Genomic DNA, 56,981 nt, shown 5'->3' with positions numbered 1-56,981 from the left:
TCAACGCCTGGGACATCGACTCCAAGCTGGAGCAGGCGATGGACGCGCTGCGCTGCCCTCCGGGCGACGCGCTCGTCGACAACCTCTCCGGTGGTGAGCGCCGCCGAGTCGCGCTGTGCAAGCTGCTCCTGCAGGAGCCCGACCTGCTGCTCCTCGACGAGCCCACCAACCACCTCGACGCCGAGTCGGTGCAGTGGCTGGAAGGTCACCTGAAGAGCTACAAGGGCGCCGTCCTGGCGGTCACCCACGACCGCTACTTCCTCGACAACGTCGCCGAGTGGATCGCCGAGGTCGACCGCGGCTCGATCCACGGCTACGAGGGCAACTACTCCACCTACCTGGAGACCAAGAAGGACCGTCTCAAGGTCGAGGGCCTCAAGGACGCCAAGCGCGCCCGGATGCTCGAGAAGGAGCTGGAGTGGGTCCGCTCCAACGCCAAGGCCCGCCAGACCAAGTCGAAGTCGCGTCTGGCCCGCTACGAGGAGCTCGCCGCCGAGGCCGACAAGGCCCGCAAGATCGACACCGCCGACATCAACATCCCGCCGGGCCCGCGCCTGGGCGACGTGGTGATGGAGGCCAAGGGCCTGGTCAAGGGCTTCGAGGGCCGCACGCTGTGGGACGACATCTCGTTCTCGCTCCCGCGTGCGGGCATCGTCGGCATCGTCGGCCCCAACGGTGTCGGCAAGACCACGCTGTTCCGGATGATCACCGGCTCGGAGAAGCCCGACGCGGGTGAGCTCAACGTCGGCCAGACGGTGAAGATCTCCTACGTCGACCAGAGCCGCGGCGGCATCGACCCCAACAAGAACGTCTGGGAGGTCGTCTCCGACGGCCTGGACTTCATCAAGGTCGCCAACTTCGAGATGAACTCGCGGGCCTACGTCGCCTCCTTCGGCTTCAAGGGTCCCGACCAGCAGAAGAAGGCCGGCGTGCTCTCCGGCGGTGAGCGCAACCGCCTCAACCTCGCGCTCACCCTGAAGCAGGGCGGCAACATGCTGCTGCTCGACGAGCCCACCAACGACCTGGACGTCGAGACTCTCTCGTCGCTCGAGGACGCGCTGCTCGACTTCCCCGGCTGCGCCGTGGTCACCTCCCACGACCGGTGGTTCCTCGACCGCATCGCCACCCACATCCTCGCCTGGGAGGGCACCGAGGAGAAGGAGGGCGAGTGGTTCTGGTTCGAGGGCAACTTCGAGTCCTACGAGGCCAACAAGATCGAGCGCCTCGGCCAGGAGGCCGCCCGCCCCCACCGCGTCACCCACCGTCGCCTCACCCGCGATTGACCAAACCCGCGCCGAGTCGGCGCGTTCTGACCAGAACCATCGCCGAGTCGGCTCGTCACAACGAGCCGACTCGGCGCGTTTGTCACAGGGGTGCGGGCTCCTGGGCCGCTGCCGGGCGTACGCCGTTCACGGCGGGCGTGATCCGGCGCTCCAGGCGCATCGAGGCGGCGACGATGAAGACACAGCCGACCACCATCAGTGCGATGAATGCCGTCGACTGGCCGTGCTCGAGCAGGAAGCCGGCGAGGATCGGGCCGATGATCGCCCCGGTTTGGAACGAGGCGGAGTTGATCGCGTTGTAGCGCCCGCGGAGATGGTCGGGCGCCATGTCGTTGGTCAGGGCTGGGTAGGCCGACTGCATCAGCGTCTCGCCGAGGGCGAAGAAGATCCCCTGGAACGCGACCACGCCGACGATGGCCGCGACGGAGCCGGGTACCAAGCCGGTCGCCCCGAACACCACCCAGGCCAGGCCCCAGATCGCAGCGGTGGCGACGAGCACTCGAGTGCGCCGTCGGCCGCTGACCCGGTTCATCACCCAGAACTGGGCGAGTACGATCACCGCGCAGTTCACCACGAACGCGAACCCGATGACCCGGGTGGAGACCTCGGCGATCTGACGCGAGTAGGCCGGGAACCCGCTCTCGATCTGGCCATACCCCAGGGTCGAGAGCAGCACCCCGATCACCACCAGCCAGATGACCTCGGGACGGCGCAGGATCGTGGCGTACGAAGCGGTCGCGTCGGGCTCGTCGGCGCCAGGTCGCGCGGCGCGGCCGTGCAGATGACGCAGCGGGCCGAGCAGGACCAGGGCCGGGATCGTGAAGGTGGCGGCATTGGCGAGGAAGGCGTAGGTGAACGTCTCGGGCCGGCTCACGTCGATGAAGAGTCCACCGATGACGCCGCCGACGCCGATACCGAGGTTGATCAGCGCGAAGTTCACCCCGTAGTAGCGCTGCCGGAGCTCACCTTCGACCACGGTGGCAACCAGGGCGTTGGCTGCCGGCCAGGACACCCCGGCCTGGACGCCCAGCAGGCACAGCGCCGCCGCGGCGAGCACCGGCGTGGTGGCGAAGGCGAGCATGACGTCACCGGCGATCGCGCAGACCAGGCCGCCGAGGATGACCGGACGGGCTCCGTACTTGTCGATCAGGCTGCCGGCCGGGCCGGTGACGATGAAGCCGGCGATGGCGATCAGGCCCATCAGGGTGCCGGAGAGACCGAGGTCGAAGCCGCGTACCTCATGCAGGTAGATGATCGTGAACGGCAGCGTCATGCCGCGACCGAGGAGCTGGATCGCAACCGTCGACAGGAGCCAGCGGCCCTCGCGTGGAAGTGCGGCTATGAAGTCACGGAGACCGAGAGCAGGGGGAGTCGACACCGAACAATTCTCGCCTTTACCTGGAGCCGTGGCGAATTGTTTCTGGGGCCTGCGATGCCTCGGGCCGGTCCCATCGCCGGTCTCATCGCCGGGCTTAGGTCCCGGCTCATTCTGCCGTTGGTCCCGACTGTTTCAGGGCTCTCGTCCCGGGTTCGGATCGAACCTTCGGTGACAACTTCCTCGCCGTTAAGGGGTGCCAGTGCATGGAACAGCCCGTAGAGAGGGCTAACGTAATGCCCCGTGGGTGATGAGACTCGGTGGCTGGACGAAGAGCAACAGCGCTCCTGGCGTGCGCTGATGATGGGGATGACCCTGCTCGATGACCGCCTGGACGCCGACCTACGCACCCGCTTCGACATCTCGCTCCCGGAGTACGAGATCCTCGTACGCCTCTCCGAGAACGACGGCGCCATGCGGATGGCTCAGCTCGCCGACTCCCTGGCCCACTCGCGCTCCCGGATCACGCACACGATCACCCGGATGGAGCGTGCCGGGCTGGTCGAACGCCGCAACTCGGCCGAGGACGGCCGCGGTGTCGTCGCGACCCTCAGCGAGCGCGGCTTCGAGTTGCTGCGGGAAGCGGCCCACGTTCACGTCACCGGCGTACGCGAGTACCTCATCGATCTGGTCAGCGAGGAAGACTTCGCGGCTCTGGGACGAGTGATGAACGCCGTCTCCGACCACCTCATCAGCGACCGCCCCGGCATCGAGATGCGCTGAAACGCCGACTCGGCGCGCCTGCCTGGGGCAGACGCGCCGAGTCGGCGAAGGTGTGTCAGATGCGCTCGAGGATCATCGCCATGCCCTGGCCGCCGCCGACGCACATGGTGATGAGACCGGTGGTCTTGTCGTGCCAGTCGAGGCTGTTGAGCATGGTGTTCTGCAGGCGTGCGCCGGTCATGCCGAAGGGGTGACCGACGGCGATGGCGCCGCCGTTGATGTTGAGGCGGTCGATGTCGATGCCGAGGTCCTGGTAGGACGGGATCACCTGGGCCGCGAAGGCCTCGTTGATCTCGACCAGGTCGATGTCGCCGATCGACATGCCGGCGTACTTCAGCGCGTTCCGGGTCGCCTCGACCGGGCCGAGGCCCATGATCTCGGGGGAGAGGCCGGAGACGCCGGTGGACACGATCCGGGCCAGCGGGGTGACGCCGAGCTCGGCGGCCTTGGTGTCGGACATGACCACGACGGCGGCGGCGCCGTCGTTGAGGGCGCAGCAGTTGCCGGCGGTGACGGTGCCGTCTTCGCGGAAGACCGGCTTGAGGCCGGAGATGGCCTCCAGGGTCACGCCCGCGCGGGGGCCGTCGTCGGCCGAGACGACGGTGCCGTCGGGGGTCGTGACCGGGGTGATCTCGCGGGCCCAGAAGCCGTCGGCGATCGCCTTCTCGGCGAGGTTCTGGGAGCGTACGCCGAACTCGTCCATCTCCTGGCGCGAGATGCCGCGCGAGGTGGCGAGGTTCTCGGCGGTCTGGCCCATCGCGATGTAGACGTCCGGCAGCAGGCCGTCCTCGCGCGGGTCGTGCCACTTCTCGTTGGACGTGGCGGTGGCGGTGGTCCGCGACTGGGCGTCGTCGAAGAGGTGGTTGACGGTGTCGGGCAGGTGGTCCGAGGTGCCCTTGAAGAAGCGGGACACGGTCTCGACACCGGCCGAGACGATGATGTCGGCCTCGCCGGCCTTGATCGCGTGCAGCGCCATCCGCGAGGTCTGCACCGAGGAGGAGCAGTAGCGGGTGATGGTCGCGCCGGGCACCTTGTCCCAGCCGTTCAGCACAGAGACCACGCGGCCCATGTTGTTGCCCGACTCGCCGCCCGGCAGACCACAGCCGAGCAGCAGGTCGTCGATGTCGTTGGGGTCGAGACCCTCGACCTTACCGACGGCTTCCTTGGTGATGAGCGCCGCGAGGTCGTCGGGACGGAAGTCCTTCAGAGATCCCTTGTTGGCTCGCCCGATCGGGGTGCGGGCGGCGGCGACGATGACTGCCTCAGGCATGAAGACTCCCGGTTACTGATGAGTAGGTAGAACTGTGGTCGACACCATACTCGCCCGGACAGCGTCTGGTCGCCAGGCCCAGTGCCCAAGATGATCTGGAAGGATCGGCCACGTGCGCCACCTCTACGAATGCCCCATGCGTTGGGCCGACCTCGACATGCTCGGCCACGTCAACAACGTCGTCTACGTCGACTACCTCCAAGAGGCGCGCGTAGACATGCTGCGCACGCACGCCCGGAGCCCGCAGACCCAGGGCCTGGCCGAGGGAGTCGTGGTGGCCAGCCACCAGGTCACCTACGTCGCCCCGCTGCTCTTCGACTTCAAGCCGGTCTACGTCGAGTCGTGGGTGACCGACATCCGGGCGGCCAGCTTCACGATGGCCTACGAGATCTTCCGCACCGAACCGGACGGCACCCGCAAGGTCTTCCTGCGGGCGAGCACGGTCCTGGCGCCGTACGTCTTCGCCACCGAGTCGCCGCGCCGGCTCAAGCCGGAGGAGAAGGCAAACCTCCAGCCGTACCTCGAGGCCTACCCGGAGGAGTGGTCGCCGAAGCCGCTCGCCCTGGGTGAGCCGAAGCGGCTCGAGGACGGACGCTTCCCGCTCTACGTCCGGTTCTCCGACGTCGACGCCTACGGGCACGTGAACAACGTGAAGTACTTCGAGTACTTCCAGGAGTCGCGACTGGCACTGATGATGCGGCTTAGGTCGCAGCACGGCATCGAAGGCTGGCCGTCCGTCGTGGTCGCGCAGACCGACGTCACCTACCACGCACCGGTCCTGGCTCGCTCGGAGCCGTACGACGTGTGGAGCTACGTCTCCCGGCTGGGCACCAAGTCGATGACGATCGAGTCCGAGATCGCCGACGGAGACCTTCGGCTCGCCCGTGGGCAGGTCACGCTGGTCTTCTACGACCTGGAGTCCGGGAAGGCCGTCGAGCCCAGCCCGGAGGTGCGTGCGGCAGTCGAGAGCGTGCTCTAGATCGTCTCAGTCGCGCCGGTCGTCATCGTCACAGTCGTCGCGGCGGTCGTAGCGGTGCTCATAGTGCTGCTCGCGCCGGCAGTCGTCGCCGTCGTCGCTGTCGCCGTACCAGCCATCCGCGTCCCACTGACTCCAGTCCCAGCCGTCCTGGGTCGCGGTGAAGTCCTGCCCGGGCATGGCCGGGACCTGGCCTGAGGTCTCGTCCGACTTCTCGCCGCCGCGCGTCTTCCGGGCGCTCAGCGTGCTGCCCTCGGTGGGCTGGTTCGCTTTCGGCGCCGAGTCGGGCGGCGCGAGCAGGTCGCGGGAGGCGAGCTGGGTGGCGAGCGCGGCGTCGGGAGGAGGGGGCAGCGTGCCGACCGAGGTGTCCTCGGCGGCGTCGATGGGCTCGGGCGGGCCGGTCGGGTCGTCGGCGAGCGGAGTCTGCTGGCCGGTCGCCTGCTGCGCGGGCTGGGTCGACTGGTCCGGTCCGATCGACCGTATCCCTCCGATGAGCAGTGCCATCGCGACGAGGGCGACGACTGCAAGCCCGACTCCGACGATAGCCCGCTGAATTGCCCGCATGCGTCCTCCGAGAGCGCTCTGGTCAACTAAATGTTCTGCTTGAGTCCAGTAGCCTCCCAGTGCTTGCGTCAGATGTCGAGAAGCGGGACCTTTGTCAGCGTTTCCTGACCCTCCGGACGAATCGGGCGCGGCGCTCGGAGATCCGTTTCCACACCACCTGCTGGATGCCGAGCGTCGCCCAGCCGGCGAGCGCCATCCCGGTGATGTTGAGGAGCAGCTGCAGCACGCTTCCTCGGATCTCGTGGCCGACGCCGAAGGCGAGACCGAGGGCGATGTTGGCGGCTGCCGGGATGGTGGTCACCGAGATGAAGACCCCGGAGAGGCCGCCGACCCGGGCCGAGGTGAGGGCGAGCACGCCTGCCGACGCCGCGATCAGCGCCACGATGAACGACCACTTGTCCGGGGTGTAGATGAAGCCGGTCCCCGGCCGGTCGGCGAGCACGTCCTCGAGATCGATCCAGCCGAGGGCGCGGCCGATGAGCGCGGCCACCGTGGTGACCGCGATGCCGACCAGGAATCCGAGGGCGAGAGTGCTCAGCGAGCGGCCGAGGAGGTGATAGCGGTGCCGGACCAGGGCGACTCCCAGCGCCGCGATGGCGCCGAACTCGGGGCCGATCACCATCGCCCCGATCACCAGGATCTGGGAGTCGAGGACGATCGCGATCCCGGCCAGCAGCGTCGCCAGGGTCATCAGGCTCATGAAGGTCCAGTTGGCCTCGGTGTCGTCGTAGGCCTGCTGGGTGACGTGGGTGACGTCGGCCCACACCACGCTGTCCGCGCTGCTGCCCGGAGCCAGGTCGGCGGCCTTCAGCGCACTCTCCGAGAGCCACGCCTTGGCCGAGTCGACGTGGATGCTGCCCTCCTTGTGCACGTCCAGGTCACGGAGCCGCTCGATGACGTCGTTGGCAGCCTCCCGCGCCACCCCGGCCATCACCACGTCGCCCTCAGGGCGCAGCGACGCGCCGGGCAGCGAGGAGAGCTCGCTGACCGCCGGGTCCGCGGTGAGCACGTCGATGACCTGAGACGTCAGGTGTGCCGGCGAGGTGATCCGCAGCTGCAGCATGGCGCACATTGTCGCCTACCGCATCGCCGTGTCACCGCACCCGTCGCCCGCACCTCGGGTCAGAGCCAGTGCTTGGCCTTGAACACCCTGTGCAGGACCACGGCGGTGACGATGATGGCGATCGTCGAGGCGATGAAGCCGGCGGTCTCGCCGGACCCGGGGTAGGGCACGTTCTGCCCGAAGAAGCCGGTGATCAGGGTCGGTGCGGCGACGATCGCGACCCAGGCCGAGATCCGGCGCATGTCGTCGTTCTGCCGCACCGAGGTGGCGGCCAGCTCCTCGGTGGCCAGGGCCAGGTGGGTGCTGGTGCGGGCCTGGTAGAAGTCGATCACCCCGCGGACGAAGTCGCCCTGCCCGTCGGCCATGGTGCGCACCATCTCGAACCGGTCGGCGATCTCCGCTGCGCGCACCGCCAGGCCCGCGACCGGTCCGTTCCCACGCCGCGCCACGGCTCGGTAGGTCTCCGCGCTGTGGGTGGCGATGGTGCGTACGGCCAGCAGTGCGTGCCCGACCTGGAACAGCTCCTCCAGCAGCGTCTGCGGGTCGTCGTCACGGTCGTCGTCGGTGACCTGCTGCTCGATCCGGCCGGACTCTCGGGCGAGGTTGGCCACGAGCTGGGTCTCGCGGCGCACCATCGAGGAGACGATGGAGTGGGACAGGTCCCAGGACGTACGTGGATGGATGTCGCCCTTCAGGATCCGCTGCCGCACGCCGTCGGTGTCGATGTGCGCCACCTCGGGGTCGACCACCGGGTTGAGCGGACCGTGCACGGTCACCAGGTAGTTGGGGCCGATGAACTGGTCGAGCTCGACATAGTGCACGTGTCCGCCGCTGCCGAGCTTCGGGGCGTGCAGCACCGTGAAGACGTGGTCGTCGTAGAAGTGGAACTTCGAGATGTGGTTGCGGGCCACGCAGTCGCTCAAGGCGAGGGAGTGGAACGGGAACCAACGGCTGAGCTGCTCGGACATGGCCGCGTCGCACTGAGGAAGGTCGATCCACACCACGGTGCCGGGTTCGTCGAGCAGCTCGGTGACCTCGTCGAGGTCGTGCTCGGTGAGTCCGGTCGGACGTAGTGCGTAGACCGTCATGTGGGGGCCTCTCAGATCCAGTTGCGACGGCGGAAGAGGATATAGAGGACGACGTTGACGGTCAGCATCAGCCCGAGCGCCATGAAGTAGCCGTAGCGCCACTGCAGCTCGGGCATGAAGTCGAAGTTCATCCCGTAGACGGTGCCGACCAGTGTGGGAGCGAACAGGATCGCCGCCCAGCCGGAGATCTTCTTGACCTCGTCGTTCTGCTGCACGCTGAGCTCGCTGAGCGCCTTCATCTCCTCGTTCTGCTGCTGGGCGACCAGGGTGGCGTTGACGGTCAGGATGTCGCGCAGCAGGTTGCGGAACTCGTCGATCTGCTCGACGGTCCCGATCACGTGGTCCTCGACGTCGCGCAGGTAGCGCTGGAGCTCCTCGTCGGTGCGGTACTTCTCGAACCCAGCAGAGAGGGAGCGGACCACGTTCAGCAGCGGCCGCGTCGCCCGCTGGAACTCGACCACCTCGCGGGAGAGCTCGTAGATGCGACGGGACACCTGGGTGTCACCGCGGAACATCTCGGTCTCGATCTCGTCGATGTCGTTGGCGAGTCCGGCCACGACCGGCGCGTAGCCGTCGACGACGCGGTCGAGGATGGCGTACAGCACCGCCTCCGGGCCGAGCCTGAGCAGATCGGGGTTGCTCTCCATCCGGCGCCGCACCGGGGAGAGGTCGGGCTGGGCGCCATGGCGGACGGTGAGGACGAAGTCGGGACCGACGAAGAGGTGCAGCTCGCCGAAGTCGATGTTCTCGGTCTCGTCGACGTACCAGGCTGCCCGCAGCACCACGAACAGCGTCTCGTCGTAGCGCTCGATCTTCGGTCGCTGGTGAGCCAGGATGGCATCTTCGACGGCGAGCTCGTGCAAGCCGAACTCCTCGGCCAGCGAGGCCAGCTCGTGCTGGTTGGGCTGGTAGAGACCGATCCAGGCCATCGCGTCGTCGTGGTCGCGCAGCGAGCGGTACGTCTCGGCCAGCGTCGAGGGCGAGTCGACCCGGTCGCCGCCGACGTAGACGGCGCTGTCGATCATGCTGCCGCGAGCTGCCGGCACCGGCATCGTCGGTCGACCGCCTCCGCCATGCAGTGGCGGGGTCGTCGGCGGGTCGGCACGGCGCTGCTTGGTGAACGGGCGCAGGAAGGGGTGCTCGGACATGATGGCCTCCGGTGATGATGCGAGCGGGATCGCGACGCGGGAACGCGACGCACCAGCCCGGCACGCTCTCCAGGTGGGCCGGACCGGTCAGGGCGAGGTGGTACTCGGAGGTTGGCCGTCCATCTCAGCCACCTCCTCTTCTCGCTCGCGGTAGCAACCGACTGCCTGTTCATCTGCGCGGAGCCACGTCCGCACGGGGACATGGTAGGCGCCCCCGGTCAAGGATGCGTCAATCGCGAGGCATACCCCGTCAGGGAACCGTCAAGACCGGCCCTCCACGGCCTCGGGCGGGGCTGCAATGGAGCCGTGCTAGATCTCGTCTACATCCTCATCACGCTGGTGTCCTTCGCGGGGCTCGCCGTGCTGGTCGGAGTCATCGACCGGCGGTTGGGCCAGCCCTCCGACACCGACACCGCCCCCACCGAGGCCGAGCCGCGGACGGTGAGCCGATGAGTCCCGTCGCCGCCGCCGTGCTGCAGATCGTCGTCCTGATCGCGGCGCTGGCCCTCGCGGTGCCGCTCCTGGGCCGCTACCTCGCCCACATCTACACCAGCCCGAAGCACCTGCGTGCCGAGACGGTGGCCTACCGGGCGCTCAAGGTCGACGCCGAGGCCGACCAGCGCTGGCGCTCGTACGCGATGTCGGCGCTGGGCTTCTCGCTGGCCGGGATCCTGTTCCTGTTCGCCTTCGGCCGGCTGCAGAACCTGCTGCCGCTCGACGGAGGCTTCGACCCGCTCCCCAGCGACGGCGCCTGGAACACCGCGGTCTCGTTCGTGACCAACACCAACTGGCAGTGGTACTCCGGGGAGGCGGCCACCGGCCACCTGATCCAGATGGCCGGGCTCGCCGTGCAGAACTTCGTCTCCGCCGCGGTCGGTCTCTCCGTCGCCGCGGCCTTCGCGCGCGGGCTCGCCCGCACCCGCAGCCAGGGGAGGATCGGCAACTTCTGGGTCGACCTGGTGCGTACGACGGTCCGGGTCCTGCTGCCGGCGGCGTTCGTGGTCGCGATCGTGCTGGTCGCGGCCGGGGCGGTGCAGAACCTGCACTCCGTGCACGAGATGACCACGCTGACCGGCGGCACCCAGCACCTGACCGGTGGCCCGGTCGCCAGCCAGGAGGCGATCAAGGAGCTCGGCACCAACGGCGGCGGCTTCTACAACGTCAACTCCGCCCACCCCTTCGAGAACCCCAACCCGTTCAGCAACCTGCTCGAGATCTGGGCGATCCTCGTGCTGCCGTTCTCGATGGCCTGGGCCTTCGGCCTGATCGTCAAGGACAAGCGCCAAGGCGGCGCGGTGCTGGCCACGATGGGCACCCTCCTCACCGTCGGCATCACCCTGCTGACCTGGGCGGAGATGGCCGGTGCCGGCACCGCCCCGCAGCTCGCCGGAGCCGCGATGGAGGGCAAGGAGACGCGGTTCGGTGAGGCGGCCACGGCGCTCTTCGCCGCGGCCACGACCGGCACCTCGACCGGTGCCGTCAACGGCATGCACGAGAGCCTGACCGCACCCGGTGGCGGTGTCGCGCTGTTCGGCATGATGCTCGGCGAGATCGCCCCCGGCGGCGTCGGCTCGGGTCTCTACGGCATGCTCATGCTGGCCGTGGTCACGGTCTTCCTGTGCGGCCTGATGGTGGGACGTACGCCTGAATATCTCGGCAAGAGGATCAGCCGCGACGAGATGGTGCTGGTCGCGGTCTACATCCTGACCACCCCGATCCTGGTGCTGGTCGGCGCGGCGATCGCGCTGACCGCTCCGGCAGGCCTGGCCGGCCTCTCGACCGACGGCCCGCACGGCCTCTCCGAGGCGCTGTACGCCGTCACCAGCGCCGCCAACAACAACGGCTCCGCCTTCGCCGGCATCACCTCGGGCACCCCGTTCTGGAACACGCTGCTCGGGATGCTGATGCTGCTCGGCCGGTTCGTCCCGATGGTCTTCGTGCTCGCCCTGGCGGGCAGGTTCGCGACCGCCGGCCGGCTGCCGGACAACGCCGGCACCCTGCCCACCCACCGCCCGCTCTTCGTGGCCCTGCTGACCGGCGTCGCGCTGGTCGTCGTCGGCCTGACCTTCGTCCCGGCTCTCATGCTGGGCCCGATCGTGGAGTCCCTGTCATGACCCAGACCCCCGTACGTACCCGTGAAGAGGACACCGAGCACTCGACCCATGTCGAGGCGGCACCGTCGGTGCTCACGACCAAGCAGATCGCCGAAGCGGTGCCAGGTGCGCTGCGCAAGCTCGATCCCCGCAAGCTGGTGGCGACGCCGGTCATGCTCGTGGTCGAGATCGGTGCGGCCGCCACGACCGTCATGTCGGTCCTCGACCCGTCGGTGATGGGCTGGCTGGTCACGATCTGGCTGTGGCTCACCGTCGTCTTCGGTGCCCTGGCCGAGTCGGTCGCCGAGGGCCGCGGCAAGGCCCAGGCGGCCAGCCTGCGTGCCCTGCAGACCGAGACCACCGCGCGCCGCCTGCATGGTGGCCCGGGCGGCGCCGAGGAGGTCGTCGCCTCCACCAGCCTGCGCGCCGGCGACGTCGTCGTGGTCGAGGCCGGCGAGCGGATCCCCGGTGACGGCGACGTCATCGAGGGCGTCGCGAGCGTCGACGAGAGCGCGGTGACCGGCGAGTCCGCCCCGGTGATCCGCGAGTCCGGCGGCGACCGGTCGGCGGTCACGGGCGGCACCCTGGTCCTCTCGGACCGGATCGTCGTCCGGATCACCTCCGACCCGGGCCACTCCTTCGTGGACCGGATGATCGCCCTGGTCGAGGGCTCGGAGCGGCAGCGTACGCCGAACGAGATCGCGCTCAACGTGCTCCTGACCAGCCTGACCGCGATCTTCGTGGTCGTCTGCTGGAGCCTCTACTACCTGGCCGGCTACTCCGGCGCGCACCAGTCCTGGCTCGTCCTCACCGCGCTGCTGGTCTGCCTGATCCCGACCACCATCGGCGCACTGCTGAGCGCCATCGGCATCGCCGGCATGGACCGGCTCGTACGCCGCAACGTCCTGGCGATGTCGGGAAGGGCCGTCGAGGCGGCCGGTGACGTCGACGTGCTCCTGCTCGACAAGACCGGCACGATCACGTACGGCAACCGGCAGGCGTACGAGATCATCCCGGTCACCGGGGTCACGCTGACCGGCGCCGAGAACGCAGCGGTCCTGGCCAGCCTCTCCGACCAGACGCCGGAGGGGCGGAGCATCCTCACTCTCGTGGGTCGCTCCATGGGTGGGCCGGCGGAGGCCACGATGGTGGAGTTCTCCGCGACCACCCGGATGTCCGGCCTGGACAGTCCCGGCCTGAGCGTACGCAAGGGCGCCGCCTCCGCGGTGACGGCCTGGGTCGAGGAGCACGGTGGCCAGGTGCCGCCGGAGACCGGGGTGATCGTCTCCGAGATCGCCGAGACCGGTGGTACGCCGCTCGTCGTCGCCGAGCACCGCAACAGCGACCCGGCACGGGTGCTGGGCGTCGTACATCTCAAGGACGTCGTCAAGGACGGCATCCGCGAGCGGTTCGACGAGCTGCGCGCGATGGGCATCAAGACGGTCATGATCACCGGCGACAACGCCGCCACCGCCGCGGCGATCGCCAAGGAGGCGGGCGTCGACGACGTCCTCGCCGAGGCGACTCCGGAGGACAAGCTCGCACTGATCCGGCGCGAGCAGCGCGGTGGGCGGATGGTCGCGATGTGCGGCGACGGCACCAACGACGCGCCGGCGCTCGCGCAGGCCGACGTCGGCGTCGCGATGAACACCGGGACGACCGCGGCCAAGGAGGCCGGCAACATGGTCGACCTCGACTCCGACCCGACCAAGCTGATCGACGTGGTCGAGATCGGCAAGCAGCTGCTGATCACCCGGGGCGCGCTGACCACCTTCTCGGTGGCCAACGACGTCGCGAAGTACTTCGCGATCCTGCCCGCGATTTTCGTCGGCGCCTTCCCCGCGCTCGACGTCCTCAACATCATGCGGCTCTCCTCGCCGGAGTCGGCCATCGTCTCCGCGGTGGTCTTCAACGCGCTGATCATCATCGCGCTGATCCCGCTGGCGCTGCGCGGTGTCCGCTACCGGCCCTCGTCGGCCTCGGCCCTGCTGCGCCGCAACCTGCTGCTCTACGGCGTCGGCGGCCTGATCGTGCCGTTCGTCGGGATCAAGCTGCTCGACCTCGTCATCTCCCTCATCCCAGGACTGTGAACATGTCTGATCTCTTCGCACTGCTACGTCACTCCCTCGCCGGGCTCCGCGTGCTCATCGCCGCGACCCTGCTGTGCGGGATCGTCTACCCGCTCGTCGTCACCGGCGTCGCCCAGGCCGCCTTCGGATGGCGTGCCGACGGCTCCCTGGTCACCGAGTCCGGCGCGCACACCAGCGACCCCGCCGAGGCGGTCGGCTCGGCCCTGATCGGGCAGGGCAACGACGACGAGGGGCTCTTCTACCCACGTCCGAGCGCGGCCGGCGACGGCTGGGACACGCTGTCCACCTACGGCTCCAACCTCGGCCCGGAGGACCCGGACCTGGTCAAGGCGATCACCGAGCGCCAGCGCGAGATCGCCGCGCGCGAAGGCGTCCCGGTCGACCAGGTCCCCGCCGACGCCGTCACCACCTCCGCATCCGGCATCGACCCCGACATCTCACCGGCTTACGCAGCCCTCCAGGTGTCCCGGGTGGCCCGCGCCAACGGGCTCTCGGAGGAGGAGGTGACGGCGCTGGTGGCCGAGCACACCGACGGCCGGACCTTCGGGATCCTCGGTGAGCCGCGGGTCAACGTGCTCGAGCTCAACATCGCGGTGCGTGCGCAGAGGGTTGAATAGGGACGTGCAGACCACGTCAACGGACGGACGGTCCCCGCGGAAGCGGGGCCGTCTGACCGTCTATCTCGGAGCCGCGCCAGGCGTCGGCAAGACGTACGCCATGCTCGGCGAGGCGCAGCGGCGCCAGGCGCGCGGGACCGATGTGGTGGTCGGGTTCGTCGAGACCCACGACCGCAGCAACACCGCGCGCCAGATCGAGGGGCTCGAGGTGATCCCGCGCCGGGAGATCGACTATCGCGGGGCGAGGTTCACCGAGCTCGACGTGGAGGCGGTGATCGCCCGCGACCCGAAGGTGGTCTGTGTCGACGAGCTGGCCCACACCAACGTGCCGGGCAGCCGGCACACCAAACGGGCTCAGGACGTCGAGCAGATCCGGGCGGCGGGGATCGACGTGATCACCACGGTCAACATCCAGCACCTGGAGTCCCTCAACGACGAGGTCGAGCGGATCACCGGCGTACGCCAGCGAGAGACGGTGCCCGACGATCTCGTGCGGACCGCCGACATGATCCATCTGGTCGACATGGCGCCGGAGGCGCTGCGGAGGCGGATGGCTCATGGCAACGTCTACAAGCCCGAGACCATCGATGCCTCGCTGACCTCCTACTTCCGGGTCGGCAACCTCACCGCTCTGCGGGAGCTGGCTCTGCTGTGGCTCGCGGACCGGGTCGACGATGCGCTGGGCGACTACCGGCGCGAGCACCAGATCGCGCACCCGTGGCCCACCAAGGAGCGCATCGTGGTCGCGGTGACGGGTGGGCCGGAGACGGAGACCCTGCTGCGGCGCGGGGCACGGCTGTGCCAGCGCGCCAAGGGATCGGAGCTGCTGGCCGTGCATGTGATCTCCGCCGACGGGCTCGCTCGGCCCGGTGGCAGCGACGTACCCAAGAGTCAGGAGCTCACCCGGTCGCTGGGAGGCACGTTCCACACCGTCATCGGCGACGATCCGGCCGCGGCGATCGTGGACTTTGCGGTCGGTGCCAACGCCACGATGATCATCGTCGGCGTCTCCCGGCACGGCCGGGTCCGGCGGCTGTTCACCGGCAGCACGGGCGATCGGATCGCCATCGCCGCGGGCAGCATCGACGTACATCTGGTCACGCATGAGCATGCCGGAGCAGGCGTACGTCTGCGGCGGCCGCGCTCCGCACTGGGCCGCTCCCGGCGCATCGCGGGCTGGCTGGCGGCGATCGCGCTGCCGTTCGTCGTCCTCGGCGGTCTCTACCTGGTGCCGTCCGAGAACCGCAACACCCAGCTTCCCGTGGCGAGCCTGCTGATGACCGGGGCGATCATCGCGGCGGCGCTCATCGGCGGCCGCTGGGCATCGGCAGCGGGTGCCTTGATCGGGGCCGGTCTGCTGAACTTCTTCTTCACCCAGCCGTACTTCGAGCTGGTCGTGCAGAGCCCGCACAACATCCTGGCCCTGGCGGTCTTCCTGGCCATGGCGCTGGCGGTCGCCGGGGTCGTCGACCAGGCGGCACGGCGCTCCGAGGAGGCGGCGCGGGCACGGGCAGAGGCGGCGACGGTGAGCGCCCTGTCAAGGTCGGTCCTCACCGGTCAGGACACCGCGGAGGCGATCGTCGATCGCGTACGCGAGAGCTTCGGCCAGCGGTCGGTTGCTCTGTTGAGCTCGAGCGCCACCGGATGGCACGCGCTTGCCGCGGTCGGCGAGGACCCGGCGCGAGCCCCCGACGCCGGCGACACGGTGGTCAGGGTCGACGACGACCATGTGATCGCCCTTCGTGGCGAGCCGCTCCGCGCGGCAGACCAGCGCGTCCTGGACGCGTTTGCGGTCCAGACCTCGTTGGTGCTCGAGTACCGCCGGCTGCGCGACCAGGCCGACCGCGCCCTCGCGCTGGAGAAGGCGGAGCAGACCTCGACCTCGCTGCTCCGCGCCGTCTCCCACGACCTGCGTACGCCGCTGGCCACCATGCGCGCCGCCCTCGACGGCCTCCTCGGTGGGCGGGTCCCGGAGTCCGATCGGATCGAGCTGGTCGAGTCCGCGGCCGGATCCGCCGAGCAGCTCGAGTCCCTCATCAACGACCTGCTCGACCTGTCCCGCGTGGACGCCGACCTGGTCCATCCGGTCATCCGCACCGTGAGCCTGGACGAGTCGTTGCCGCTCGCCATCGCGGGGCTGCCGCCCGGGTCGGTGACCCTGGAGGTGGGTGAGGACGCTCCTCTCGTACGCACCGACTCGGCCCTGCTGGAGCAGGTGGTCGCCAACGTGGTCGGCAACGCCGTCCGGGCCAGCAGTCAGGGGCCCAGCGCGGGCGAGCCGGTGCGGGTCCTCGCCCACGTGACCCCGGAGACTGTGGAGGTGATGATCGTGGATCGTGGCCCCGGCGTACCCGCGGCGCAGCGGGAGCGGATGTTCGAGCCCTTCCAGCGTCTCGACGACACCTCGCCGGGCGGGCTCGGCCTCGGCCTGGCCGTCGCGCGGGGACTCAGCGAGGCGCTCGGTGTCAGGCTCACCGCCGAGGACACCCCCGGCGGCGGACTGACGATGGTCCTGGCGGTGCCCCGCGCCGTGCCGGGTCAGGAGTGAGGGCGACATGAGCCGGGTGCTGGTGATCGACGACGAGCCCGCGCTGCTGCGTGCGCTCGCCATCAACCTTCGCGCGGCCGGCTGGGAGGTCGATACCGCCGCGGACGGCCGGTCCGGCCTCGCCGCGGCCGCCGCGACCCACCCCGACGTCGTGCTGCTCGACCTCGGCCTGCCGGATCTGGACGGGACCGAGGTCATCGAGGGACTGCGTGGCTGGACCCAGGTGCCGGTGGTCGTGCTCTCGGCCCGGCAGCACGGCGACGACAAGGTCGAGGCGCTCGACCTCGGCGCCGACGACTACGTGACCAAGCCGTTCGCCATGAACGAGCTGATGGCCCGCCTGCGAGCGGCCGTCCGGCGCTCGCAGGACTCCGCACCCCCTGCCGCAGCCGTCGTCACGGTCGGAGACCTGGAGATCGACTTCGCGCGCAAGCGGGTCCACAGGTCGGGGGAGGACGTACGCCTCACCCCGACCGAGTGGTCGTTCCTGGAGCTCCTGGCCCGCAACCTGGGCCGGTTGGTGACGCGTGAGCAGATCCTCAACGAGGTGTGGGGGCCTGCGTACGCCAAGGAGACCCACTACCTACGCGTCTATGCCGCGCAGCTGCGGCGCAAGCTGGAGGACGACCCGGCCCACCCGCGTCTTCTGGTCACCACGCCCGGCGTCGGCTACACCCTGGAGCCGGGCGAGAGGACCTAGAGCCGTGCAAAGGCCTCGACCTTGTGCTGGGGCCCGGAGACGACGATGTGATCGTCGGGACGGATGACGGTCTCGGGCGTCGTGTAGGTGAACCTGCCGCCGGCCGGCTTCACCCCGACGACGGTGACCCCGTAGTTCTGGCGTACGCCCACCCCGGAGAGGCTGCGGTTGTGCAGCACTGCCGGCGGCTGGGTCTTGACGAAGACGTAGCCGTCGTCGAACTCGATGTAGTCGAGCATCCGCCCACGGACGAGGTGGGCCACGCGCTGCCCCATGTCGTGCTCGGGACGGACGACGCGGTGCACCCCGATCTGGGTGAGGATCCGGGCGTGGGGTGCGCTGATCGCCTTGGCCCAGACGTTGCGTACGCCGAGGTGGACGGCGACGGAGGCGGTGAGGATGCTCGCCTCGATGTCGGTGCCGATGGCCACGACCACGGTGCCGAACTCGCTCAGGCCGAGCTCCCGCATCGCGTCCTCGCTGGTCGTGTCGGCCTCGACCACGTGGGTGAGCAGGCCGGCGTGCTCCTGCACCGTCCGCGGGTTCGTGTCGGCGGCGAGGACCTCCTCGCCCTCCTCGACGAGCTCCAGGGCGAGGGCGCTGCCGAACCGGCCGAGGCCGAGCACGGCGACTCCGCCGTGGGTGGTGCCGTTCTTGTCCAATCTGGTCCTAGCCAATGAGGGGCCGTCCTTCCGGGAAGCGGTGCAGGCGCTCGCGGTCGCGGAGCGCCAGGGCGGAGACGAGGGTGATCGGGCCGATCCTGCCGACGAACATCATCGCGATGAGGACGAGCTGACCGCCCGAGGGAACGTCGTAGGTGAGGTTGGCCGACAGGCCCACGGTGGCGAAGGCCGAGACCGCCTCGAAGAGCACCTGATGGGTGGGCGCCTCGACCAGATGGAGCAGGGCGATGGTGCCGGAGACCACGAAGCCGACCGAGAGCAGCGCGACCGTGAGCGCCTGACGGATGGCGCGCGGGTCGATGCGCCGGTCGAAGGCCTCGACCTCGGCCTGGCCGCGCACCTCGGCGAGGATGACGAAGAAGAGCAGCATGAAGGTGGTGATCTTGAGGCCACCCGCGGTGCCCGCCGACCCGCCGCCGATGAGCATCAGCACGTCCACGCCGAGGAGGGTGCCCTCGTGCATCTGCTCGTAGTCGAGGCTGTTGAACCCGGCCGTACGCGTCATCGTGCTCTGGAAGAAGCCGGCCAGCAGCTTCCCGGGAGTGCTCAGTGCCCCGAGGGTGTCCGGGTTGCGCCACTCCGTGGCGATGAAGAACACCGTGCCGATGAGCAGCAGACCGACGGTGCCGCTGACGGTCATCTTCGTGTGGAGGCTCCACATCCGTACCTTCGTACGCTGCAGCAGCTCCAGCCACACCGGGAAGCCGAGCCCGCCGGCGATCACCGCGACGGCGATGGGCAGGCAGATCCAGGGGTCGTCGACGTAGCCCATCAGGTTGTCGGACCGCAGCGCGAAGCCGGCGTTGTTGAAGGCGGAGACCGCGTGGAAGACACCGTCGTAGGCGGCCCGCTCGGGGGAGGAGCCGTAGCCCAGCCAGAACCGCAGCATCAGCGGGATCGCGATGATCAGCTCGATGACCAGGCTGATCGCGACCACTCCCTTGACCACGCTGCGTACGTCACCGAGGCCGGAGCTGGTGTGCTCCACGGCGGCGGTGAGCCGAAAGCGCAGCCCGAGGCGGCGGAAGACGATCAGCGCCAGCAACGAGGCGAGGGTCATGATCCCGATCCCGCCGACCTGGATCAGCCCGAGGATGGTGACCTCGCCGAACGTCGACCAGTAGGTCGGGGTGTCGACCACGACCAGACCGGTGACGCAGACCGCGCTGGTCGAGGTGAACAGCGCGGTCAGGAACGGCGCGTGGCCGGGCTCGGTGCGGGCCACCGGGAGCATCAGGAGCAGCGTGCCGATCAGGATCGCGGCCGCGAAACCGGCGACGACCACCTGGCCCGGATGCCGCAGCAGCGGTCGTGGACGGCGCGCCCGACGAATAGGGGAGCTCATCGACACGGGCGCCACTCTAGAGGCACGGCACGCGCCGGCAGGGCGAGCGGGGCCGCCGGAGGGTCAGCTGGGGGTGTTGATCATGAAGTTGGCCGCGTGCTCGGCGTACGCCCAGAACTGCGCGTCCTGCTCTGGGGTCAGCCCGGCGGCGTCGAGGCCCTCGCGGAAGTGCTGGAGCCAGCGGTCGCGGGCCTCCGAGGTGACCTCGAACGGGGCGTGACGCATCCGCAGCCGCGGGTGGCCACGCTGCTCGGAGTAGGTCGTCGGGCCGCCCCAGTACTGAGCCAGGAAGAGCGTCAGCCGCTCCTGCGCCGGACCGAGATCCTCCTCGGGATACATCGGCCGCATCAGCTCGTCGGTCGCCACGCCCTCGTAGAACTTGGCCACGATCGTGCGGATGGTGTCCATCCCGCCGATCTCCTCATAAAACGTCACTGAGCCATTCTTCCACGCGGGTCCGCGCTCGCCTGCCGTGGCAGGATCGGGGGCGTACGCATTCACACGAACTTTGGGAGATAACGATGGCCACCACCCGCACCGCCACCACCGTCTGGGAGGGCTCGCTCTTCGAGGGCGCCGGCAAGGTGACGCTGGACTCCTCGGGCCTGGGGACCTACGACGTCTCGTGGCCGGCCCGCACGGAGGCGCCCGGCGGCAAGACCAGCCCCGAGGAGCTCATCGCCGCCGCCCACTCCTCCTGCTTCTCGATGGCCTTCTCCAACGGTCTGGCCCAGAACGGGACCCCGCCGACCAGCCTGCAGACCAGCGCCGAGGTCGAGTTCACCCCCGGCAAGGGGATCACTGGCATCAAGCTGACCACGCGTGGCGTGGTCGAGGGCCTCGACAACGACGCCTTCGTCAGGCTCGCCGAGGAGGCCAAGGCCGGCTGCCCGGTCAGTCAGGCTCTCACCGGCACGACCATCACCCTCGACGCCGCCCTCGCCTGAAATTTCGCCTGAAATGTGGTGATGCCCCGGCTCATGCCGGGGCATCACTGGCGGCGTACGTCAGGCCGTCTGCTCCTCGGCGGCGGCCTTCTCCTCGCGGTGCCAGATGACCCGCTGCGGGAAGGGCATCTCGATGCCCTCGTAGTCGAGGCGGGCCTTGATCCGCTGACGCATCTCGCGCGCGATCGCCCACTGCTTGAGCGGCAGGGTCTTGATCAGCACCCGGAGGGTGATGGAGTCGGCGGCCAGCGCCTCGACGCCGGTGACCTCGGGCTCCTCGATGATCTGGCCCTTGAAGTCCTCGTCGACCCACAGGTCGTGGGAGACCTCGCGCAGCACGCGCTGCACCTTGTTGAGGTCCTCGTTGTAGCCGACGCCGACGTCGATGACGGCGCGGGCCCAGTTCTGGCTGTGGTTGCCGACGGTGAGGATCTCGCCGTTGGGGATGTACCAGACCGTGCCGTCGAGCGAGCGCAGCCGGGTGATCCGCAGCGTCACGGCCTCGACGGTGCCGCTGATGTTGTTGACCTCGATGCTGTCACCGACGCCGTACTGGTCCTCGATGATCATGAAGATGCCGGACAGGTAGTCCCGCACCAGCGACTGGGCCCCGAAACCGAGCGCCAGACCGACGATTCCGGCCGAGGCGATGATCGGGGCGATGTTGATGCCGAGCTCGTCCAGGATCATGGTGGCGAAGATCGCGACCAGGACGCCGGTGACGACGCTCTTGAGCAGCGAGCCGATCGCCTGGCCGCGCTGGCTGCGGCGGGAGGAGGCGAAGGTGGCCTCGCCCGCATCGTGCGTCTTGTTGATCTTGCTGGCGAGCGTGGGCGCCTCGACGGTGCGGCTGACGATCTTGTCGATCACCCGATGCAGGATCCAGCGCAGCACGAGCGCCAGCACGATCAGGCCGAGGATGCGCAGGGGGATGCCGATCACCCATTCGCCGAGCGTCGACCAGGAGACCGAGACCAGTGGGGGGTTCGGGGGGATGGACATGGGTTCCAGTATCCAAGCCGTTCAAGGTCTGCGGCCAATCCCCGGCGGGGTGTCGACTCCCACAGCGGCGACGAGGGGCAGAGATGAGAACCAGGGCGTACGCCGGTTAGTATCTGCCCCGTGAGCAACCAGATCCTGCGCCGCGCCGGCCTTCTCGGCGCCTCCGCCTCCGCCGCCGTCGTCGCCTCTGTTGCTACCGCCGGCCCCGCCAGCGCCGAGGTTCCCAACGGCTGGCCGGTCGCCGAGGAGATGACCGCCTCCGGTCTCCTCCTGCTCATCCTGCTCATCCCGGTGATCCTGATGGTGGTCATCTCCCTTCTGGTGCTCCTGCCGGGTGTGTTCCGCGGCGAGGGGCTGCTGCCCAAGCCCCACAAGGCCGAGGACGACAACCTCCCCGCCGCGACGCACTGACCGCTTCGGTCAGCGGAGAATGGCCAGCTGCTGGGTCGCCCGCGTCATCGCGACGTAGCGGTCCACTGCACCCTCGATCCCGGTCCCGTACGTCTCGGGGTCGATGAGGACGACCAGGTCGAACTCGAGCCCCTTGGCGTGCACAGGTCCCAACCGGCGTACGCGGCCTTCGTTCAGATCTTGTGAACCAGCGGCGATGACGCAGGCGATGCCCTCCTCGTGCTCGGCGAGCCAGGTGTCCAGGATCACGTCGAGCTCGTCGACCGTGCCGTGGTGCACCGGGATCCCGGAGGCACGGATCGACGTGGGCACGTTGGCGTCGGGGAGTGCCGCACGGATGACCGGCTCGGCCTCGGTCATCACCTCCTCGGGCGTGCGGTAGTTGATGCTCAGGCCCGCCATCTCGATCCGGTCCAGGCCGACGCGCTCGAGCCGCTCCTGCCACGACTCGGTGAACCCGTGCCGCGCCTGCGCGCGGTCGCCGACGATCGTGAAGCTGCGCGAGGGGCAGCGGCTGATCAGCATCTGCCACTCGGCGTCGGTCAGCTCCTGCGCCTCGTCGACGACGATGTGCGCGAACGGCCCGGCGTACGGGTCGAGCTCCTCCGGCTCCCGCACCGAGTCGTCGAGGAGGGCCGTGCGCAGGTCCTGTCCGCGCAGCATCGACATCACCTTCATGTCGGAGTCGTCGTGGCTGATCAGGTCCGAGACGACCGCCGCCTTCGCCTTCCGGTCGGCGGCCGCCGCTGCCTTCCGCGCGCTCCGGCGCCGCGAGGCGTCCGGGTCGCCGAGCCGGCGGTGGGCGGCATCGAGCAGCGGCAGGTCCGCCTCGGTCCAGGCCTTCGGGTCCTCACGCTGCAGCGTCTTCACCTCCTCGGGAGTGAGCCAGGGCGCGCACATCCGCAGGAACGCCGGCACCTCCCACAGGTCCCCGACGATGTCGGCCGGCCGCAGGCGCGGCCAGACCTCGCCGAAGACGTCGAGCAGCCCGGCGTTGGTCTCCAGCGAGGCACGCAGGGCGTCGGTCGCGTCCTCGTCGACGAGGCCGTACGCGTCGAACTCGTCCTCCTCCTGGTCCGCGTCGCCCCAGTCGTCGAGATCGGCGTCGTAGTCGCGGTCGGGGTCGGCTCCGGTGTTCTCCTGGATCCTCTCGGTCACGATCTTCAGCAGCGCCTCCCAGACCTGGTCGCGGGCGTCGTTGTGCGGCGTACCCTGCTCGGCTGCGGCGATCGCCTCGGCCCAGTCGCCGGTGCTGATCACCGCGTCGCCGTAGGGCGTCTCGACCAGGGTGGGCTTCGACGGTGGCTTCTCGTAGAGCGCCACCGCCGGCTCGATCGCCGCGACCATCCGGGCGTCGGCCTTGAGCCGGGCGACCTCCTTGTCCGTCTCCGGCGCCAGCGAGGCACCCTCGGGCACCATCCGGCGCAGCGTGGTGGTGCGTACGCCCTCCTCGCCCAGGCTCGGCAGCACGTCCGCGACATAGGAGAGGTAGGGCTCGTGCGGCCCCACGAACAGCACCCCACCCTTGCCCTCGCCCAGGCGCGGGTCGGAGTAGAGGAGGTACGCCGTGCGGTGCAGCGCCACCACGGTCTTGCCCGTCCCCGGACCGCCGTCAACGACCAACGTGCCCCGTGAGGACGCTCGGACGATGGCGTCCTGGTCGGCCTGGATGGTGCCGAGCACGTCGCGCATCCGTGGGGAGCGGCTGCTGCCCAGCGTGGCGATGAAGGCCGACTGGTCATCGAGGGCGGCGTGCCCCTCGAGCCCTTCGGCGGTGAAGACCTCGTCCCAGTAGTCGGTGACCCGCCCGTTGGTCCAGCGGTAGCGGCGCCGGCTCAGCAGCCCGCGGGGGTCGGCGTGTGTGGCCGCGAAGAACGGCTCCGCGGCCGGCGACCGCCAGTCGACCAGCAGCCTCTTCCCGTCGTTGGCCGTCAGGCCGAGCCGCCCGATGTAGATGGTGGTGCCGGCGTCCGTGACGATCCGCCCCAGGCACAGGTCCAGGCTGAACCTGCGCAGCATCCGCAGCTGCCCGCCGATCCGGTGCACCTCCAGGTCGCGATCCATCGCCTCCTGCCCGTGCCCGCCCGGGCGGCGGCGTACGTCATCGAGCCGTTCGTTCAGCTCGGAGATCTGCTCCTCGAGACTCTCCGCGATGGCAGCGAAGTGCTGCTCGTCCTCAGCGATCAATGCCGGGTCCGCCTTGGCGTCGTGACGGCCCGCGAGATCGAATGCTTGCAACGTTGAATCCCCTGTCTGATCAGGCCTTTTACCTGTTCGAGGAGGAGATTCTGCCCCAAGCCGGGGGCCTTGCGGCAAGCCCCTATGTGCGCTATAAAGTTGTTAGTGGAAGGGGAGATCTCCCTTCCATTCGTGGTTTTCGGACGTCATTCGTACGCGGACGGAAGGCCTGCTTCTGCAGGCTGCATCACCGTCGTCAGCTCGGGATCTCCGAGCAGCCGGTCGATGGCCCCGGCCCGCGGGCACCCGCGACGCGCGGGGCACCTTAATGCCCTAGAGTGCGAGCGACTGTCGCAATGTCGTTGCGGAATTCCGCGAGCAGCTCGCCTGCGGTCGATGCAGCGGATGCGATGGTCACCTCCGGGGCGCCGCAGATCCTTAGGCACGACGCAGCGATGCTGTTGGCGCCATCACCTGTCACAGCCATTCCAACGTTGCGAATCGTGGTGACGACCTCGATCGAGTGCGTCAGCATCTCGCCGAGGTGTCGGGCGTCGGTGTCGTTCGCAACTTTGGGTGAGGCAACTTGGAGGCCGAGTCTGCCGTAGGCGTCGACGAGCTCTTGGCGTGCGTCGCGGAACTCGGCGTAGATCTCGCAGTTGGTCACATCAGGCAGGCCGCAGAGGATGCCGACGTTGTGGGGCGCCTCGGCCAGCGTACGTACGTCGACCAGCGCGAGCAGGTAGAGGGCGGTCTCGTGGGTCTCGGGCGGCACGAGTGCCTCGATCTTGGCGATCTTGTCGACGGTGGGACGTACCGAACGCTGCAGCAGCTCAGCGAGGATCTCGTCCTTGCCGGCGAAGTGGTAGTACAAGCTGGCCTGTCGGATGCCGACTCGTTCCGCGATCTCCCGTGTCGAGGTCGCCGCGAAACCCCTAGTTACGAAGAGCTCCGCGGCCGCTTCGAGCACCTGCTCGCGCGGCGAGGCCGTGCTGGTGCTGGGTATGTGACGTGGGCGCCCGGGGCTCGGACGGCGGGTCGTCATCGGCCGGCTCCCAGAGTGATCGTCCACAGGTTATCTATGTCCACGTCCCGGTCCTCCGATCAAGCATCACTGGATCGGCCAAGGCGGCAGGACACAAGAGCTCCATCCCACCTGGTGCACACTCGGTGATCCCACCGCCCCGGCCGTGCCCTCAATCTGCCGGTTGTGGTGTGTCGGAACCACTGGGAGAACCGGTGATCATCCGGTCGAGATCTCCCTGTATGGCGGGGAGGTTGTGACACGATGTGGCACATGAGCACCGGCGCCGACGCGCGTCCTCCGAAGGCGATCAGTCAACGTCGAGAACGACGGGAGTGGTCTGCTGAGCTGCGCGCCCAGGGGTCGACCTGGGTCGAGGTCGCCGACGCGTTCGCCGACAGATACGGGGTGAACCCACGGGTCTCGTTCCGTCTTGCTCGCGACTGGAGCCAGCGTGATGCTGCTGATCAGTGGAACCAGCGCTGGCCCGATGATCCGAAGACCTTCAAGAACTTCTCCTACTGGGAGCAATGGCCAGGACCGACCGGCTACGCGCCGTCGCTCGATGTCCTCGCCAGGCTGGCCGAGCTGTATCAGTGCGGTGTGGCCGATCTGGTTGTCGATCTCGCTGACCACTCGCACTTGGACACTGCACGGGCAGCAAGCGGGGACCTCAACGGACTGTGGTTGTCGCGTTACAGCTACTTCTCGGACGGCCGAGGCGAGAACATGCACAGCGAACACACGATCCGGCTCCATCACACCGGAAGCCGGCTCCACGCCACCACCGATCCCACCGCCGGGGAATCACGACTCACACTCGATCTGGGTGTCAACGGCGCGATCGCCACCGGAACATGGATCGAGCGAACGATCCCCACCGGCTACTACCGAGGCGCCGTCTACCACGGCACCCTCCAACTGGTCATCGGTCCACACGCGCGCTCGATGAGCGGGCGTTGGCTGGGCTTCGGCAAGGACTTTGTCGTCAACTCGGGAGACTGGCGCCTCGAGTGGGTCGAAGACTGAACCTCAGACCTCCGGCACCTCGCCCGATCCGCTGATCAGCGCCACGACCGTGGTCCCTCGGGGGAATCTTCCGCGAGCCACCTGGTCGACGAGCGCGTACATCATCTTTGCCTCGTAGACCCAGTCCAGCCGCAGACCGTGACGATGCTCGAAGGCATCGATGAAGGCATCCAGCTCAGGCGTGCGCTTCGCGTAGCCACCGAAGTGGTAGTCGCACTCCAGCCGCCACGAACCCCTCCGGGCGCCGTACACCTGCTCCTGGAGCCGGAGGATGTCGTCCTCCAGGAATGCGCCGCCCTTCAGAACCGGAACCCCGACCGTGATGAGGCCCGGCGGTGCGCCCGCGGCCAGGCCGGCGAGCGTTCCGCCGGTCCCTACCGCACAGAACACGACGTCGACGGACTCGTCGAGCTCCTCAGAGAGCTCCGCACACCCGCGCACCGCCTCGGCGTTGCTGCCGCCCTCCGGGATCAGGTAGAACTCCCCGAACTCCCGATGCAGCGCCTCTATCACCGCATCCGAGGTCTTCTCCCGGTACGTCGCGCGGTCCAGATACGTCAGCCGCATCCCGCGCGAGACCGCGTACCGAAGCGACGGGTTCAACGGCAGATGCTCCTCGCCCCGGATCACCCCGATCGACCCGAACCCGAATCGGGCCGCCACCGCCGCCGTCGCCCTGATGTGGTTCGAATAGGCCCCGCCGAAGGTCAGCAACGTCTCGAACCCCAGCTCCCGAGCCGACGCGACGTTGTACTTGAGCTTCCGCCACTTGTTCCCCGGAACCTCGGGATGGATCAGATCATCCCGCTTCAGTAGAACCCGCACTCCCGCCGCCGCGAACCGGTTGTCGTCTATCTCGACAACCGGCGACGGCAACCGAAGCTCCGCGAGCAGCTGATCGTCCACTCCGCCAGCATGACAGGTCGGCGCGAGGTAGAACGCCCTGCGCGGGCGAACGAAAATTCGTTCGCCCGCGCAGTCAGCTCAGGTCGTCTCGAGCAGTGTGGTGCTACTGAGCGTCGCGCTCCTGAGCGGCGAGGGCGCGGGCGACCTCGTCACGTCCCTCGCGGACGTACCGCTTCGCGGCCGGCTCGGCGGGGGAGGTCTCGAGCCACTTGTCGGCCTTCTCCAGAAGCTCCGGGGAGGCGGCCGGCTTGGGGAAGATGAACTCCAGCACCGTCGAGGCGCGGTGGGTGCCGAGGTGCTCCCAGAGGGTGTCGGCGGCCTCGAAGTAGCGGTCGACGAAGGGCGCCAGCACCTCGTCCTGCCCGCCACGCTGGAACGAGAGCACGATCGAGCGGGCGGTCTCGTTGGCCACGTCGGTGCGGACGACGACCGACTCCCAGGCAGCCTCCTTGGCCTCGGCGGTCGGCTGCGCGGCGCGGGCGGCGGCAGCCTTCTCCTGGCCGGAGATGGTGTTGTCGCGCTCGAGCTCGGCGGCGATCTCGGCCTCACCGAAGGTGCCCGAGGCGGCCAGGCCGGTGACGAGCGCCCAGCGCAGGTCCTGGTCGATGTCCAGACCGTCGAAGGCCAGGTCGCCGGAGAGCAGGCCCTTGAGGTCGGCGATCGCGGCGTCGGAGCGGGCTGCGGCGGCGTACGTCCGGGCGAAGGTCAGCTGGTGGTCGCTGCTCGGCGCGGCGGCCTCCAGCAGCTCCCTCAGACCGGTCTCCCAGCGCGCCTTGAGGGCGTCGCGGTTGGCCGGAGCCGAGAACGAGCCCACCGCCTGCGCGGCGAAGACCGGGATCCGGGTGACGCCCCAGGCGTCGGTCTCCTGGCCGATGTTGGCGAGCACGAGCTCGACGAAGTCGCTCGCCCGCATCTCGGCGTCGCGGGTCATGTCCCAGGCCGCACCCCAGATCAGCGCGCGCGAGAGCGAGTCGCCCAGCGCGGACAGCGACGACAGCGCGGTGGCCAGCGAGCGCTCGTCGAGCCGGATCTTGGCGTACGTCAGGTCGCCCTCGTTCAGCAGCAGCAGGTCGGGCTGCTTGACCCCGGCCAGCTGCGGAACCTCGGTCAGCTCACCGGTGACGTCGATCTCGAACGCGTCGCGACGCACGAGCGCGCCATCGACGAGGTCGTAGAGGCCGAGGCCGATGCGGTGGCGGCGGAGCGTCGGGTAGTCGGCGGCGGCCGACTGGCGCACGGCGAAGGAGGCGTACGAGCCGTCCTCGGCGAGGGTGAACTCCGGTGCGAGGGTGTTCACGCCGGCGGTCTGCAGCCACTCCTGGGCCCAGCCCTGGAGCTCACGCCCGGAGGCGGCCTCGAGGTGGCGCAGCAGGTCCTTGAACTCGGAGTTGCCGTAGGCGAACTCCTTGAAGTAGGCCTTGAGGCCCTCCAGGAACGGCTCCAGCCCGACCCACGCCACGAGCTGCTTCAGGACGGAGGCGCCCTTGGCGTAGGTGATCATGTCGAAGTTGACCTCGACGGCCTGCAGGTCGTAGTTGTCCGCGGCGATCGGGTGCGTCGTGGGCAGCTGGTCCTGGCGGTAGCCGGTCTGCTTGCGCGCGTTGGTGAAGCCGGTCCAGGCGTCGGTGAACTCAGTCGCGTTCGCCTGGGCGTGGTAGCAGGCCCACTCGGCGAAGGACTCGTTGAGCCAGAGGTCGTCCCACCACTTCATGGTGACCAGGTCACCGAACCACATGTGCGCCATCTCGTGCAGGATCACCGAGGCGCGGAAGTCGTAGAAGGAGCGCGGCTGCTTGGAGCGCGGCAGGTACTCGTCGCGCAGCGTCACGGCGCCGGCGTTCTCCATCGCGCCCATGTTGTACTCCGGGACGTAGAGCTGGTCGTACTTCCCGAAGGGGTAGGGGAAGTCGAAGGCGTCCTCGAAGAACTCGAAGCCCTGCTTGGTGATCTTCACGACCTCGTCGCGGTCGAGGTGGGGGACCAGCGACTGGCGGCAGTAGTGACCCAGCGGGATCGTGCCGAACTTGCCCTCGTAGACGTCCTGGACCTCGTGGTACTCACCGGCGATCAGCGCGGTGATGTAGGTCGACATCTTCTTGGTGGGCTCGAAGTCCCAGGTCGCGCGGCCGTCGCCGAGCGGCTTCGGCTCGGGGGTGACGGCGTTGGAGACGACCTTCCAGCCCTCGGGAGCGGTCACGTGGAAGGTGAAGACGGACTTGAGGTCGGGCTGCTCGAAGGTGGTGTAGACGCGGCGGGCGTCGGGGACCTCGAACTGGGAGTAGAGGTAGACGCGGTCGTCGGCGGGGTCGACGAAGCGGTGCAGGCCCTCGCCGGTGTGGGAGTAGGTGCAGTCGGCCTTGACGACGAGCACGTTCTCGGCCGCCAGGCCGTCGAGGAGAATCCGAGAGTCCTGGTACGCCACCGCGGGGTCGAGCGCCACGCCGTTGAGCGTGATCTCGTGAACCGTCGCGCCGACCAGATCGGCGAACGTCGAGGCACCGGCCTCGGTGGAGGTGAAGGTGATCGTCGTCGTCGAACCGAAGGTCTCAGCACCCGTGGTGAGGTCGAGTTCGATGTCGTACGAGAGGACGTCGAGGAGTGCGGCCCTAGCGGTGGCTTCGGCGCGCGTCAGATTGGTTCCAGGCATGGCTGGATCCTCTCACTGCGCCCGGAATTCGAGACATTTATATCGCCGTTGTTGCCCGTTCTTGGGAGTCGCTGAGCGTGAAAAGTAAAAATACAGTGTTGTAATTCCGACACACCGGTATCAATGGTTGACAACTTTCTCTAGGGTGCTCATGTGCCCCTCAAGTCACAGAAACACCAGTATTCACAGGAGTCGCGCCAGGTGGGGAAGCCTGGCGGGGCGCTGCGCCGGGCCTTGGTCACCGGCGCGGTTCTGCTGCTCGTCGGCCTCGGTGTGCAAGTCATCCCCAAGTTGGCATCACCGGCGCACGCGGGCTCGATCACGCTCTGCTCCGGCTTCTCGGACTGCCGCAGCAAGGGCTACTCCACCGGCGGGTACGAGAGTGCGTGGGGGAGCATGTACTGGCGGATGTACGCCGGTCGGAACTGCACCAACTACGTCGCGTACAAGCTGATCCAGACCGGCCTGCCGAACGCTCGCCCCTGGTCGGGCGAGGGCAACGCCACCAACTGGGGCGTCGCGCTGAGCAGGCTGACGAATCGGACGCCGACCGTCGGCTCGGTCGCCTGGTGGCACTCCTCGCACCCGAGCGCGAGCCGCTTCGGACACGTCGCGATCGTCGAGAAGGTCGGCGCGGACACGATCACGATCTCGGAGTCGAACTACGGCAGCGACATCAGCTGGCGCCGGATCGGCAAGGACTCGGTGAACTACCCGACCGGGTTCATCCACTTCAACGACCAGCGCCTCTCGGTCACCAAGCGGCCCACGGTCGAGGGCACGGCACAGGTCGGCAAGGCGGTCACCGTCAACACCGGCTCGTGGAGCCCGAACCCGAACACGATCCGCTACCAGTGGATCGTGAACAAGAAGCCGATCCCGGGAGCGACCAACAAGACCTTCCGCATCCCCGGCTACCTCGCCGGCAAGCAGATCGCGGCAGTGCTCACCGGCACCCGCCGGGACTACAGCGAGGCCAGGACGATGAGCGAGATCCTGCCGCCGATCAAGCAGGGCACGTTCAAGGTCCTGGCGCAGCCGAAGATCAGCGGCACCCAGAAGGTCGGTTCGACGATCTCCGTCGGTGGCGCGGACTACGAGCCGTCGGCCAAGATCGGCGAGGTCAGGTGGTACGCCGACAAGACCCTGATCGCGCGTACCAAGTCCCGCTTCCTCAAGGTGCCCGCAACGGCCTCCGGGAAGAGGATCGGCGCGGTCGTCGTCGGTGTCCAGGAGGGCTACCGCCCGAAGCAGTCGTACGCCTTCGCCAGCACGCTCGTCGGCGGCGGGAAGGCACCGCAGCAGCCGGTGGAGCCGACGCCCGGCGGCACGCTCGCCCAGACCGCGGCCGGCTTCGTGAAGGGCGGAACTCGCCTCGGCGGCCTGATGCAGGTCGACCCGGGCAGCTTCAGCGAGGCCGTCGACCTGACGTACCAGTGGACGCGCGAAAGCACGCCGATCTCCGGTGCGACGAGCAACAAGTACCACCCGACCGCCTCCGACGTCGGCCACCGGCTCAGTGTCACCGTGGTCGCCCGCTCCAGCAGCGGCGAGACGGTGAGCAAGACGTACGGTCCCAGCGGCCGCGTCCGCGTCAAGCCGACCGTCAAGGTCACCGCGACCGGCGGCTCCCGGCAGGCGGAGGTGGCCGTCAAGGTCACCGCGCCGGGCTACCTGCCCACCGGGACGGTCAAGATCACGACCAACGGCGGACGTACGGTCACCAAGACCCTCAGCGGCGGCGCCTCCGGTGTCACCTTCGTCAAGCTCCCCGCGGGCGAGTACGCCGTCACCGCTGCCTACAGCGGCGACGAGGTCGCCTACTGGGCGAGCGGGGGTGCCTTCACCACGGTCAACTGAGGCCACCAGTGGAAGCAGCGTGGGCCGGAGCGATACTCGCTCCGGCCCACGTCGTTGCTTGGTCGGGGTCGACCTCGGTCAGGCGCCGATGGCGATGACCGGCTTCTTGGCCGGGTCGAGAAGGCTGAAGTACTCCTTCATCATCCAGCGCGGGACGCTCACGCATCCGCCGGTCGCGCCGGAGCCGTTGACGTGCAGGAAGATCCCGGCGCCGCGGTAGCGGACCGGGTTGTCGTAGTTGTACTTGATGACGACCGCGTACTCGTATTGCGTCGGGTAGGCCGCCAGCCGCTCGGAGCTGTTGATGTCGCTGGCAGGGAGCGAGTAGCGGAAGCCGCCCTGCGACTTGAGCCGGTAGCGGTTGTAGTAGGCCGAGTTGTTGTCCTGGACCCAGTAGGACTCGCTGGTGATCTTGGTGTGGGCCAGCTTCTGGGTGCTCGCCTTCGTGTGGGTGCCGAAGGTCGACATCAGGCTGAACGTGCCCATCGGGGTCGTGCTGGTGCCCTGCTTGCGCTGGTCGCGTGGCACGAGCCCACCGGACCCGATCCGGCCTTTGGTGGTCATGAACTTCTGGGTCCACTTGCCGTCGATCTTCTGCCAGAACCGGACGTTGGCGTACGTCCCGGAGCTGCGGTTCACGGTGACGACCTGCGTGCCGCCGTAGGGGACGGAGACCGAGACGCCGTCGAGGACCACCGTCGTCGCGGCGTCTGCGTTCGAGGGCAGCAGCGAGAACATGGCAGCGGCGGTCGCAACGACAGCGACGACACCACCGGATTGTCGGACGTTGAGAACATTGTGCCGATGAAGTCTCAAGCGAATCAGAGTCGCGAATGGGGAATGCGTCGATGGGAACTGGAGGTCAATGATCGGTTAAGCATGGGTGAGAAGGTTTATGAGACGGTGGTTCCCCTCTACCTTCCATTCTCGGATCGACCAGCCGGCGTCCAGATGTCGATGGTAACCTCCTCGGGATACCAGTGCTCGCTCTGGGTGCCAAACGCGACTACAGGTTCTGTTCCAAGTTCAAGTTGGTGCGGTTAAGGAGAGAAAGATCAAGACGCTGATCGAGATTCGTGGCGAGGACGAGTTGACTCTCCGCGTCTTGCTTCGCGATATCGACCGAGATGATGCAGTTGAAGCTCGGGAATTCGAAGGCGAGTTGACATGGAGTGGAAGTCTTCAGGGGTCATGGCCGCTACTGGTTGCGCGTGAAGACATCGTTGAATGGCAAGATGTTCTCGACTACTTGGATGCGGGCGAGAATGCCAAGTGGGCCCCGAGTGGGCGCGCGTTGAATCTTGCCTTCGCGAGGGATATAGATAGGGGCGGTTGGTACATCGATGTTTTGCACCCGACTTTCCCGTACATCAAGATAAGAATGCATTTCGACCCTGACGAAGAGTGGTTTGAAACTTCGTACCGGACGCTGAGTGAGGTCCTCGCTTGATTCCAAGTGTTGCGGATGTATTTGTGGTTGTCCGCGGGTTCCGAGCGGCATGCCTTGTGTGTCTGCGACCCGTCTTTGGCGGGCCATGGGCCTCTCGTGGCCCAGCCGCTCTTGGTCGCGCTGAGACGGCATGCGTGAAGAGTGTAATCGGGCTCTTTCTGACGGCGGTCAAGTTCACTTTTGGCTGGCTGATGACGATTTGTAAGTTCGTCTGGTGCCCCAGGTTTGGGGGCGAACTGGGGCGGCGCCGTCGATTGATCGGGCTTGCGTGATCGGGCTCCGGTTGCGTACGAACTGCTCCGACCGCCGCGTGGAACAGATCGTCGGGCGCGGCGGTTGAGGTTGGACATGACCCAGACCACATCCGCTGAGAAGACCGCCGCCGACTTCTGGTTCGACCCTGCCTGTCCGTTCGCCTGGATCACCTCGCGCTGGATCCTCGAGGTCGAGAAGGTGCGCGACGTTGAGGTGACCTGGCACATCATGAGCCTGGCGTACCTCAACCAGGACAAGGACATCTCCGAGGACTACCGGAAGATGCTCTCCACTGCTTGGGGCCCGGTGCGGGTCTGCATGGCGGTCCAGAACGAGTACGGGCAGGAGAAGCTGGCCGAGCTCTACACCGCGCTCGGCACCCGCCGCCACGTCGAGGGTCGCGACTTCGACCGGATTCTGATCGAGGAGGCGCTGGCGTCGGTCGGGTTGCCGGTCGAGCTGGCCGACGCGATGGACGACTCCGGGTTCGACGAGGCCATCGCGAAGTCCCACCACGAGGGGATGGACCAGGTCGGCAACGACGTCGGCACCCCGACGATCGCGATGAACGGCTCGGCCTTCTTCGGCCCGGTCATCTCCAAGGCGCCCAAGGGTGAGGAGGCCGGAAAGCTCTGGGACGGGTTCCAGCTGATCACCGCCTACCCCTACGTCTACGAGCTCAAGCGCGCCCGGGTCCACGACCTCGACTTCAGCTGAGGCCGGAAACGAGGGCGCCCGATTTGAGGTCGCCGGCGGGTCCGGCCGGTGGGACCATCGCGTATGACCCCGACCGTATTACGCCGTCCGCTGGCGCTGACCCTGTCGCTGGCCGCCATCGTGGCCGGCTCGGCCGCCTGCGGCGGCACTGCATCCTCGGGTGAGGAGAAGTCGTACGCCGACGAGTCTCCGAAGAAGATCCTCGCCGACGCGAAAGCGTCGATGAGCTCGCTGAAGTCGGTCCACCTCTCGGGGACCGGCCTCGACAACGGCGATGAGATGAAGATCGACATGACCGTCTCCACGGCGGGCGACTGCACCGGCACCATCGGTACGCCCGACGGGGAGATGACATTGCTCGTCGTCGGCGGCAAGGCGTGGTTCAAGGCCGACCGGGCGTTCTGGGAGGCCAATGCCGGTGGCGACGCCGACGCCATCCTCGCGATGGTGGGCAAGAAGTGGGTCGTCGGTGGCGACGACCTCGGCGACCTCACCGAACTGTGCGACTGGGACGAGCTCTCCGACGAGTTCCTCGAGCTCCTGGTCCCCAGTACCATCGAGGGCCTGACGATCAAGAAGTCGAAGGATCAGGTCGACGGGCAGCCCGTGATCAAGCTCGAGGACCGCAGCAGCGAGCAGGGCACGATCTACGTTCAGGCCGAGGAGCCCCACTACGTCGTCAAGGTGTCCAACACCGGCAAGGAAGCGGCCGACGTGACCTTCAGCGCCTTCGACGATCCGACGGAGATCGTCGCACCGAAGCCTCGCCAGCAGATCGACTTCGAGAAGATGCAGTAGTCGAGTATTTGGCAGTGACGGGTCTGCACGTGAAGACGTACGTTGGCTGCATGGCGACAACTGACGAGGCGGGAATCCTCTCCAGAGCGTTGGACCAGACCGGCGACCTGCTCGACCGGGTGCATGCCGAGACCGTCTCGCGGCCGACGCCGTGCCGGCAGTGGGACGTCGGCACCTTGGCCGACCACGTGATCGCCGACGGCACCAACTTCGTCACGATGCTTCGTGGCGGGGAGCCCGACTGGGGCGCGCCCGCGCCGCACGTGAAGGAGAGCTGGGGGCCGGCGTTCAAGGTCGGTGCCGACGACGTGCTGCACGCGTGGGACCAGGGCCCCGGCACCGACGGCTGGGAGGGCGGTGCGTCGGTGCCGGTCGGCCTGCTCGTCGCCGAGTACGCCACCCACTCCTGGGACCTCGCACAGGCGCTCGACGTCCCGACCTCCGAGCTCGACCCGGAGCTGGCCGAGGTCGGGCTGGCCTTCATGAAGGCGACCCTGAAGCCTGAGATGCGCACCGGCGCGTTCGACGCCGAGGTGACGGCGCCCGAGGGCGCCGGGGCGTACGAGCGGCTGGCTGCTTTCGCCGGACGGCAGGTCTCCTGACACCATGGGCGTGTGGTTGATCAGATGGGAGTGCTCGCGCTGCAGCGGGCCCTGACGCAGGCAGCAGAGCTTCTCGACACCGTCACGGCGGACGACCTGACCCGGCCGACGCCGTGCCCCGAGTGGGATCTGCGCAAGCTGGCCAACCACATGATCGCCCAGCCCCGCGTCTTCGTGACGATGCTCCAGGGTTCGCCGCCCGGATGGGACGGGCGTGAGGACTACGCGGTCAACCTGGGCGAGGAGCTTCGCACCCGGGGCAACGCGCTGATCAACCTGTGGCGCGAGGTCGGCCCCGACGACATGGTGATGATCGACCCCGACTGGCAGTCTGCCGAGATCGCGGTCCACACCTGGGACCTGTGTGCGGCGCTCGGCCGCCCGACCGACGGCCTCGACGAGGCCGTCGCCCAGCGGGCGGTCGTCGCGATGGACCGCATCCTCGGGCCGGAGCGCAAGGGGCGGGCCTTCGCCAACGCGCTCTCGGCGCCGGAGGGGTCGGGGGCGTATGAGCACCTGGCTGCGTACGCGGGGCGTCCGGCGCCGTTCGTGGCCTGACCCCAAACTGTGACTCATGAGTCACAGAGGTCTCAAACGACACACCGAACACATGCGTTTGCGGCATGTCGGGCGCTCGACTCTTCAAAATCAAGGGTATGGCCAGCTTCCCCCGCGTCATCACCGTGACCCTGACCGCTGTCGTCGTCGGCGCGTCGATGCTCGTGCCTGCCATCGGTTCGGCGATCGATCCGGCGGCCGCCGAGGACGGTCAGCTGATCAAGCTGCCCCGTCTCGAGGACGGCATCGCCACCCGTGACGTGAAGCTGCCGCCGCGGCTGACCGAGCGGTCCGCCGCCGCGGCCTCGACGGAGAAGCTGCGTACGACGACCTTCTCGATGGTCGGGGTCTCCTGGAGCGGGGAGGAGACTCCCCGGGTCGAGGTGCGGGTGAGCAAGTCGGACCAGTGGCGCGAGTGGCAGGAGCTGCCGCTGCAGGAGGATCTGCCCGACGGCGGCGAAGGGGACGTCGCCGCGCGCGGCAAGGTCGAGCGCCGAGGCACCCAGCCGGTGTGGACCGGCCGGGCCAGCGGCGTACAGGTGCGGGTCGAGGGTGCGCAGCCCAAGGACCTGAAGCTGACCCTCATCAACACCGGGCCGCAGGAGGACGTCAAGGCTCCGAAGCGGGAGGCCGAGGACCTCGGCTACGGCAGCGCCGGTGACGGCGTCAACGGCCGGGTCGCGCGGTCGAAGCCGCGGTGGGCGCCGAAGCCGGTGATCTTCACCCGGTCGCAGTGGGGTGCCAACAACTCCTGGCGCAACGGCCGCCCGGAGTACAACAGCTCGCTCAAGCAGGTCCACATCCACCACACCGCCACGAGCAACAACTACTCCAAGGGCGACGTGCCGGGGATCATCCGCGGCATCTACAGCTATCACACCAGGTCACTGGGGTGGTTCGACATCGCCTACAACTTCCTCATCGACAAGTACGGCCGCGCCTGGGAGGGCCGCTCCGGCGGTATCGACCGGCTCGTCAAGGGCGCGCACACGCGTGGCTTCAACCACCAGTCGATGGGCATCGCCCTGATCGGCAACTTCGAGAACGTACGTCCCTCCGACGACGCCCTCATCAAGACCGAGCGGATGGCGGCCTGGAAGCTCGACATGGCCGGCCGCGACGAGCGCGGCACGCTCGAGACGATCTCGAAGGGCAGCGACCGGTTCCCGGCCGGCCGGCGGGTGCGGGTCTGGGTCATCGACGGCCACTTCCACACCAACGAGACCTCCTGTCCGGGCGCCCAGCTCGCCAAGTGGCTGCCGTGGATCCGGAAGTACGCCTACCAGCGGGACCAGATGTTCAACCCGTGATCCGGGTTGCCGGTGTCGATGACTGTGTCGATGGAGGGCTGATGACGCCCGCTCCCTAGGATGGAGCCATGAGCAACGTTCTGTCCGCAGTCGCCTGGCCGTACGCCAACGGCCCGCGCCACATCGGCCACGTGGCCGGTTTCGGCGTGCCCTCCGACGTCTTCAGTCGGTACATGCGGATGGCGGGTCACGACGTGCTCATGGTCTCCGGCTCCGACGAGCACGGCACCCCGATCCTGATCGCCGCCGGCGAGGCGGGCGTGACGCCCCAGGAGCTCGTCGACAAGAACCACCGGATCATCGTCGAGGACCTGACCTCGCTCGGCCTGACGTACGACCTCTACACCCGCACCACCTCGGCCAACCACCACTCGGTGGTGCAGGAGCTGTTCCTCGGGGTGTGGAACAACGGCTACTTCGTCGAGCAGACCTCCAAGGGCGCGATCTCGCCGTCGACCGGGCGGACCCTGCCCGACCGCTACATCGAGGGCACCTGCCCGATCTGTGGGGCCGATGGTGCGCGCGGTGACCAGTGCGACAACTGTGGCAACCAGCTCGATCCGGACCAGCTGATCAACCCCGTCTCCAAGATCAACGGCGAGACGCCGGAGTTCATCGAGACCCAGCACTTCTTCCTCGACCTGCCCGCCCTGGCCGATGCCCTGCACGCGTTCCTCGACGAGCGTGAGCAGACCGGCCTGTGGCGTCCCAACGTCATCCGGTTCAGCCAGAACATCCTCAAGGAGATCCGCCCGCGGGCGATGACCCGCGACATCGACTGGGGCATCAAGGTCCCCCTCGACGGCTGGCGCGACAACCCGACCAAGCGGATGTACGTCTGGTTCGACGCCGTCATCGGCTACCTGTCCGCCTCGATCGAGTGGGCCCGGCGCTCGGGTTCGCCGGAGGCGTGGCGGGACTGGTGGAACTCGCCTGACGCGCCCTCGTACTACTTCATGGGCAAGGACAACATCGTCTTCCACTCCCAGATCTGGCCGGCCGAGCTGATCGCCTACAACGGCGGCGGTTCGAAGGGCGGCGAGCCGGGGGCGTACGGCACGCTCAACCTGCCGACCGAGGTCGTCTCCAGCGAGTACCTGACGATGGAGGGGAAGAAGTTCTCCTCGTCGAAGAAGATCGTGATCTACGTGCGCGACCTCCTCTCGCGCTACCAGCCCGACGCGTTCCGCTACTTCGTGGCCGCCGCCGGCCCCGAGTCGAACGACTCCGACTTCACCTGGGCGGAGTTCGTGCGGCGTACGAACGACGAGCTGGTCGCCGGCTGGGGCAACCTGGTCAACCGCACCGCCACCCTGATCGCGAAGAACTTCGGCGAGCTGCCCGCCGCCGGGACGCTGACCGAGGCGGACCAGACGATCCTGTCCACCGTGGAGGCGGTTTTCGGCACCGTCGGCGACCTGATCGGTCGCCACCGGCAGAAGCAGGCGATCGGTGAGGCGATGCGTGCGGTCGGCGAGGTCAACAAGTACGTCACCGACCTCGAGCCGTGGAAGCTGGCCAAGGCCCCTGAGGACCGCGAGCGGCTCGGCACCGTGCTGCACGTGATGGCGCAGTGCGTCGCCGACCTCAACCTGATCCTCTCCCCGTTCCTGCCGTTCTCCGCCAACGAGATCGACAAGGCGCTGGGCGGCAAGGGTGAGGTCGCCCCGATGCCCCGCATCGAGGAGGTCGAGGACCTCGACAACGGCAAGCCCTACCCGATCATCACCGGCGACTACTCCGGCGCGCCCTCGTGGGAGCGTCACCCGATCGTCGTCGGCACCCCGGTGGCGAAGCCCACCCCGGTCTTCCAGAAGCTGGATGTCTCCGTGATCGAGGAGGAGCTCGACCGGCTGGGCATCAAGCCGGAGTAATCGGTTGGATCGAGCCCGCCTGGCTGGGACGATTCGGCGCATGATCGCACTGCTCGGCGACGACCGGGGACACCGCAGCCATCAAGAGCTCAACGCGCTGCGGCCGCAGCTGGCCGAGCTCGGGGCCGAGACGGAGTGGGTGCCGACCGACTCCGGCTTCGACATCACGGCCTACGACGGGGTCTGGCTCGTGCCCGGTTCGCCCTACGCCGATGACGCCGCGGTCCTCGCGGCGCTCACGGTCGTGCGGGAGCGGGGGATTCCGTTCCTGGGGGTGTGCGGTGGGATGCAGTACGCCGTGCTGGAGTGGACCCGCAACGTGCTCGGCTCGACGGCCACGCATGCCGAGTCCGACGGCGTGGGCGATGACAACGCGGTTGCCGCGCTGGCCTGTTCGCTCTACGGCGAGGAGCGGCTGGTGACCCCGGTCCCGGGCACCCGCTTCGAGGCCTGGCAGCCGGAGCCGTTCGTCGGGATGCACTTCTGCAACTACGCGCCGACCGCCGAGGCGGTGACGGCGTTGGAGAAGATCGGTGTCGTCGTCGGCGCCACCGCGGACGACGCCGGAGCGGAGGTCCTGGAGTTCCCGGACCACCCGTTCTACGTCACCAGCATGTTCCAGCCCCACGTCGGCGCTCTTGCAGGAGCCGCGGTCCACCCACTCGTGCGGGCGTTCGTGGACGCGGTCTCCGCGCGGCGATGAGCGTCACGCTCCAGTTCCACCCCGACTGGCCGTACGCGGGCGGGCTGGTGATCGAGTCGCTGGCGCGGGATGGGAGGTATCGGTCGCAGTTCGAGACAGGCATCTCGAATGGCGGCTTGACCGCGCATCCGGGCGGGGACCGCTGGCGCTGGGAGAGCCGGCTGTTCGGCGGGCGCTACGACGCAGGACCGGCCGGTGAGAGGCCGGTCTACGGAGCGTGGAACCGTCGTCGAGATCCGTACGGTGGCGCGATCCGGTTCGGATCGGCCCACCTCAGGCTCCGGCCGGAAGTGCTGGAGCGGTGCACGTTCTGCTTTCCCGACTCGGTCCTCGAGCCGACCGACTTCGGTGGCCCGGAGATGCTGCCGCACCTGTCCGCGATGGCCGAGGCCTCGGGTTTCGACGATCTCGACGAGTGCGTCGAGGCTCATGTGCACGGTGGCGTCGTGATCGAGCGCGACGTCGAGGCGGTCGTGCTCGACCCGTGCTTCCGGGACACGGAGGTTGAGGCCGCGGCGCGCGAGCTCCGCTGCGCGGTGGAGTGGCACCCAGGCTTCCGTGTCGCCGCCGTCGGCCTCGATCCGGGCTACCGCGGCCAGCAGTACGTCGACCTGGCACGGTCAATGGGTGACGTACTCACGCCTGATCTTCTCGGCGACGCCGCGAGGTCGGGCGACTACCACCCGCAATCGGTCAAGCGGGTCTGGCACTACCTGGCGAGGTTCGGGCGAGCCCACTAGCGCTGTCTGCGCATAGTCGAGCGTCGAGACTGTCAGCCGCCACCACCGTCGCCACCCCCTCCGCCACCGTCGCCCCAGCCACTGTCGCCTCCGCCGTCGCCGCCACCCCACCAGTCGCCTCGCCTGCGGGACGTCCGGATGATGCCGCGGACCGTGGACGCGGCCCAGTCGCCTCGGGAGGCGAGATCAGCACGGTGCACCAGGCGCGCCGGGGTCATCTGAGGAGAGAAGAACAGCCTGTCGATCTGGCCCGCGGCCGCGAGAAGGCCGATCAAGGCAGCCGTACGCCGAGTCGGGTGGACGCCGTCGAACAGAGTGGCGCCGAGGTGGCGGCGTACGTCCTGCTTGTAGCTGATCTCGGTGGCAGGCCAGGTGATCCGCGTGGTGAGGAAGCGCTTGTCCTGGACGCGGCGCAGCAGTCCCCGATGGGCGAGGCGATCGGCGAGGTGAACGAACATGTCGATGCCGCAGCTTCTGATCAGAGGCGCCGGACGCGTGTGGCCGCCGGCGAGCACCAGGCAGCGCTGAAGGAGGGGATCCTGAGGTATCCGGACTCCGGTGGGATGTACCTCCACCATCCGTGTGACGGGGTCTTGGTGCAGGCGGGCCGCTCCCGAGAGTGCGAGCTCGGACACCAGGGCGCCGCCGGCGAGGAGGTCGCGTGCCCAGGTGCTGAGGCCGTTGACAGGTCGCCCGCTGAAATCTTCGAGCGTGAGGAGCACCAGATCCTCCGCGATCAGCACGAGAGCGTCACCCCGGTTGGACGGCAGCGGCGTAGCGCTTCGCCAGGATCTCGAGGTGGTCGCGGAGCTCCGGGGGTGACTCGACGGTGAAGTCGAGGCCGAGCATGCCGATCCAGACGGCCACGACCTCGAGGCTGTCACCGCCGGTGACCAGGACGCTGCGGTCGGGGGCGATCGGCTCGACGGTGCCGACGGCGGGGTTGATCCGGGAGATGACCTCCTCGGCGGAGGCGGCGATGATCAGGCGGGCGTGGACGGCCCAGCCGGTGCGGGCGACCTCGCGTACGACGAACTCGGTGAGGTCGAAGGCGGGATCAGCCGGACGGAACGGGCGCCCGCCGGGCACCTTCAGGCGCAGCCAGTCGACGCGGAGCGGCAGCCAGGCATCGGCGCGCGGGTCGCGGGCGACGAGGTACCAGCGCCGCTGCCACGCGATCAGCCGGTAGGGCTCGACCTCGATCGGCTCGTCGCGGTAGTCGGCGCGTACGCCGGCGTGGTCCCGGATCGCGGTGGCCAGCGCCTGGAGGGTGCCGGCGTCGACGTCCGGATCGGGGACGTTGCTGTCGGTGTTGACGGGGCCGGCGTCCATCGCGTCGACCACCGCGGCCAGCTTGCGACGCAGGTGGTCAGGCAGCACCTGCTCGAGCTTGCCCAGCGCTCTGGCACTGGTCTCCGCGACGCCGGTGATGCCCGTCGCTGCCCGCAGTCCGACGGCGACCGCGAGCGCCTCCTCGTCGTCGAGCAGCAGCGGCGGAAGATTCCCGCCAGAGCCGAGCCGGTAGCGCCCACCCGGGCCGCGGACCGACTCCACCGGATAGCCGAGCTCGCGCAGCTTGGTCATGTCGTTGCGCACGGTGCGCTCGGAGACGTCGAGCCGGGCGGCCAGGTCGGCGCCGGTCCAGCCGGCCGAGGACTGCAGCAGACCGAGGAGCGCGAGCAGTCGCGCAGAGGTTTCCAGCACGGGCTCAGCGTGCGGGAAAAAAGATTCACGGGCCACCGGAATTCCGGAATCAGGCTTGCCGGAACCCTTCATAACGTGGGTCTCACAAGGTCGGAAACCACCAAGGAGAAGTCATGAACACGCAGGTCAACACCGGAATCAGCGCCAAGTCCAACGGCGAGATCAGCACCGTCACCGTCGAGTTCCCGCAGGCTGATCTCGACGACCTCCGCTCCCGCCTGGAGCGCACCCGGTTCGCGCCCAGCGTGCCCGGCGACTCCTGGGTCTACGGCACCCCGACCGCCTACCTCGCCGACATGGTCGAGCGCTGGAAGAGCTTCGACTGGCGTGCGGTCGAGTCGCGGATCAACGCCGTGCCCAACCACCTCACCGAGATCGACGGCCAGGTCATCCACTTCGTCCACGTACCCTCCTCGAACCCGGACGCCAAGGCGCTTCTGCTCGCCCACACCTACCCGGGCTCGTTCCTGGAGTTCCTGCCGATGATCGAGCTGCTGACGGAGGAGTTCCACCTGGTGATCCCGGAGCTGCCGGGCTTCGGGCTCTCGACCCCGGTGGTCGACACCGGCTGGACGATGAAGCGGGCGGCCGAGGCGTACGACGTGCTCATGCGCCGGCTCGGCTACGACTCCTACGGGGTGCACGGCAGCGACGGCGGCGCGATGATCGGTCGCGAGCTGGCCCTGCTGAACCCCGAGGGCTTCCTCGGCGCGCACGTGCTGCAGCTCTTCTCGTTCCCGTCGGGCGACCCGAGCGAGTTCGAGAACTTCGGACCGAAGGAGTACGCCGCGCTCGAGCACATGCAGTGGTTCCAGTCCGTGGGCGGCTACAACGCCATGAACGGCTCCCGGCCGCAGACGATCGGTGCGGCGCTGGCCGACTCGCCGGTCGGGACGCTGGCCTACAGCGAGCTCTTCGAATCCTTCGGCAACGGGACCTCGCTGGTCACCCCCGAGCAGGTCATCGAGCAGGCGACCTACTACTGGCTCACCAACTCCTACGCCTCGGCTGCGCGCTACCACTACGAGGAGGGGCACGCCGAGCGTGAGCCGGAGGTCTCCCAAGGCCGGATCGGGGTCGCCGTCTTCAAGGACGACTTCCAGACCATCAGGTCGCTGGCCGAGCGGGACAACGCCAACATCCAGCACTGGTCGGAGTTCTCCGAGGGCGGCCACTACGCGGCCATGGAGCGTCCCGAGGACGTCGCCGCCGACGTGCGGGCGTTCTTCGCCTGACGTCTCGCGAAGAACCCGAGGATCGCAGCCCCTCCGCGGCTGCGATCCTCGGGTTTTGTCAGGTGGTCGTCGTGCTGACCGTGGTGGCGACCATCACCGCGGTCATGACCGCGGTGACCTCGTCCATCGCGTCCTTGACGCCCTTGGCCGCCCAGTCGCCCCGGGCGATCTCCTTCGCCCGCTTCTTGACCGCTCCGGCGCCGACGCCCCTCGTGTCGACCACCTTGTGGGCGAGGTCGATGGAGGAGAGGAGGGCGATGAGCGGGCCGGTCCGCGCGTCCGGCGCGGCGCCCTGGACGAGCACGGCGGCCAGGCGGCCGCGTATGGCGTTCTCGTGGGTCGAGTCCGCGGCCGGCCAGGTGGTGCGCGGGAAGAGGCCGAGGATCTTCTCGTCGCGGCGCTTGAGGATGTTGCGGTCGCACAGCCGCGCGGCGAGCGCCTCGTGCAGCCCCTTGCCGAGGTCGGTGACGGCGTTCTTGGCCGCCAGCGGCTTGGCCGCCAGCACGTCGTACGCAGCGGCCAGGATCGGCTCGTCCGGCCGCCTGTCCGGCACGGCCATGGCCTTGGCCGGCGTCAGCCCGGACTTGGGGACGACGTGGACCGAGCCCGCCATGACGAGCTCGGTCAGGATCGCTCCGCCCAGGGCCTGCTGGACCCAGGACGAGGCGAGCGTGCCCTTCTCGTCGTCGAGCACGAGCAGCAGCAGGTCTTCCGCGATCAGCATGCATCGACGGTAAAACGTCACGCCGCCGAAAGCCTCCTACGAAAGGAGGATCTTTGCTCGGACCTTCGTCTAGGCCTGTGCCGACTCCGGGCTGGCTACGTCGAACATCCAGCTCACGCCGAACTTGTCGTCGAACTGGCCGAAGTAGTCGCCCCACGGCGCCTGCGCGAACGGCATCCCAGGCGTGCCGCCCTCGGAGAGCTTGGCGTAGTAGTCGGCGAAGCGCGGCTGGTCGGCGGGGTCGGCGCTGGTCATCGCGATGGTGACGCCGGCGGTCGGGGCGACGTACTCCATGCCCATCCCCGGAGGCGTGTCGGCGGCCATCAGGACGAGGCCGTCGTCGAGGGTGAGGGAGCCGTGCATGACCAGGTTCTTCGCCTCGGGCGGCACCGGACCCATCGCGTCGCCCATGGAGTCGAAGGTCATCGTCTCGACGGTGCCGCCGAGCACCGACCGGTAGAACTCGAGCGCCTCAGCGGCCTCGGACTTGAAGCTGATGTAGGGGTTGAGCGTTGCCATTCGGATCGTCTCCTTTGATCGATTTCCGACCCCGTTCGCTCACAGTAGGCGCGCCGAAGGAGGTGGAGAAGGGCAATTCGCGTCTGTTTGACCTGTTTTCGGGTTCACCTCAGGGGTGGACGATCTCGACGCCCAGCCACCCCGCCAGCGCCTCGATCTCGGCCTCGACCGCGTCACCGATCTCGGCGGTCCACCCGAAGTCCTCATGGACGGCGAAGACGTTCATCCGCTCCTTCTTGTGGTCCACCTTCGCGTCGAGCTTCCCGACGAGCCGCTCGCCGTACAGGATCGGGAGGGCGAAGTAGCCCCAGCGCCGCTTGGCGGCCGGCTTGTACATCTCCAGGACGTACTCGAACCCGAACAGGTCCAGCGCCCGGTCGCGGTCGTAGACGAGGCGGTCGAAGGGGGAGAGCAGGGCAGCCCGCGGCGCGAACCTGTCCTCGAGAGCGGCCAGCGCCTCGGGGTCGACCCGCCACTCGCCGTCGACGCCGGCCACGGTGCACGGGACGCCGGCGTCCCCGGCCCCGAGCACCTCGCCGCCGGAGGAGTCCTTCCGTCCAGGGCGGGCGATGCCGAGAGAGGCCAGGCGGCGCACGGTCTCGACCCTCAGCGCGTCCTCTGGGGATGGGAGTCGCAGATCGGACGGGTAGACGCGCTCGGCGAGATCCCAGGTGCGCAGCTTGCCGCGGCGGCCGGCGATCGCGACCTCACCCATCCGGTTGAGCAGCTCGATCATCCGCAGGACGTTCTTGTCGTTGGTCCATCCGGTCGATGTCCAGGGAACCTCGGCGGTGTCCTCGATCTCGCCGGCCACGAGCGGACCGTCGGCTCGCAGACGGTCCAGGACCTGCGTACGGAACCTCTTGTTGGCCTCCACCCACTCGACGGCCGTGGGGTGGATCCGGCCTGGGGACAGCGCGAGAACCGTCTCGATCTCGTCCATTGGGAAGATGAAGCTGGAGAACTCCACCAGCGAGCGCTCCTGCTCGAGGGCGAAGGTCAGGTCCGAATGGTCGTACGCATCCCCCAACCGCGACCACGCCACCAGATCCGCGCTCGGGGCGATCGCCTTGGTCGGGTCGATCTGCAGGAGAGTCAGCTGATCGACGGTCTCCACCAGCGAGACGGGCCGGCGTGCGTCGAGCAACTGGGCACGTACGGCGATCCGGCGCGCCTGCTCCGGGGTCAGGGTGAGCGTCATGGTCGACACAGTATGGGGAGTTCCGGACGACCTGCTGCCGGTTCGAACCGATCTTCTGATTCCGCTTGACCGCGCGAATGTTAGCGCTCACACTGGGTCGCATCGTGACGACGGTCACACCGGCCGCCGCAGTAAGAACACTGGAGGACGACAGTGAAGAAGACCCTCATCGGGCTGTGTGCGCTCGCCATGGGTGGGATGTCGCTCAGCGCGTGCGGCGGCAGCGAAGCAGCCGACGACGGCACGATCACCATGGGCTTCGCCCAGGTCGGTGCCGAGAGCGGCTGGCGCACCGCGAACACCACCTCGATCCAGGACTCGGCCAAGGAAGCCGGAATCGACCTGAAGTTCTCCGACGCTCAGCAGAAGCAGGAGAACCAGATCAAGTCGATCCGGTCCTACATCCAGCAGAAGGTGGACGTCATCGCGTTCAGCCCGGTCGTCGAGACCGGCTGGGACGCGGTGCTCCAGGAGGCCAAGCGGGCCAAGATCCCCGTCGTGCTGACCGACCGGGCCGTGGACACCGAGGACACCTCGCTCTACGTCACCTTCATCGGCTCCGACTTCGTCGAGGAGGGTGAGAAGGCGGGCCAGTGGCTGGTCGACAACGCCGACGCGTCCGATGTCGACAAGGACGGGGCGGTCAACGTCGTCGAGCTCCAGGGCACCACCGGATCGGCTCCGGCGATCGACCGCAAGAAGGGGTTCGAGGACAAGATCGCCGCGGACTCCACGATCAAGATCACCGAGTCCCAGACCGGTGACTTCACCCGTGACGGCGGCAAGCAGGTCATGGAGGCCTTCCTGCAGTCCAACCCGAAGATCGACGTCGTCTACGCCCACAACGACGACATGGGCCTGGGTGCGATCGAGGCGATCAAGGCAGCCGGCAAGAAGCCCGGCACCGACATCAAGATCATCACCGTCGACGCGGTCAAGGACGGCATGACCGCGCTGGCCGCGGGCGAGATCAACTTCATCGTCGAGTGCAGCCCGCTGCTCGGGCCGCAGCTGATGGACGTCGCCGAGAAGGTCGTCGCCGGTGAGGAGGTCCCCGACCGCATCGTCACCGAGGAGACCACCTTCACCCCGGAGCAGGCCGCTGAGGCGCTGCCCGACCGCAAGTACTGACGCCCGTTGACCGAGGTGCCTCGGTGAGGCGTCGCTTCCCTCGTGGAACTCCACGAGGGAAGCGCGCGTCCACCGAGCTACCTCGGTGAGCATCCACCGCCGATCCCCCCGACCCCGCCAGGAGCCAGTACGACATGAGCCAGGCAGAAATGAAGCCACCCCGGCCGGTGGTGGAGATGTTCGACGTCTCCATCACGTTCGGAGCGGTCCGAGCGCTCGACGGCGTCTCGCTGCGACTCCTGCCGGGGGAGGTGCACGCGCTCATGGGAGAGAACGGGGCCGGGAAGTCGACGCTGATCAAAGCGCTGACCGGGGTCTACACGATCGACTCTGGGCGGGTGGAGATCGCCGGCGTCGAGACCCAGTTCGCCACCCCGGCCGCGGCGCAGCACGCCGGGATCAGCACGGTCTACCAGGAGGTCAACCTGGTGCCGAACCTCACCGTGGCCGAGAACATGCTCCTCGGCCGCGAGCCGCGCCGCCTCAACGGGATCGGCCCGATCGACCGCCGGGCGATGAACCGCCGCGCCGCCGCCTCGCTGCAGGGCCTCGGCATCGACATCGACCCCGGGTCGGAGCTCGGCAGCCACCCGATCGCCGTCCAGCAGCTCGTCGCAATCGCGCGAGCCGTCGACACCGACGCGCGGGTCCTGATCCTCGACGAGCCGACCTCCAGTCTCGACGCCGACGAGGTGGCCAGGCTCTTCGAGGTGATGCGCAGACTGCGTGACCAGGGCACCGCGATCGTCTTCGTCTCCCACTTCCTCGACCAGGTCTTCGAGATCTCCGACCGGATGACGATCCTGCGCAACGGCCGTGTGGTGGGTGAGCGGCTGGTCGAGGGGACCACCCAGCTGGAGCTGGTGCAGCTGATGATCGGCCGCGACCTCCAGGTCCTCGAACGCCTCGACCACGCCGTGCAGGAGGCATCCGAGGAAGCTGCGGCCGAGCAGCGCCTCCCGGTGCTGAGCGCCGTCGGGCTGGGCCGGAAGGGAAGCCTGGAGGCCACCGACCTGACCCTGTACCCCGGGGAGGTCGTCGGCATCGCCGGCCTGCTCGGCTCAGGGCGTACGGAGCTGGCCCGGCTGCTGTTCGGCGCCGACGCGCCGGACACCGGCGACCTCACGGTGCGCGGCTCGAGCCGGCGGAGGCTGCGCAGCCCCCGGCACGCGATCGACCGCAAGCTCGCCTTCTGCAGCGAGGACCGCAAGGCCGAGGGAGTCTTCGAGGAGCTCTCCGTGGCCGACAACATGCTGCTCGGCCTGCAGGCCACCCGTGGCTGGCTGCGGCCGATCCCGACGGCCACCCGTTCGATGCTGGTCAAGGAGTTCATGACTGCTCTCGACGTACGGCCGGCCGACCCGAGCCTGCCGATGCGGAGTCTTTCCGGTGGCAACCAGCAGAAGGTCCTGCTGGCGCGCTGGCTGATCACGGAGCCGGACGTACTTCTGCTCGACGAGCCCACCCGCGGCATCGACATCGGCGCCAAGACCCAGATCCAACAGCTCGTCGCCGACCTCGCCGAGAAGGGGATGAGCGTGGTGTTCATCTCCGCCGAGCTCGAGGAGGTGCTCCGGCTGAGCCACCGGCTGGTGGTCCTCAAGGACCGCCGCAAGATCGCCGAGCGGCCCAACCGAGGCATCGATGTCAACGACGTACTCGAGATCATCACCGGCGAACCCGGCGGCCTTGCCGAGAAGGAGCGAGCAGATGCCTGAGAACATCAGAGCGGGCAAGGGGCTCGGCGCCCGCGCGATGGCCCACCGCCTCTTCTGGCCGCTGGCGGCGCTCGGCGCGCTGTTGGTGGTCAACCTGATCGCGACGCCGACCTTCTTCAACGTACGCATCCAGGACGGTCACCTCTTCGGCAGCCTGGTCGACATCGTCCGCAACGGCGCCCCGGTGCTGCTGGTCGCGATCGGGATGACGCTGGTCATCGCGACCCGCGGGATCGACCTCTCGGTGGGCGCGGTGGCGGCGATCGCCGGCGCGGTCGCCTGCGTCTACATCGTCAAGAGTCCTGCCGACGGCGCCGCCGGAACGGCCGTCATCGCGATCTCGATGGCACTCGCCGTCAGCGTCGCGCTCGGGCTGTGGAACGGCTTCCTGGTCGCGGTGGTCGGCATCCAGCCGATCATCGCCACGCTGGTCCTGATGGTCGCGGGCCGCGGCATCGCGATGCTGGTGACCAGTGGCCAGATCACCACGGTCAACAACGACGCCTTCGCCGCGCTGGCCTCGGGCCATCTGCTGACCCTCCCGGTCGCCGCTCTGATCGCGCTCGGGGTCTTCGCGGCCACCCAGATCGTCGTACGCCGCACCGCGCTCGGCCTGCTCATCGAGTCGGTCGGGATCAACCCGGAGGCGAGCCGGCTGGTCGGCGTACGCTCCCGCACGATCATCTGGACCGTCTACGTCTTCGCGGCACTGTGTGCCGGCACCGCCGGCCTGATCATCGCCGCCAACACGCACTCGGTGAACGCCAACAGCCTCGGACTGTGGATCGAGCTGGACGCCATCCTGGCCGTCGTCATCGGAGGTACGTCGCTGGCCGGCGGCCGCTTCTCGCTGACCGGCACCCTGGTCGGGGCGATGCTGATCGCCACCCTCACCCGGACCATCCCCAACATCGGCATCCCGGCCGAGGCCAACTATCTGTTCAAGGCGCTGGTGGTCGTGGTCGTGTGCCTGCTGCAGTCGCCGAAGGCGCGTGCGGTGCTGCAACGGCGCAGCGACCGTACGCCGACCAGCCGCGAGGAGGCTGTCGCATGAGTGTTCAGGTGCCCGCGATCGAGACCGGGCTCATCGCCCGCGTCGCACGCTACAGCCCGCCGCGCCGCTACCTGCCCGTGCTCGGCACGTTCGCGCTGTTCATCGGCATGTTCGGGATCGGCGGGATCCGCTATGAAGGGTTCGCCGACCCGCAGGTCTTCCTGACCCTGCTGCTCGACAACGCGTTCCTGATCGTGCTCGCGGTCGGAATGACGTTCGTGATCCTCACCGGCGGGATCGACCTCTCCGTCGGCTCCAACGTGGCCCTCTCGACGCTGATCGCGGCCCGTACGCTCGAGCTCGGCCTGCCGGTGGTCGCGGTGATCGTGATCGTGCTCCTGTCCGGGACCATATTGGGCACAGCGATGGGGCTGCTGATCCACTACTTCGACATCCAGCCCTTCATCGCCACCCTGGCGGGCATGTTCCTGGCCCGCGGTCTCTGCTACCTGATCAGCGTCGACTCGATCCCGATCAAGGACGAGACCTTCTCCGCCATCGCGTTCGGCACGATCACGTTGCCCGGTGGCTACTACCTCGGGTGGACGGCGGTCTTCGCGCTGATGATCGTCGCGGTCGCTGCGTACGTCCTCGCCTCTACCCGCTTCGGACGCACCGTCTACGCGCTCGGCGGCAGCGAGCCGTCGGCGCTGCTGATGGGCCTTCCGGTCGCGGCGACCAAGGTCGGGGTGTACGCGATCAGCGGGCTGTGTGCGGCGCTGGGCGGGTTGCTGTTCGCGCTCTACACGCTCTCGGGCTACTCGCTGCACGCCGTCGGGATGGAGCTCGACGCGATCGCTGCCGTGGTCATCGGCGGAACGTTGCTCACCGGTGGGCGTGGTTTCGTGATCGGGTCGCTGCTCGGGGTGCTCGTGCTCGGGACGATCCAGACCTTCATCTCCTTCGACGGCACGCTGTCGTCGTGGTGGACTCGGATCTCGATCGGGGTGTTGGTGCTTGTGTTTGTTGTTGCGCAGAGGGTGTTGACTCGGCGGGGATAGGTCGGTCTTCTTCTCCTGTCGGGGGCCGTGTTTTGTGGTTGGGGTTTGCCGCCGACCCGTTCTTGGATGGTGTTCTCGTCGAACCCCGGAGTCAAGGACGGCCTGCGGCCGCCGGCTTCGCCGGTCGCCTGCGGCGATCCTTGACACCGGGCTCCGACGAGAATTTTGGCTGGCTATCGGGTCGGCGGCAGGGGTGTGGCGCAGCTGTTTGGGTTGGGCGGGGGCTTGGGTGCCGGGGTGGGCCGATCGCCGGAAGGAATTTTCCTTCCGGCGAGGCGAACGAATTTTCGTTCGCCTCAGAGGAGGCCTGGCCTGGGGTGGGGTTGGCTGGTGGAAGAAAATTTTCTTTCACGCGGAGACCCCATGTCTGGTCCAGGAGTGGAGCGGTCACCTGCCGTGGGTGCGTGTGCCGTGGCCACACCCGGGCCGCCGCCCCGATAGCCAGCCATGTTTTTTCTCGACATGGTCCGGTGTCAAGGACCGCGAAGCGGCCGGCGCAGCCGGCGGCCGCAGGCCGTCCTTGACTCCGGGGCAGGTCGAGAACATTCTCGAAGAACGGGTCGGCGGCCCAGACCAACCCCGAAGAACGGTCCGCAGACGCCGATGACACCAGCAGAATCAAAGCCGCCCAAGCGCCGCCCGAAGAGGATCGAGGCCGAGCGAGCCAAGGTCGAGCGCCGCCCGGTGGAACGCCTTCATGTCAAAGGCGGCGCCGGCACGAGCGCGCGCATCCTCGCGGGCCTGAAGCCAGATCCGCTCACCGACCTTGTAGGACGGGGCCTGGCCCGGCCAGCCGAGGTAGCGGGCGACCTCGAAGTCGAGGAAGGCGTCCTCCATCAGGCAGTGCTGCCCGATGAACTCTCGGCCGAGCTCTGGCGTCCACACCTCGCCGGGGTGGAAGCCGAACGGGTTGTCCTCCGGGATCGTCAGCTCCAGGTGCATGCCGATGTCGATGATCACCCGCGCGGCCCGGAACGACTGCCCGTCGAGCATGCCGAGACGGTCACCGGGGTCGTCCAGGTAGCCGAGATCGTCCATGAGGCGCTCGGCGTAGAGCGCCCACCCCTCGCCGTGGCCGGAGACCCAGCACATCAGCCGCTGCCAGCGGTTGAGCAGCTCGGCGCGGTAGGCGGTCTGGGCGACTTGGAGGTGATGGCCCGGTACGCCCTCGTGGTAGACCGTGGTCAGCTCGCGCCAGGTGCCGAACGAGGTAACCGACTCGGGCACCGACCACCACATCCGGCCGGGCCGCGAGAAGTCCTCGGACGGGCCCGTGTAGTAGATCCCGCCGTCGGTGGTCGGCGCGATCATGCACTCGATCCGCCGGACCGGCTCGGGGATGTCGAAGTGCACGTCGGCCAGCTCGGCGATGGCTCGGTCGGCGGCGGTCTGCATCCACTCCTTGAGCGCGGCGGTCGAGGTCAGCTGCCGCGCGGGGTCCTTGTCGAGATGGGCCGCCGCCTCGACGACGCTCGCGCCAGGCAGGATCCGGTCAGCGGTGGCCTCCATGTCGTCGGAGAGTCGCTTGAGCTCCTCCCAACCCCAGGCGTACGTCTCTTCGAGGTCGATCTCGGCGCCGAGGTAGCGCCGGGAGGAGAGCTGGTAGTGGTCGCGCCCGACGGCCTCCTTCGGGAGCCCGTTGGGCACCAGGTCGGCGGCCATGAAGCGCCCGAACTCGGCGAACGCCTCGTTGGCCTTCGCCGCCGAGGCCTCGAGCTCGGCGCGCAGAGAGGCAGGAACGGCGTCGGGGGCACGTGAGACCAGACCGGTGAAGAAGTCGCCGGCACCCTTCTGCCCGGTCCAGCTCAGGATCTGGTCGGCGACCTTCTCGTACTGAGCCGTCGCCGAGACCCGTCCGGCCGCGGCCTCCTCCCGGAGGGTCGCGGTGTAGCCCGCGACCGCGTCCGGCATCCCGGCCAGCCGGGCGCCGATCGCGGCCCAGTCGTCCTCGGTGCCGGTCGGCATCAGGTCGAAGACCTCGCGCAGGTTGTGGATGCCGCTGGTGATGACCGAGACGAACTTCCGGTCCAGCTGTGCATCGGCGAACTCGATGTCGAGCCCGACCCGCTCCAGGAACGCATCCTTGGCGACCTGCTCACGCTCGTCGACCGGCTTGATCGCGGCCACGTCGGCGTAGGCAGCACGGTTGAGCTCCTCCACCGCCTGCATCCCGTCGGGGGAGAGGTCGGGGAGCTCCGTGTCGTGGCCGGCGACACCGACGTACGTCGCGGTCAGCGGGTCGAGGGCGCAGAGCTCCTCGACATAGCGGTCGGTGCGGGCGTCTACTTCACGGGTCACCCGGCCAACCTTAGGACCGGGACGTCTTGGGGCAACTCAATTCCCCGCTACACGCAACGAACACGACAGACTTCGCGTAGGAGGGGTGTGAACGTGCCAGAGGAGGTGTCCGTGGATGCCGAAGAGCAGGAGAGGGATCCGGACTTCGGGGCCTGGGTGGCCTCGAGGGGGCCCGCGCTACAGCGGTTCGCCTATCTGGTGACCGGCAACAACTCCGACGCTCCTGACCTGGTGCAGGACGCCCTGGCCCGTGCGCTGCCGCGGTGGGAGTCGCTGGCGGCGTCTGGGACGGCGGAGGCGTACGTGAAGAGGAGCATCGTCAACGGGTCGATCAGCGGCTGGCGCAAGCGGCGCCGGCTGGTACTGGTCGAGGACGTCGAGCCGATGGCGACCAGCCATGAGCCCGGCCCCGAGGAGCGAGACGCGGACGAGGCGTGGGAGCTGGTGCAGACGCTCCCGTCCAACCAGCGAGCGGCGGTGGTCCTCCGGTTCTACGAGGACCTGTCGTTCGCGCAGATAGCGACGGTGCTCGACTGTGCCGAGGCGACCGCCCGCTCACACGTGCACCGGGCGCTGGCCAAGCTGCGGCAGCGGTTGAACGAGCAAGGCTCTGATGAGCGGAGAGGGAACGAGGGGGTTGACAATGAGTGACTTCGAGCGCGAGGAGCGGGCCTTCCGGGCCGCCCTGGCCCGTGCGGCCGACGGTTTCGAGCCGCGGAAGCTCGCGATCCCCGGGGCCTCTGATGCGTCGGGGCCGGCTGATGCGTCCGACGAGACGGACCAGACGAAGACCGAGGAGAAGGCACCCGTACGCCGACGGACCACCTGGATCCTGGCCGCTGCCGCCGCGGTGCTGGCCGTCGTCGGTCTGGGTGGCGTGGTGGCGAGCTTGCAGCCCACCGGCGGCGGTGGCGAGAGCACGGCCGCGAGCGACGCCTCCGGCGCCGAGAACAAATCAGACGGCGCGCCCAAGGCGCTCGGTGCCGACCAGGCGGCCCCCGAAGGCACCTACGAGGACGGCGTCGGCCGCGACGACCTGCCCGCGCCCGCGGACGGGAACCGCTGGGCGGTCCGCTACGACATCGCCTTCCAGGTGCCCGAGGAGTGGGCCGATGCCACGGCGCCGGCGCTGCCGGAGTGCATCGCGAAGCCCGGCGACCAGTGGGACACCGTGCCGCGGACGCCCTATGTCGCGAACATCACCAACCAGCCGGTGCCGGCCATCGCCTGCAACGAGACCAGCGACCGCGACTTCCCGCCGCAGTTCGGCAAGGTGCCGTTCGCGCTGTGGCAGCCCTACGTCCTGATCGAGAAGCCGGGCAAGGGCGCCACCCTCCAGACCGGCTCCTGGGAGCACGAGGGCTGGCTGCTGACCCGGGTCCAGGTCGGAGACGACGCGTACGCCACGATCCTCACCGGGCCGGGCGACGAGCGGGTCAACCAGGAGATCAAGGGGTCCCTGAGGACCGTCGCGAAGGACCCCTACGGTTGCGAGACCGCCTCGCCACTGGCCGAGGGTGACCCGGTGCGGCCGAAGACCGACCCGGCGACCTCGCCGCTGGAGGGCGATGCTCCGGAGTCGATCGCGATCTGCGAGTACGAGCCGTCCTCGGCATCGCTGACCGGTTCGCGACAGGTCACCGGCGCCGAGGCCGCCGGGCTCGTGGACGCGATCCGCAGCGCGCCGGCCCGTTCCGGTCCCAACACGCCGCAGAACTGTGCCGCGGGGCAGCCGGTCACGGCGTACGTCATTCTGCGGATCTTCCGCGACGGAGGCGAGCCCGGGGAGGTCTTCGTGAACTACGAGAACTGCGAGGACCACGGGTTCTACGACGGGACCACCGTGCATGAGCTCACCCCGGCGGCCTGCCGGCCGGTGTTCGCCGAGGAGCCGGTCACGATCTACTCGGCTCAGGGCGACGTGGCCAAGGTCTGCCTCTCCTGACCCTCGGTTGCTGGCCGCCCCCGCTCGGGGAGGGCGGCCAGCAACCGGGTCGTGCGCCACGCGGCGTAGAGGAAGAGCAGCACCAGCAGGCCGTTGCGCCAGGCCAGCACCTCGGTGATCCACGGTGAGCCGATGTCGTTGAAGGTGAGCATGTAGCCGTACATCCGCGGGAAGATCTCGTGGGTCAGCAGCGTCACCACGACCAGCACGACCGACCAGATCCCGAGCTGACGGCGCGCCCGGCCGCGGAGCAGGACCAGACCGGCGGAGGCGGCGGGGAGCAGCCAGAGCATGTACTGCGGGCTGAGCACCTTGTTGGTCACCAGGAACGCGGCCACGGTCGCGAGCACCAGCCACACGATCGTCTCCTCGGTCCGCTCACCGCGGGGGAGACGCCGCCAGGCCAGCACCCACCAGACGAAGACGAGCGCCCCGGCGACCACGGACGCGATCGTCGCGGCGAGGAGCAGCGGCTCGACCAGCGGCCCGCTGATGTCGTACGCCTTCCACTCGGTGTAGTCGATGGCGTAGCCGCTCTCCGGACCGCCGTGGCCCCACTCGTACATCGCCGGGGTCGCGAAGACCGACTCGATCTGCAGGCCCCGCTCGCTCTGGTAGTTCAGCGGTGTCCAGAGCCGGTCCCAGCCACCGAGGACGAGACTCAGCCCGGCCGGGGCGATGCCGGTGCCGGCCACGGTCAGGATGACCCCGCGGCGGGTGGTGCGATTCGCGGCGAGGGCCGGGATGACCAGGATCGGCCAGTACTTCGCGCCGGTCGCGAAGGCCGCGAACGCCGCAGCCACCTTCGGTCTCCTGGCCGCGTAGAGCACCGCCAGGCCGACCATGATCCCGGGGAAGAGATCGAAGCGGGCGTACGCCGTCGCCCCCAGTGCCGGGACGGCGACCAGCCACAACGCCTCCGCGGCGGAGATCCCGAACCTCGGGTGCGTCCCGCGGCGGTTGCGGACCAGCAGCACCATGAAGAGCAGGTCGGTCAGCGCCGCCATCGCCAGCACGGCGATGATGTACGCCTCGCCGCCCAGATTGAGCAGGCCGATCGCGGCGTACGGGATCCAGAGCAGCAGCAGCGCCGGCACCGGATACTCGACCAGCGTCCCCGCGATCCCGTCTGTGGCCAGTGCGTCGAGGCTGTCGCGGTAGTAGTTCACGTCGCCCACCACGCCCCACTCGGCGCCCCACCAGGAGAACGAGCCCTCCGCTGCGGCCGGGAAGCCGTAGAGGATCACCACCCATCCCCGGGTCACCAGCCATGCCAGGGTGACCAGGAGATATCGCCGAGAGAACGTGATCACGGAGCGATCATGACATTGCGGTCCTCGTCAGCGAGGCAGGCCGCTGGCGCGCCAGGCGCCGGGGCCGGGGTGGATGGGGGTACGCAGCTGCGGGGTTGCCCACAGGGAGCGGGGCTTCTTCTTCGGGGCCTCGGTCGAGCCCAGGGCGGCGAAGACGGCCACGATCGCGGCGATCTCTTCGGGGGTGGCGTTGCGGTCGATGACCTTGAGCAAGGGTTTCTGCTCGTCGGGGCTGGTCATTCCGTGACCACCTTTCGTCTTTCAGATGCCTTACGTCGGGCTTTCGCCGAGTCGGCGCAATCCGGTCCTCGCTCGCTTCGCTTCGCTGCGGTCCGTTTGCGCCGACTCGGCGCGCTCGCGAAGAAGCAGGCAATATCCCGCTCCTCGCTCGCTTCGCTCACATCAGAGCGGGATATTGCCGTGCTTCTTCGCGGGCAGGGTCTCGCGCTTGGTGCGCAGCAGGCGGAGGGCGCGGGTGACTTCGGCGCGGGTCTCGTGGGGTGGGATGACCGCGTCGATGTAGCCACGTTCGGCGGCGATGTAGGGGTTGGCCAGGGTGGT

Annotated in this window: 53 protein-coding genes (1 of these 53 running past the window's edge); 29 read left to right on the top strand and 24 right to left on the bottom strand. The window is 68.5% G+C overall.

The genetic code is table 11. The features are described from left to right. Positions 1–1,283, top strand: the 3' portion of a protein-coding gene (gene ettA / locus ABT304_RS25170; protein WP_160025159.1) for an energy-dependent translational throttle protein EttA. Its footprint begins 400 nt before the window's first position; only the last 1,283 of its 1,683 coding nucleotides appear in the window; its start codon lies beyond the left edge, outside the window; it ends in the stop codon at positions 1,281–1,283. An 82-nt stretch (positions 1,284–1,365) separates the two neighbouring features. Here ettA and ABT304_RS25165 read toward each other — a convergent pair whose 3' ends face one another. Continuing rightward, positions 1,366–2,661 (bottom strand): MFS transporter, encoded by a 1,296-nt coding sequence (locus ABT304_RS25165; RefSeq protein WP_350719397.1) that lies wholly within the window; start codon positions 2,659–2,661, stop codon positions 1,366–1,368. Between the two features lie 240 nt (positions 2,662–2,901). Between ABT304_RS25165 and ABT304_RS25160 the strand changes: the two genes are divergently transcribed. Beyond that, positions 2,902–3,381 carry a MarR family winged helix-turn-helix transcriptional regulator gene (locus ABT304_RS25160; RefSeq protein ID WP_350719395.1) on the top strand — a complete coding sequence of 160 codons (480 nt, stop codon included), beginning with the start codon at positions 2,902–2,904 and terminating at the stop codon, positions 3,379–3,381. Between the two features lie 55 nt (positions 3,382–3,436). On the opposite strand, the gene ABT304_RS25155 is transcribed toward ABT304_RS25160, so the two are convergent. After that, positions 3,437–4,651, bottom strand: a complete 1,215-nt coding sequence (locus ABT304_RS25155) for an acetyl-CoA C-acetyltransferase (RefSeq protein WP_160025156.1) — start codon at positions 4,649–4,651, stop codon at positions 3,437–3,439. A 136-nt stretch (positions 4,652–4,787) separates the two neighbouring features. Between ABT304_RS25155 and ABT304_RS25150 the strand changes: the two genes are divergently transcribed. Further along, positions 4,788–5,630 carry an acyl-CoA thioesterase gene (locus ABT304_RS25150; protein ID WP_350719393.1) on the top strand — a complete coding sequence of 281 codons (843 nt, stop codon included), beginning with the start codon at positions 4,788–4,790 and terminating at the stop codon, positions 5,628–5,630. Between the two features lie 6 nt (positions 5,631–5,636). Here the strand turns inward: ABT304_RS25150 and ABT304_RS25145 are convergent, their stop codons facing one another. The 4 genes from ABT304_RS25145 to corA all read right to left on the bottom strand — a co-directional run bounded on the left by ABT304_RS25145 (position 5,637) and on the right by corA (position 9,490). Beyond that, positions 5,637–6,191 (bottom strand): hypothetical protein, encoded by a 555-nt coding sequence (locus tag ABT304_RS25145; RefSeq protein ID WP_350719392.1) that lies wholly within the window; start codon positions 6,189–6,191, stop codon positions 5,637–5,639. Between the two features lie 94 nt (positions 6,192–6,285). Next, positions 6,286–7,254, bottom strand: coding sequence for a DUF389 domain-containing protein (locus ABT304_RS25140; protein WP_350719390.1), 969 nt, complete (start codon positions 7,252–7,254; stop codon positions 6,286–6,288). A 59-nt stretch (positions 7,255–7,313) separates the two neighbouring features. Further along, positions 7,314–8,342: a magnesium transporter CorA family protein gene (locus ABT304_RS25135; RefSeq protein WP_350719388.1), complete on the bottom strand. Its 1,029-nt coding sequence runs from the start codon at positions 8,340–8,342 to the stop codon at positions 7,314–7,316. A gap of 11 nt (positions 8,343–8,353) precedes the next feature. Next, positions 8,354–9,490, bottom strand: coding sequence for a magnesium/cobalt transporter CorA (gene corA, locus ABT304_RS25130; RefSeq protein ID WP_350719386.1), 1,137 nt, complete (start codon positions 9,488–9,490; stop codon positions 8,354–8,356). 306 nt (positions 9,491–9,796) lie between these two features. Here corA and ABT304_RS25125 point away from each other — a divergent pair, with 306 nt between their 5' ends. The 6 genes from ABT304_RS25125 to ABT304_RS25100 are packed head-to-tail and all read left to right on the top strand — an operon-like array spanning position 9,797 to position 17,538. After that, positions 9,797–9,943: a hypothetical protein gene (locus ABT304_RS25125; protein WP_350719384.1), complete on the top strand. Its 147-nt coding sequence runs from the start codon at positions 9,797–9,799 to the stop codon at positions 9,941–9,943. Then, positions 9,940–11,604, top strand: a complete 1,665-nt coding sequence (kdpA, locus tag ABT304_RS25120) for a potassium-transporting ATPase subunit KdpA (RefSeq protein WP_350719383.1) — start codon at positions 9,940–9,942, stop codon at positions 11,602–11,604. Before ABT304_RS25125 ends, kdpA begins: the two co-directional genes overlap by 4 nt. After that, on the top strand, positions 11,601–13,673 hold the full coding sequence (gene kdpB, locus ABT304_RS25115) for a potassium-transporting ATPase subunit KdpB (protein WP_350719381.1): 2,073 nt from the start codon (positions 11,601–11,603) through the stop codon (positions 13,671–13,673). Before kdpA ends, kdpB begins: the two co-directional genes overlap by 4 nt. Positions 13,674–13,675: 2 nt before the next feature. Next, positions 13,676–14,290 (top strand): potassium-transporting ATPase subunit KdpC, encoded by a 615-nt coding sequence (gene kdpC, locus ABT304_RS25110; RefSeq protein WP_350719379.1) that lies wholly within the window; start codon positions 13,676–13,678, stop codon positions 14,288–14,290. A 4-nt stretch (positions 14,291–14,294) separates the two neighbouring features. Further along, positions 14,295–16,838, top strand: coding sequence for a DUF4118 domain-containing protein (locus tag ABT304_RS25105; RefSeq protein WP_350719377.1), 2,544 nt, complete (start codon positions 14,295–14,297; stop codon positions 16,836–16,838). Between the two features lie 7 nt (positions 16,839–16,845). Beyond that, entirely contained in the window at positions 16,846–17,538 is a 693-nt protein-coding gene (locus ABT304_RS25100) for a response regulator (RefSeq protein WP_350719376.1), read from the top strand. On the opposite strand, the gene ABT304_RS25095 is transcribed toward ABT304_RS25100, so the two are convergent. The 3 genes from ABT304_RS25095 to ABT304_RS25085 all read right to left on the bottom strand — a co-directional run bounded on the left by ABT304_RS25095 (position 17,535) and on the right by ABT304_RS25085 (position 20,001). Continuing rightward, positions 17,535–18,215: a potassium channel family protein gene (locus tag ABT304_RS25095; RefSeq protein ID WP_350719374.1), complete on the bottom strand. Its 681-nt coding sequence runs from the start codon at positions 18,213–18,215 to the stop codon at positions 17,535–17,537. The two genes, ABT304_RS25100 and ABT304_RS25095, sit on opposite strands and share 4 nt — an antisense overlap. After that, the gene (locus ABT304_RS25090; protein ID WP_350719372.1) at positions 18,208–19,566 is read right to left on the bottom strand and encodes a TrkH family potassium uptake protein; all 1,359 of its coding nucleotides are present in this window, start codon (positions 19,564–19,566) and stop codon (positions 18,208–18,210) included. The genes ABT304_RS25095 and ABT304_RS25090 overlap by 8 nt, the downstream gene beginning before the upstream one ends. Before the next feature lie 63 nt (positions 19,567–19,629). Then, positions 19,630–20,001 carry a globin gene (locus ABT304_RS25085; RefSeq protein WP_160025142.1) on the bottom strand — a complete coding sequence of 124 codons (372 nt, stop codon included), beginning with the start codon at positions 19,999–20,001 and terminating at the stop codon, positions 19,630–19,632. 86 nt (positions 20,002–20,087) lie between these two features. Here ABT304_RS25085 and ABT304_RS25080 point away from each other — a divergent pair, with 86 nt between their 5' ends. Continuing rightward, positions 20,088–20,513 (top strand): OsmC family peroxiredoxin, encoded by a 426-nt coding sequence (locus tag ABT304_RS25080; protein ID WP_160025141.1) that lies wholly within the window; start codon positions 20,088–20,090, stop codon positions 20,511–20,513. A 60-nt stretch (positions 20,514–20,573) separates the two neighbouring features. On the opposite strand, the gene ABT304_RS25075 is transcribed toward ABT304_RS25080, so the two are convergent. Beyond that, entirely contained in the window at positions 20,574–21,515 is a 942-nt protein-coding gene (locus ABT304_RS25075; protein ID WP_350719370.1) for a mechanosensitive ion channel family protein, read from the bottom strand. Between the two features lie 120 nt (positions 21,516–21,635). Between ABT304_RS25075 and ABT304_RS25070 the strand changes: the two genes are divergently transcribed. Further along, positions 21,636–21,926 carry a hypothetical protein gene (locus ABT304_RS25070; RefSeq protein ID WP_160025139.1) on the top strand — a complete coding sequence of 97 codons (291 nt, stop codon included), beginning with the start codon at positions 21,636–21,638 and terminating at the stop codon, positions 21,924–21,926. A gap of 9 nt (positions 21,927–21,935) precedes the next feature. Here the strand turns inward: ABT304_RS25070 and helR are convergent, their stop codons facing one another. Both helR and ABT304_RS25060 read right to left on the bottom strand, forming a co-directional pair. Next, the gene (gene helR / locus ABT304_RS25065; RefSeq protein WP_350719369.1) at positions 21,936–24,164 is read right to left on the bottom strand and encodes an RNA polymerase recycling motor ATPase HelR; all 2,229 of its coding nucleotides are present in this window, start codon (positions 24,162–24,164) and stop codon (positions 21,936–21,938) included. A gap of 265 nt (positions 24,165–24,429) precedes the next feature. Continuing rightward, entirely contained in the window at positions 24,430–25,149 is a 720-nt protein-coding gene (locus ABT304_RS25060) for a TetR/AcrR family transcriptional regulator (protein WP_350719367.1), read from the bottom strand. Positions 25,150–25,536: 387 nt separating this feature from the next. Between ABT304_RS25060 and ABT304_RS25055 the strand changes: the two genes are divergently transcribed. Then, positions 25,537–26,157 (top strand): hypothetical protein, encoded by a 621-nt coding sequence (locus tag ABT304_RS25055; RefSeq protein ID WP_350719366.1) that lies wholly within the window; start codon positions 25,537–25,539, stop codon positions 26,155–26,157. 3 nt (positions 26,158–26,160) lie between these two features. On the opposite strand, the gene ABT304_RS25050 is transcribed toward ABT304_RS25055, so the two are convergent. Further along, positions 26,161–27,063, bottom strand: a complete 903-nt coding sequence (locus ABT304_RS25050; protein WP_350719364.1) for a 1-aminocyclopropane-1-carboxylate deaminase/D-cysteine desulfhydrase — start codon at positions 27,061–27,063, stop codon at positions 26,161–26,163. Between the two features lie 103 nt (positions 27,064–27,166). Further along, a complete protein-coding gene (gene pepN / locus ABT304_RS25045) occupies positions 27,167–29,710 on the bottom strand; it encodes an aminopeptidase N (protein WP_350719362.1) in 2,544 nt (847 codons plus the stop codon). Positions 29,711–29,911: 201 nt separating this feature from the next. Between pepN and ABT304_RS25040 the strand changes: the two genes are divergently transcribed. Continuing rightward, complete coding sequence (locus ABT304_RS25040) at positions 29,912–31,570, top strand: CHAP domain-containing protein (RefSeq protein ID WP_350719360.1); 1,659 nt, start codon at positions 29,912–29,914, stop codon at positions 31,568–31,570. A 78-nt stretch (positions 31,571–31,648) separates the two neighbouring features. On the opposite strand, the gene ABT304_RS25035 is transcribed toward ABT304_RS25040, so the two are convergent. Next, a complete protein-coding gene (locus ABT304_RS25035) occupies positions 31,649–32,308 on the bottom strand; it encodes a L,D-transpeptidase family protein (RefSeq protein WP_350719358.1) in 660 nt (219 codons plus the stop codon). A gap of 277 nt (positions 32,309–32,585) precedes the next feature. Here ABT304_RS25035 and ABT304_RS25030 point away from each other — a divergent pair, with 277 nt between their 5' ends. The 9 genes from ABT304_RS25030 (at position 32,586) to ABT304_RS24990 (ending at position 40,577) form a co-directional block, all read left to right on the top strand. Beyond that, positions 32,586–33,020, top strand: a complete 435-nt coding sequence (locus ABT304_RS25030) for a DUF5959 family protein (RefSeq protein ID WP_350719472.1) — start codon at positions 32,586–32,588, stop codon at positions 33,018–33,020. Positions 33,021–33,368: 348 nt separating this feature from the next. Beyond that, entirely contained in the window at positions 33,369–33,992 is a 624-nt protein-coding gene (locus tag ABT304_RS25025) for a mycothiol-dependent nitroreductase Rv2466c family protein (protein WP_350719356.1), read from the top strand. A 63-nt stretch (positions 33,993–34,055) separates the two neighbouring features. Beyond that, positions 34,056–34,790, top strand: coding sequence for a LolA-like protein (locus tag ABT304_RS25020; protein WP_350719355.1), 735 nt, complete (start codon positions 34,056–34,058; stop codon positions 34,788–34,790). 50 nt (positions 34,791–34,840) lie between these two features. Continuing rightward, on the top strand, positions 34,841–35,392 hold the full coding sequence (locus ABT304_RS25015) for a TIGR03086 family metal-binding protein (protein WP_350719353.1): 552 nt from the start codon (positions 34,841–34,843) through the stop codon (positions 35,390–35,392). Positions 35,393–35,404: 12 nt separating this feature from the next. After that, positions 35,405–35,950 (top strand): maleylpyruvate isomerase family mycothiol-dependent enzyme, encoded by a 546-nt coding sequence (locus tag ABT304_RS25010; RefSeq protein WP_350719352.1) that lies wholly within the window; start codon positions 35,405–35,407, stop codon positions 35,948–35,950. 98 nt (positions 35,951–36,048) lie between these two features. Beyond that, entirely contained in the window at positions 36,049–37,260 is a 1,212-nt protein-coding gene (locus ABT304_RS25005; RefSeq protein ID WP_350719350.1) for a peptidoglycan recognition protein family protein, read from the top strand. A 68-nt stretch (positions 37,261–37,328) separates the two neighbouring features. Further along, positions 37,329–39,134 carry a methionine--tRNA ligase gene (gene metG, locus ABT304_RS25000; protein WP_350719348.1) on the top strand — a complete coding sequence of 602 codons (1,806 nt, stop codon included), beginning with the start codon at positions 37,329–37,331 and terminating at the stop codon, positions 39,132–39,134. A 40-nt stretch (positions 39,135–39,174) separates the two neighbouring features. Further along, the gene (locus ABT304_RS24995; protein ID WP_350719346.1) at positions 39,175–39,837 is read left to right on the top strand and encodes a glutamine amidotransferase-related protein; all 663 of its coding nucleotides are present in this window, start codon (positions 39,175–39,177) and stop codon (positions 39,835–39,837) included. Further along, positions 39,834–40,577 (top strand): DUF3626 domain-containing protein, encoded by a 744-nt coding sequence (locus tag ABT304_RS24990; protein WP_350719345.1) that lies wholly within the window; start codon positions 39,834–39,836, stop codon positions 40,575–40,577. Before ABT304_RS24995 ends, ABT304_RS24990 begins: the two co-directional genes overlap by 4 nt. A gap of 32 nt (positions 40,578–40,609) precedes the next feature. Here the strand turns inward: ABT304_RS24990 and ABT304_RS24985 are convergent, their stop codons facing one another. Further along, a complete protein-coding gene (locus tag ABT304_RS24985; RefSeq protein WP_350719343.1) occupies positions 40,610–41,320 on the bottom strand; it encodes a GOLPH3/VPS74 family protein in 711 nt (236 codons plus the stop codon). A 7-nt stretch (positions 41,321–41,327) separates the two neighbouring features. Then, positions 41,328–42,281 carry a helix-turn-helix transcriptional regulator gene (locus ABT304_RS24980; protein ID WP_350719341.1) on the bottom strand — a complete coding sequence of 318 codons (954 nt, stop codon included), beginning with the start codon at positions 42,279–42,281 and terminating at the stop codon, positions 41,328–41,330. A 113-nt stretch (positions 42,282–42,394) separates the two neighbouring features. Here ABT304_RS24980 and ABT304_RS24975 point away from each other — a divergent pair, with 113 nt between their 5' ends. After that, positions 42,395–43,516 (top strand): epoxide hydrolase family protein, encoded by a 1,122-nt coding sequence (locus tag ABT304_RS24975; RefSeq protein WP_350719340.1) that lies wholly within the window; start codon positions 42,395–42,397, stop codon positions 43,514–43,516. 58 nt (positions 43,517–43,574) lie between these two features. On the opposite strand, the gene ABT304_RS24970 is transcribed toward ABT304_RS24975, so the two are convergent. The 3 genes from ABT304_RS24970 to ABT304_RS24960 all read right to left on the bottom strand — a co-directional run bounded on the left by ABT304_RS24970 (position 43,575) and on the right by ABT304_RS24960 (position 45,960). Further along, complete coding sequence (locus tag ABT304_RS24970) at positions 43,575–44,240, bottom strand: GOLPH3/VPS74 family protein (RefSeq protein ID WP_350719338.1); 666 nt, start codon at positions 44,238–44,240, stop codon at positions 43,575–43,577. Between the two features lie 69 nt (positions 44,241–44,309). After that, entirely contained in the window at positions 44,310–44,759 is a 450-nt protein-coding gene (locus ABT304_RS24965; RefSeq protein WP_350719337.1) for a VOC family protein, read from the bottom strand. 109 nt (positions 44,760–44,868) lie between these two features. After that, positions 44,869–45,960 carry a DNA glycosylase AlkZ-like family protein gene (locus ABT304_RS24960; RefSeq protein WP_350719335.1) on the bottom strand — a complete coding sequence of 364 codons (1,092 nt, stop codon included), beginning with the start codon at positions 45,958–45,960 and terminating at the stop codon, positions 44,869–44,871. Positions 45,961–46,113: 153 nt separating this feature from the next. Between ABT304_RS24960 and ABT304_RS24955 the strand changes: the two genes are divergently transcribed. From ABT304_RS24955 to yjfF, 4 genes are all read left to right on the top strand, one after another. Next, positions 46,114–47,091: an ABC transporter substrate-binding protein gene (locus tag ABT304_RS24955; RefSeq protein WP_350719333.1), complete on the top strand. Its 978-nt coding sequence runs from the start codon at positions 46,114–46,116 to the stop codon at positions 47,089–47,091. A gap of 134 nt (positions 47,092–47,225) precedes the next feature. Beyond that, the gene (locus tag ABT304_RS24950) at positions 47,226–48,809 is read left to right on the top strand and encodes a sugar ABC transporter ATP-binding protein (protein WP_350719331.1); all 1,584 of its coding nucleotides are present in this window, start codon (positions 47,226–47,228) and stop codon (positions 48,807–48,809) included. Further along, complete coding sequence (locus ABT304_RS24945) at positions 48,802–49,863, top strand: ABC transporter permease (RefSeq protein ID WP_350719329.1); 1,062 nt, start codon at positions 48,802–48,804, stop codon at positions 49,861–49,863. Before ABT304_RS24950 ends, ABT304_RS24945 begins: the two co-directional genes overlap by 8 nt. Beyond that, positions 49,860–50,864: a galactofuranose ABC transporter, permease protein YjfF gene (yjfF, locus tag ABT304_RS24940; RefSeq protein ID WP_350719328.1), complete on the top strand. Its 1,005-nt coding sequence runs from the start codon at positions 49,860–49,862 to the stop codon at positions 50,862–50,864. Before ABT304_RS24945 ends, yjfF begins: the two co-directional genes overlap by 4 nt. Before the next feature lie 618 nt (positions 50,865–51,482). Here yjfF and ABT304_RS24935 read toward each other — a convergent pair. After that, positions 51,483–53,162 (bottom strand): DUF885 domain-containing protein, encoded by a 1,680-nt coding sequence (locus ABT304_RS24935; RefSeq protein WP_350719326.1) that lies wholly within the window; start codon positions 53,160–53,162, stop codon positions 51,483–51,485. A 111-nt stretch (positions 53,163–53,273) separates the two neighbouring features. Between ABT304_RS24935 and ABT304_RS24930 the strand changes: the two genes are divergently transcribed. Together ABT304_RS24930 and ABT304_RS24925 are read left to right on the top strand one after the other, a co-directional pair. Beyond that, the gene (locus ABT304_RS24930) at positions 53,274–53,813 is read left to right on the top strand and encodes a SigE family RNA polymerase sigma factor (protein ID WP_201451120.1); all 540 of its coding nucleotides are present in this window, start codon (positions 53,274–53,276) and stop codon (positions 53,811–53,813) included. After that, positions 53,806–55,107 carry a hypothetical protein gene (locus tag ABT304_RS24925; RefSeq protein WP_350719324.1) on the top strand — a complete coding sequence of 434 codons (1,302 nt, stop codon included), beginning with the start codon at positions 53,806–53,808 and terminating at the stop codon, positions 55,105–55,107. Before ABT304_RS24930 ends, ABT304_RS24925 begins: the two co-directional genes overlap by 8 nt. Here the strand turns inward: ABT304_RS24925 and ABT304_RS24920 are convergent. From ABT304_RS24920 to ABT304_RS24910, 3 genes are all read right to left on the bottom strand, one after another. Further along, a complete protein-coding gene (locus tag ABT304_RS24920; protein ID WP_350719322.1) occupies positions 55,074–56,420 on the bottom strand; it encodes a glycosyltransferase 87 family protein in 1,347 nt (448 codons plus the stop codon). The genes ABT304_RS24925 and ABT304_RS24920 overlap by 34 nt on opposite strands. A gap of 27 nt (positions 56,421–56,447) precedes the next feature. Next, positions 56,448–56,660, bottom strand: a complete 213-nt coding sequence (locus ABT304_RS24915; RefSeq protein ID WP_350719321.1) for an acyl-CoA carboxylase epsilon subunit — start codon at positions 56,658–56,660, stop codon at positions 56,448–56,450. 162 nt (positions 56,661–56,822) lie between these two features. After that, the coding region (locus ABT304_RS24910) for a carboxyl transferase domain-containing protein (RefSeq protein WP_350719470.1) at positions 56,823–56,981 on the bottom strand (159 nt) is incomplete at its 5' end.

The sequence above is a fragment of the Nocardioides sp. NPDC000445 genome, assembly GCF_040300245.1.
Classification (GTDB): domain Bacteria; phylum Actinomycetota; class Actinomycetes; order Propionibacteriales; family Nocardioidaceae; genus Nocardioides.
This window is presented reverse-complemented; position numbering and strand designations above follow the sequence as displayed.

Bases quoted from the DNA above. Each gene is read 5' to 3' on its own strand.
- ABT304_RS25155 (WP_160025156.1), bottom strand. From the start codon at position 4,651: ATGCCTGAGGCAGTCATCGTCGCCGCCGCCCGCACCCCGATCGGGCGA.
- ABT304_RS25150 (WP_350719393.1), top strand. From the start codon at position 4,788: ATGCGTTGGGCCGACCTCGACATGCTCGGCCACGTCAACAACGTCGTC.
- ABT304_RS25145 (WP_350719392.1), bottom strand. From the start codon at position 6,191: ATGCGGGCAATTCAGCGGGCTATCGTCGGAGTCGGGCTTGCAGTCGTC.
- ABT304_RS25140 (WP_350719390.1), bottom strand. From the start codon at position 7,254: ATGCTGCAGCTGCGGATCACCTCGCCGGCACACCTGACGTCTCAGGTC.
- ABT304_RS25135 (WP_350719388.1), bottom strand. From the start codon at position 8,342: ATGACGGTCTACGCACTACGTCCGACCGGACTCACCGAGCACGACCTC.
- corA (WP_350719386.1), bottom strand. From the start codon at position 9,490: ATGTCCGAGCACCCCTTCCTGCGCCCGTTCACCAAGCAGCGCCGTGCC.
- kdpA (WP_350719383.1), top strand. From the start codon at position 9,940: ATGAGTCCCGTCGCCGCCGCCGTGCTGCAGATCGTCGTCCTGATCGCG.
- kdpB (WP_350719381.1), top strand. From the start codon at position 11,601: ATGACCCAGACCCCCGTACGTACCCGTGAAGAGGACACCGAGCACTCG.
- kdpC (WP_350719379.1), top strand. From the start codon at position 13,676: ATGTCTGATCTCTTCGCACTGCTACGTCACTCCCTCGCCGGGCTCCGC.
- ABT304_RS25100 (WP_350719376.1), top strand. From the start codon at position 16,846: ATGAGCCGGGTGCTGGTGATCGACGACGAGCCCGCGCTGCTGCGTGCG.
- ABT304_RS25090 (WP_350719372.1), bottom strand. From the start codon at position 19,566: ATGAGCTCCCCTATTCGTCGGGCGCGCCGTCCACGACCGCTGCTGCGG.
- ABT304_RS25080 (WP_160025141.1), top strand. From the start codon at position 20,088: ATGGCCACCACCCGCACCGCCACCACCGTCTGGGAGGGCTCGCTCTTC.
- ABT304_RS25075 (WP_350719370.1), bottom strand. From the start codon at position 21,515: ATGTCCATCCCCCCGAACCCCCCACTGGTCTCGGTCTCCTGGTCGACG.
- ABT304_RS25060 (WP_350719367.1), bottom strand. From the start codon at position 25,149: ATGACGACCCGCCGTCCGAGCCCCGGGCGCCCACGTCACATACCCAGC.
- pepN (WP_350719362.1), bottom strand. From the start codon at position 29,710: ATGCCTGGAACCAATCTGACGCGCGCCGAAGCCACCGCTAGGGCCGCA.
- ABT304_RS25035 (WP_350719358.1), bottom strand. From the start codon at position 32,308: ATGTTCTCGCTGCTGCCCTCGAACGCAGACGCCGCGACGACGGTGGTC.
- ABT304_RS25025 (WP_350719356.1), top strand. From the start codon at position 33,369: ATGACCCAGACCACATCCGCTGAGAAGACCGCCGCCGACTTCTGGTTC.
- ABT304_RS25020 (WP_350719355.1), top strand. From the start codon at position 34,056: ATGACCCCGACCGTATTACGCCGTCCGCTGGCGCTGACCCTGTCGCTG.
- ABT304_RS25015 (WP_350719353.1), top strand. From the start codon at position 34,841: ATGGCGACAACTGACGAGGCGGGAATCCTCTCCAGAGCGTTGGACCAG.
- ABT304_RS25005 (WP_350719350.1), top strand. From the start codon at position 36,049: ATGGCCAGCTTCCCCCGCGTCATCACCGTGACCCTGACCGCTGTCGTC.
- metG (WP_350719348.1), top strand. From the start codon at position 37,329: ATGAGCAACGTTCTGTCCGCAGTCGCCTGGCCGTACGCCAACGGCCCG.
- ABT304_RS24995 (WP_350719346.1), top strand. From the start codon at position 39,175: ATGATCGCACTGCTCGGCGACGACCGGGGACACCGCAGCCATCAAGAG.
- ABT304_RS24990 (WP_350719345.1), top strand. From the start codon at position 39,834: ATGAGCGTCACGCTCCAGTTCCACCCCGACTGGCCGTACGCGGGCGGG.
- ABT304_RS24975 (WP_350719340.1), top strand. From the start codon at position 42,395: ATGAACACGCAGGTCAACACCGGAATCAGCGCCAAGTCCAACGGCGAG.
- ABT304_RS24970 (WP_350719338.1), bottom strand. From the start codon at position 44,240: ATGCTGATCGCGGAAGACCTGCTGCTGCTCGTGCTCGACGACGAGAAG.
- ABT304_RS24965 (WP_350719337.1), bottom strand. From the start codon at position 44,759: ATGGCAACGCTCAACCCCTACATCAGCTTCAAGTCCGAGGCCGCTGAG.
- ABT304_RS24960 (WP_350719335.1), bottom strand. From the start codon at position 45,960: ATGACGCTCACCCTGACCCCGGAGCAGGCGCGCCGGATCGCCGTACGT.
- ABT304_RS24950 (WP_350719331.1), top strand. From the start codon at position 47,226: ATGAGCCAGGCAGAAATGAAGCCACCCCGGCCGGTGGTGGAGATGTTC.
- ABT304_RS24945 (WP_350719329.1), top strand. From the start codon at position 48,802: ATGCCTGAGAACATCAGAGCGGGCAAGGGGCTCGGCGCCCGCGCGATG.
- yjfF (WP_350719328.1), top strand. From the start codon at position 49,860: ATGAGTGTTCAGGTGCCCGCGATCGAGACCGGGCTCATCGCCCGCGTC.
- ABT304_RS24925 (WP_350719324.1), top strand. From the start codon at position 53,806: ATGAGTGACTTCGAGCGCGAGGAGCGGGCCTTCCGGGCCGCCCTGGCC.
- ABT304_RS24915 (WP_350719321.1), bottom strand. From the start codon at position 56,660: ATGACCAGCCCCGACGAGCAGAAACCCTTGCTCAAGGTCATCGACCGC.